Below are 56,492 nucleotides of genomic sequence, written 5' to 3' on the forward strand. Positions count from 1 at the left end.
GTTCATCTAAGGAGCAGTTATGACCACACCATTTCGTTCTGAGGCTGAATTCGAGGCTGCGCTCATCGACCTGCTCACCCGCCACGGCTGGAGCAAGGAACTGCTGCGTTTCCCGACAGAGCAGCAGCTCATCGACAACTGGGCGGACATTCTTTACGCCAACAACCGGGGCCGTGACCTGCTAGGCGACGTGCCGCTCACCGAAGGCGAGATGGCGCAAATCATCGAGCAGGTCAACAACCTGCGCACCCCGCTGGCGCTCAACGAGTTCATCAACGGTCGCACCGTGACCATTACCCGAGATGCACCGCAGGCGGCAAACTTCGGCTCTGAGATCAGCCTGAAAATCTACGACCGCCTAGAGATTGCCGGTGGCCAGTCGCGCTACCAGATTGCCGTCCAGCCGCGCTTCCAGACCGCCAATGAGCTGCTGCCCACCCGACGTGGCGACTTGATGCTGCTCATCAACGGTATGCCGGTCTTCCACATCGAGCTGAAGCGCTCCGGTGCGCCGGTCTCCCAAGGTGCGAACCAGATAACCAAATACGCCCATGAGGGCGTCTACCAGGGAATCTTCTCCCTGGTGCAAATCTTCGTCGCCATGACCCCAGAAGAGACGATTTACTTCGCCAACCCGGGGGCAGGCAAATTCAACCCGGACTACTTCTTCCACTGGGCAGACTTCAACAACGAGCCGATCAACCAATGGGACGACGTGGCACGTGCGCTGCTGTCCATTCCGATGGCGCACCAGCTCATCGGCTTCTACACCGTCGCAGACCGTGCCTCTGGCAACTTGCTGGCGATGCGTTCCTACCAGTACTATGCGGCCTCGCGTATCGCTGACCGTGTGGACCGTCACGACTGGGACAGTGGCGACCAGTTGGGCGGCTACATCTGGCACACCACCGGCTCCGGCAAGACGATTACCAGCTTCAAGACCGCTCAGCTCATCGCTGACTCCCACAACGCCGACAAGGTGGTGTTCCTGCTTGACCGTGTTGAGCTGGGCACGCAGTCGCTGGAGAACTACGTCAGCTACGGTGGCGACAGCATCGCGGTGGAGGACACCTCCAGTGCTGCCAACCTGGCAACGCTGCTCAAGGACAAGCGCTCCACTCTCATCGTGACCTCACTGCACAAGATGAGCCGCGTCAATCCTGAGACGATGAAGACAGCTGACCTGGACCTCATCCGTTCCAAGCGCGTGGTCTTCATCGTCGATGAGGCGCACCGCACCACCTTCGGTGACATGCTCGCCTCCGTCAAGCACACCCTGCCGAACGCGCTGTTCTTCGGCTTTACCGGCACGCCCATCCATGACGAAAACCAGAAGAAGCATTCCACCACGGCCACACTGTTCGGCAATGAGCTACACCGCTACTCAATTGCCGACGGCATCCGCGATAAAAACGTGTTGAGCTTCGACCCTGAAATGGTGGAGACTTTCAGGACGCATGACGTGCGCACCGTGGTCGCCCTCCAGGCGGCCAAGGCCAAGACCGTAGAGGAAGCGCTGACAGACCCGCAGAAGGCGGCAGTCTACAGCAAGTTCATGGACAAGAAGCAGATCCCTATGGCCTCTATCTATGAGCTGGAAAAAGACGATAAGGGCAACAGCACCTATAAGCGTGTGACCAAGGGCATCGAGGACTACCTGCCAACGACCCAGTATGAGAAGGCAAACCACCGCGAGGCTGTCGCCAGCGACATCAACGAGCATTGGATGCAGCTCAGCCGCAACAGCATGTTCCATGCCATCCTAGCGACTTCCAGCATTCCCGAGGCCGTGGAGTACTACCGCATCTTCAAGAAGCAGTACCCTCACATCAAGGTCACAGCACTGTTTGACCCCAACATCGACAACACCGGGGACAATCAACTGCTCAAGGAAGACGGCCTGCTGGAGATTCTCCGCGACTACAACAACACCTACGGCCAGCACTTCACCATGCCGACCCATGATGAGTTCAAAAAGGACGTCTCCAAGCGCCTAGCCCACAAGAAGCCTTACAACACCAAGGCCTTCCTCGACGACCGCAGCCAACACATCGACCTGCTCATCGTGGTGGACCAGATGCTCACCGGCTTCGACTCCAAGTGGCTCAACACCCTCTATCTGGATAAGGTGATCGAGTACGAGTCCATCATCCAGGCTTTTTCGCGCACCAACCGCATCTTCGGCCCGGAAAAGCCCTTCGGGTCCATCCGTTACTACCGCAGGCCGCACACTATGCGGGACAACATCGACCGGGCGGTAAAGCTCTACTCCGGCGACCGACCCCTCGGCCTGTTCGTGGACCACCTCGATGACCACCTCACATCCATCAACGAGTGCTTCGCTACCATCGAGGCGCTGTTTACCGACCCGAAGACCGGCCAGCCGGACTTCTCGCAGCTACCCGACCTTGAGGCAGACCAAGGCGAGTTCGCCAAGACCTTCAACCGCATGTACCGGGAACTTCAGGCCGCGCAGGTGCAGGGATTCACCTCGGACAAGGACACCTACTACTTCGATGCCCTGACGGAGCCTATCGTGGTGGAACTTACCGAGGACACCTACACCACGCTGGTGACCCGTTACAAGGAGCTCGGCAAGGCAGGCGACGACTCAGAGCAGTCGCCTGAGGATGCACCCTTCGACATTGACGTGCACATCAAGCACATCGACACCGACCGCATTGATGCCGAGTACCTCAACAGCAAGTTCAAGAAGTACCTCAAGGCCCTCCAGGACGGCGTGCCGCAGGATGTGCTCGATGACCTGCTGGAACAGCTGCATGCCAGCTTCGCCCGCCTGAGTCAGGATGACCAGCGCTACGCTAACCGTTGGCTGCACGACCTCCAAGCAGGTGACGTGACCCTGCAACCAGGCAAGACAGTGCACGACTACATCAACGAGTACCGCATCACCGAGCGCGACCGACAGCTGGTACGACTGCATGAATGTCTAGGGCTGGACATGGCGCAGCTGCGACGGATACTCGACGCCCGGGTCACGGCGGCAACCATCAACGAGTATGGGCGTTTCGATGACTTAAAGGCATCAATTGACCTTGACCTGGCGGCGGCGTACTTCACGGAAGACACCGGAGCAAGGGTGTCGAAGTTCAAGGTCCGTGCTCTGCTGGACAAGCTGCTACGCACCTACGTCATCGACGGCGCGTTGCCTGCTGACCTCAGCGTGACCGAGGAAGAACTGACAGGTGAGTAGGTATGTTGATTGGATATGCGCGCGTCTCGACCTCGCGACAGGGGCAGTCGCTGGACACGCAAAGCAAGGCCCTCATCGACGCTGGTTGCGACCCTAAGCATATCTACAGCGACACCATTAGTGGTGCCAAGTGGTCTCGCCCCGGCCTCGATGATGCCCTCGCCTACATGAGGCCGGCCGATACCTTGGTCGTGACCCGGCTAGACCGGCTGGGCCGCAACATGGTCGAAACCGTCACTACCATCTCCGACCTAGCTGACCGGGACATCAATGTCCGGGTCCTTGATCCTGCTCTGGACACATCCCGTCCTGCAGATAAGGTCGTGGTCAACATCATGGCTTCTCTAGCTGAGTGGGAGCGTGACCTCCTTATTCAGCGCACTCGCGAGGGCGTCGCCCATGCCCGAGCACAGGGACGAGTTGCGGGCCCGAAGCCGAAGCTCAGTAAAGAGCAGAAGCAACAGGCTGCGCTATTGGTCGAGAACGGCCAGTCAGTGAAGTCAGTCGCCAGGTCCTTCAACGTCTCCCGGCAAACCATCTACAGGGCTATCCGTGAGGTGGACGATACTAAGTAAACGAGTCTGCGCGAAACGAAACCCCCAGGTGGAAACACGGTCAGAAAGTGCACACCCGGCCCGTAAGGTGTTGGGCAGAAACGACCCGAACACCACCTCTAGGAGTGAAAACATGGCCACCAAGCCGCTGTCAGCCGTTCGCCTTGGCATGGAAGTCAACAACATCACGCTGGCGCACTTCACCACCGAATCCGTCACCCAATTCCTCCACCACGTCGCAGACCTCGTCGAAAACCGCGTCGTGCGCTCCGCAGGCGACTCCCCCTGGTTCCCTCAGACAACCGTTCACTAACGCGTCCTTCACGTCGAGCGGCCTGCGTCCATTGCCTCGCTGTGTGCCACGAAAGCCCAGCTTTGGTGCCACGATCTTGCAGGCTTTCTGCATCGAAATATTCTCCGCCAGAATGCGAGCTTCCACGAGGCGGACCACACGGTCCTTCGCCTCCTGATCAAACTTCTTCGGCATGTTCGAAGATTTTCACATCTACTCAAACGGAACAAAACCTGGGCCCTTCATATCACCCGCGAATTTAAATGGATATAATTAGACCCATGTTGATTTCAGGTACCGTTTTCTTGCGGTTGCGCACCAACCGCTAAGGCGGTTTCCTACCCCGTAGGTTAAAAACCGCTCCGGTCCTTTAGCCGGGCGGCTATTTGTCATGCCCGGCTCCCTTTCAAATCCAAGGAGCACACCTGATGTCTGCATACGGACACGGCCGTCACGAGCATGGCCAAAATTTTCTCACCAACCACAAGATCATCAACTCCATCATCGACCTTGTGAAACAAACCTCCGGCCCCATCATTGAGATCGGACCAGGAAGCGGTGCCCTCACTCACCCGATGGCCCACTTGGGGAGGGCGATAACGGCAGTTGAAGTGGACGCAAAACTAGCTGCCAAAATCACACAAGAAACCTCCTCGGCGGCGGTCGAAGTGGTCCATGATGATTTCCTTAACTTCCGGTTACCCGCCACTCCCTGCGTCATTGTGGGAAACATTCCCTTTCACCTCACCACTGCCATTCTTCGAAAGTTGCTGCATGCGCCAGCATGGACTGACGCTGTACTCCTCATGCAGTGGGAAGTCGCTCGCCGCCGGGCCGGGGTAGGCGCAAGCACGATGATGACGGCTCAGTGGTCCCCATGGTTCACATTTCACCTGGGTTCTCGGGTACCAAGGTCTGCTTTCCGGCCACAGCCAAACGTTGACGGGGGGATCTTAGTGATCCGCCGGGTGGGTGACCCGAAGATTCCGATAGAGCAGCGCAAAGCCTTTCAGGCGATGGTGCACACCGTTTTCACTGCCCGGGGACGCGGGATAGGGGAAATTCTCCGAAGGGCAGGGTTGTTTTCATCACGTTCAGAAACACAATCATGGTTGCGCTCGCGAGGAATCGACCCCGCGACCCTACCTCCCAGATTGCACACCAACGACTGGATCGATCTCTTCCAGGTGACTGGTTCCTCTCTACCTCACCATCGACCCATTTCACCATCGGGAAGTAGTCAACGACCTCCTCAACGGAAAAACCGAAGCCGGCGGCGTTAATCCCCACCAAAACCGAAATCCACCAGTAGTACTAAAAGGGCTCTTCCGGTTTTAGAGTGCATTGATTAGTTCGCCGGGGGTTCGGGCGTGGCACAAGATATTGGGGTCCTTGGCTTTGTAGGAAAAAGGTATCTAATCCATCCGTACAAAACTAAGGACCTACTGTGCAGCCTAACGGAAATGTCATCGTCGATACCATCTGCCGCACCGCAAAACTAGGAACTACTATCACCGGTGCCACAGAAAACGGTGACGTCACTGTTATTGAAGCCGAACCCGTCGAGCCGATCAATGAATGCCCTACCTGCGGGCAGCCTGGAGTATTCCGCGACCACGTCATCCGCAGCCTGGTCGATCTGCCCATCGTCGGCCACCCAACAACTTCATGTGCGCCTTCCACGCTACCGGTGCACCAACAAGCGTTGCTTGCAGAAGATCTTCCGTGCTGGCCTTGCCTGCGCGCCCGACAATTCAAAGACCACGGACCAGGTGACCCACTAGATCCTGCAACGACTCTGCCTAAATCGGATGAGCGTTGCCGCTGCACCCAAGTCATTAGGCCTGGGGTGGGATATGAAGTGTCCCAGGTTTTGTTCCGTTTGATGAAACCCGTTTTTGAAACAACGTACGGAGCACAACGCACGCCGATGCCAAAGCTTCCGCAACATCGACTACCTCATCAAACCCACGACAGTGGGTTTCACACCCTCAATCCCCACGCGTGCAATCTTCGCACCTCAAAGATTGAAAAATGAAAGAAACCGGAGGTAACATACCCTTTCGAGTTTGTTACTTCCGGTGGTGCAGTTTGTTCAACTGCTCATGGTGCCCGGGGCGGTGTCTGGTTCGGAGACATCGTTCCGCATGTCTCATAAGATCGTTCCGGTCTAACCAGCACCAATGTCTCACCACATCGTTCCGGTAGAAGTGCCTGAAGCTAAAACTGCCCAGAAACGGTAAAAAGCGATGTCTCGAGACATCGATCCTCCATGCTTTAAAAATGGAGCAGAAATCAAAACCAAGCCCAAAAATCATCATCGAAACCATGCTTGCTACCGGCATGACTCAAGCCGAAGCCTCTGACCATTTCGGCGTCAGCACACGATGGATCCGAACACTTCAAGCCCGCTACCGAGAAGGCGGAATCAAGGCACTAGAACCACGCTCTAAACGCCCCCGCACTAACCCCCGAGCACTCAACCCCAGCACTGTCGACCGCATCCTTCAACTGCGCCAAGACCTAACAAAACGCGGTACCGATGCCGGTGCCCACACCATTCGATGGCACCTACAACAAGAGGGAATCGACCCACCACCAGCACCATCTACAATCCACCGAGTGCTAGCAAATAATGGCCACGTCATCGCCCAACCACAAAAGCGTCCCCGCAGCTCATGGATACGATTTCAAGCAGATCAGCCCAACGAAACATGGCAAATGGACTACAGTGACTGGACCATCGCAGGCCACAAGCGAGTAGCTATCCTCACCATCTTGGACGACCATTCCCGGTTCATCATCTCCTGCTGCGCCTACAACAACGCTACCGTGGCAAACGTCATGGAAAGCTTCATTAATGCAGGCCAGACACACGGCTACCCCCAGTCCACCCTCACCGACAACGGCCGAGCATTCACAACCAGCACAGACCGGACAAACCCCGCCCGAAACGGATTCGAGCAACTGCTCATAGACCTAGGAATCAAGCAGAAAAACGGCAAACCCTACCACCCCCAGACACAAGGAAAAGTTGAACGCTTCCACTACACCCTCAAACTTGCCCTAGCAAACAAAACACCAGCTCAAAGCCTCGATGAACTCAACGCGCAGCTAAAAGAAATTATCGAATACTACAACCACAAACGTCCCCATAGAGCCCTAAACAGAACCACCCCCGCAGAAGCCTACACAGCACTGCCCAAAGCTCTCCCAGCAGACATCAAACCAGACCACGACTACCGCCTACGCACCGACAAAGTAGGCACCAACGGCAAGACAACCCTGCGATGGGGTGGCAAACTACGCCGCCTCTACATCGGACGCAGATGGGGCGGCGAACCAATCACCATGATCTGCATCGACAACCACGTCGATATCAAAACAACTGCCACCGGGGCACAAATCGCTGCCTACACACTCACCGAAGAAAAGATCTACTACAACAAGAAAGACAACGAACTCAGCCCCCAACGGGGCAACTAAAAACGAAAAATCTCGAGACACCGACCGGAACGATGTCTCGAGACTTCACATGGTGCCCGGGGCGGGACTTGAACCCGCACGTTCTTATCGAACACTGGCACCTGAAGCCAGCGCGTCTGCCAATTCCGCCACCCGGGCAGGGTGTGGTTGTCTTAGCGACTTGATAAAGATACCACGAAGATCGCACTGAACTACAAATCTGCAGGAAAAGTGGATTATTTCGAGGAGGGGGTAGCGAAATTTCTGGGAACTTTCCCGTCGCCATCTACGTTTCGAGGGAGTGAACAAACTATACTGATCGCTACTGATCGCTGCATGGTGGAAAGGAGAATGGCTCGTGGCGTTTTTAGAAAAGCTGGCGAAGCTGGACTCCGCCATGCAACGCGGCCTTGATAACGGCATGGCTCTTGTCTTCGGCGGCAAGGTCGTTCCCGCGGAAATTGATGAGCTTTTGAAGCAAGAGGCTCAGGACAATCTCGCGCGCGGCGACGATGACAACCTTTATAGTCCGAACGTAATGACTGTGGGTGTCTCCTCCAAGGATTTGGAGAACTTGTCGCAGGATCGCAATTTGCCGGCCGATTGTGCAGACCAGTTGTCGCGCTTCATTCGCAATAGCGGATGGTCCCTCGCGGGCCCCGTGATCGTGCGAGTGGCAGAAGAATCTGGTTTGCGCACGGGTCAGCTTCGCGTGTCCTCGTTTATTGATCACGAGCCCACGGAAGAGACCGGATTTGAGGCTATTTTCCACGACTTTGATGGTCAGGAGGACCAGATGACCGAGCAGCACGAGAATACGGCTGATGACGCGGTAACTACCGCTTTCATTGCTCCAGATAGTCAACCCGCCCCGCAGCCACAGGGCCCCGCAGTCAACCTGATGCTGCAGGATGGCTCTTCACGCGTTTATCACGTGCAAGAAGGCTCCAATATTATCGGCCGCAGCAACGACGCCGACCTGCGCCTGCCGGATACTGGCGTATCCCGCCAGCACGCGGAAATCACCTGGAACGGCCAGGATGCGGTGCTGGTGGATTTGCAGTCCACCAACGGCACCACGGTGAATGAGACGCCGATTGATAATTGGCTGCTTGCCGATGGCGATGTAATCACCATGGGCCATTCCCACATCGAGGTCCGGATCACTGGCCTTGATTCGCACAGCTACTAAGTTCAGTTAAGGAAGGGAGGTCGCCATGGATGCAGTCATCATGCTGGCGCTTCGCATCGGCTTGTTGGCTCTGCTGTGGATTTTTATCCTGGTGGCCTTAAAAGCCATGCGTCGCGATACCAATAAGTCCGCCGGCGCTATCCGCCAGCAGTCGAAGAAGGTGGGGGCACCGCGGCGTCGGGAAGCGATTAAGCAGCTGTCCATCGTTGAGGGCCCCTTGCAGGGATCCCATATGGAATTGGGCACTTTGGAAGACTGCACGCTGGGTCGCGCCTCTGACTGCGACTTTGTCACGGGCGACGATTATTCTTCCGGCCACCATGCCCGGTTATTCCGCCGCGGTAGCGAGTGGGTCGTGGAAGATTTGGAATCTCGCAATGGCACCTTTGTCAATGGCGTGCGCATCGACCAACCCGAGGTAGTCGGCGCGGACTCCGAAATTAAGCTGGGGCGCACTACCGTGAGGTTGAACGCATGACACTGAAGCTGAACTTCTTTGCTAAGTCCGATCGCGGCCTCATTCGCGATAATAACGAGGACTCAGGTTACGCCGGTCCTCACCTTTTGATCTTGGCCGATGGTATGGGTGGCCACGCGGCGGGCGAGGTGGCCTCCGAGCTGATGGTTAACCACCTAGAAATTTTGGACCAGGATCCGGGCCAGGAAGACACTGCGGCGCTACTAGAGGCGGCCGCCGAACAAGCCAATGAGGCCATTAGTGATCACGTCAAGGCCCACCCAGAAACCGAAGGTATGGGTACGACGCTGTCCACCATGCTCTTCAACGGCACGGATTTCGGCGTCTGCCACGTGGGTGATTCCCGCGGCTACCTGTTGCGCGACGGCAAGCTCAAGCAGATCACCAAGGACGATACCTATGTGCAATCCTTGGTGGACAAGGGCGAGCTGGACCCGGGCGACGTCTCGTCGCACCCACAAAAGTCCCTCATCCTAAAGGCCTATACGGGCCGTCCGGTTGAAGCAACGCTGTTTACTCTCGACGCCAAGCCGGGCGACCGCATCTTGCTGTGTTCCGATGGCCTTTCGGACCCCGTGACCGCGTCCACCATTGAAACCGCGCTGGGTCAAGGCAGCATCGAACAGGCGGGATCCGCGCTGGTAGACCTGGCCATCCGCTCCGGAGGTCCGGATAATGTCACCGTGGTTATCGGTGAAGTAACCGAGGAAAGCCCCCAGGAGCATGAACCATTCCGCGTAGGCGCCCTCGCGGGTCCTACGGAAGAACCAACCCATCCGGATTCTTCCGCCTCGCGGGCGGCACAGCTCTCCCGCAAGCCTCAAGTAATTCCACCGGCCGTCATGGCCGATGGTGAGGAGGAGCGCCCCGAGCCAGCTGATGACGAAGCGGAGGAGGAAACTTCCGGCCGAAAGATCGGCTGGAAGGTCCTCCTTGCCTTGCTCATCGTCCTCGCGTTGGTCATCGGTGCCGGACTGTGGGCGAAGAACTTCTTGTCCAATAACTACTACGTGGCCACCAACGAGGCACAGGAAATCACCATCCAACAGGGTGCTGACTACTCCGTCTTTGGCAAGGAACTACACTCCACGCACCAAAACGTGTGCATTAATGACAGCAACTCGCTGCTATTTTCCAGCCAGCCGTGCGAGAGCGACTTCACGCCGCTGAAGGTCACGGACCTGCCGGAATCTGAACGCAGCGCCGTCGACCATCTCTCCACTGGTGATCTAGGTGAGGTGCAGCAACAGATCAATGATTTGGGCGATAAAGCGCTCAAGCCATGTATCACTGCACCGAGCCAAAAAGATAAAAAGGATGCCAAGAAAAACAAGCCTGGCGTTACCTGCCGGGAGGTGTAGGTTGTGAAAAAGTTTTTTAGCCGAGGCACCGAACTCGGCCTGCTCATCCTAGCCGCCATTGTCTTCGCTATCACTTTGATCAGCCTGGAGCTATCCCAAGACAATGCGCTGACGATGGACCTGGTTTATCTCATCGGCGGATTCATCGGCGTCTTCACCGTTGCCCACTTGGTGATGTGCTTTTTAGCGCCTTATGCCGATCAGATCATGCTGCCGATTGTGGCGATCCTCAATGGTATCGGGCTCATCATGTTGGCCCGCCTGGATCTGGTTAAAGAAAGCGGGCTTGCGGTGCGTCAGGTCATGTGGACCATCGTCGGACTCGTGCTCTTTGTGCTGGTCTTAGCCATTTTGAAGGATCACCGCTCGCTGACGCGCTATTCCTATATCTTGGGCGCCACAGGCCTTGTCCTACTGGCCCTGCCACTGGTATGGCCGCAGCCTGAGGACGTGGGGGCACGCATCTGGATAAACTTGGGCCCCTTTTCCATCCAGCCGGGTGAGTTCTCCAAGATCTTGTTGATCTTGTTCTTTGCCATGCTACTGACGCAAAAGCGCTCCCTGTTTACTGTCGCGGGCTACCGCGTATTCGGCATCTCCCTGCCGCGCCTTCGCGACCTCGCACCCATCCTGATCGTGTGGGCCATCGCGATCGTCATCATGGGCATTTCCAATGACTTCGGTCCGGCACTGCTGCTATTTAGCACCGTTCTTGGCATGCTATTCATGGCCACCGGCCGCGTGAGCTGGCTGCTCATCGGCGTTGTTCTTGTCGGCGTCGGCGGTTTTGGCATCTACCAGATTTCTTCCAAGATCCAGCAGCGTTTTTCTAACTTCCTAGACCCGCTGGGCAATTATGATGGCACGGGCTTCCAGCTCTCCCAGTCGCTGTTTGGCATGTCCTCTGGTGGCATCTCAGGCAGCGGCTTGGGCCAAGGACACCCAGAGCTGGTTCCGGTGGCTCACTCGGATTTCATCCTTGCCGCTATTGGTGAGGAGTTCGGCCTCATCGGCCTCGCCGCCGTGCTGGTGCTTTTCGGTATGCTGACCACCCGCGGTTTCGGCACCGCGCTGCGCACCCGCGATACCTACGGCAAACTGGTGGCATCCGGTCTTTCTCTTACCTTGGCCGTGCAGGTTTTCGTGGTCACCGGTGGCATTTCTGCCCTGCTGCCGATGACCGGCCTGACCACGCCATTCATGTCTGCCGGTGGTTCCTCTCTCATGGCTAACTACGTGTTGTTGGCGATTCTGCTGCGGATCTCTAACGCGGCTCGTCGCCCCATGCAGGAGACCTCGGGCAATGCTCCGAGCGATACCTCCATGTTCCCGTCGGTCCAGGAGGCTCACCGATGAATCGATCCATCCGCCTAGTGTCACTGTTCGCCATCATTTTGACGGCCATCTTGCTGGTCAACTTGACGGTGATTCAGGCTTTTTCTGAAGATAAATATGCCCATAATCCGCGGAATATGCGCGGCTTCATGGAAATGCAGACCACCCCGCGCGGCCAAATCTTTGCGGGTAATACCGTATTGGCACAGTCGACGCAGAACCCAGACGGGACCTACTCGCGCTCCTACCCCATTGATTCACCGGCCTTTGGCCACCTGACCGGCTACTTGTCGAGCCAATTTGGGGCCTCGGAACTAGAGTCCTCCCAAAATGACATCCTCAATGGCACTGATGATTCTTTAATGAAGCAAAACTGGCTCGATGCTCTAGCCGATAAGCCGAAGCAGGGTGCAAATGTAGAGGTCACCATCGATCCTGCACTCCAGCAGGCGGCTTACGATCAGCTTGTGGGCTCAGGTTACGAGGGCTCGGCGGTTGCCATTCAGCCCTCCACCGGCAAGATTCTAGCTATGGCCTCCAACCCCGGCTACAACCCCAATGATCTAATGGGTGATTCTGCCGAGGAGACCTGGGCCAACCTGCAGGAGCAGGAGGGGCAGCCGCTGGTCAACCACGCCGGTGCAGAGACCTTGCCTCCTGGCTCCATTTTCAAGATCATCACCACCGCGGCGGGCCTTAACAATGGCTTTGATCCTTCCTCCACCCTGACCGGTTCCAATGTCATTACCTTGCCGGATACGGTGACGGAGCTGACTAACTACGACAACCAAAAGTGCAATGGTCAGGATGCGGTGACCCTGCAGACCGCCTTTGCGCTGTCGTGCAATACCGCCTTTGTAGAAATGTCGGAGCAGCTCGGCGCTGATGAGCTGCGCAAGTACGCCAAGGCCTTTGGCGTGGGCGAGAATTACGACCTCGGCGTGTCTACCTCCGCCGGCACCTTGGGTGATTTGCCGGATGGGTCGGCCACGGCGCAGTCCGTCATTGGCCAGCGCGACGTCACCATGACCGCGCTGCAGGCAGCCGTCATGGCGGGCACCGTCGCCAATAAGGGCACCCGCATGCAGCCCTACCTGGTCAATCGCATTACCGACGCCCAGATGAAGGACGTCCGCACCACCAAGCCGAAGAAGGCGGACCAGGCGGTTAATGAGGAAACTGCGGCGACGCTTACTGACTTGATGTATGCCTCCGAGCGTTCGTCCTGGGGCTATGACGGTAACGGCTTTGCCTCCAAGACCGGCACCGCCGAGCACGGCGAGGGGCTGGCCCCGCATGTGTGGTACGTTGCCTTCGATCCGGAACGCGATATCGCGGTAGGCGTCGTGGTGAAAAATGGTGGTAACTTGGGTGAGTCCGCGACGGGCGGCAAGGTTTCCGGCCCAATTGGCCGCGCTATCCTGCGCGCATACCAGGGGGAGCAGTAATGAATAGCGCCGAGAATAAGGAACATCTCCAGGCACTGATTGGCAGCGATTACGAGCTGCAGTGGATCATCGGTCACGGCGGAATGTCCACCGTGTGGTTGGCCGATGATACCCGCAATGATCGTGAGGTAGCGCTCAAGGTTCTGCGCCCGGAATTTTCCGATAACCAGGAGTTCCTCTCGCGCTTTCGCAACGAGGCAAAATCGGCCGAATCCATTCAGTCCGAGAACGTGGTGGCCACTTATGACTACCGCGAGCTAGAGGATAACGGCCGCAAGTTCTGCTTCATGGCCTTGGAGTATGTGCGCGGTGAATCCCTCGCAGACCTTTTGGCGCGCGAAAATACGCTGCAAGAAGAGCTCGCTCTCGACGTCCTCGAGCAGGCGGCGCATGGCCTCTCCATCATTCACCGCATGGAGCTGGTCCACCGCGATATTAAGCCCGGCAACCTCCTCATTACGCAAAATGGACAGGTCAAGATCACGGACTTTGGCATTGCCAAGGCGGCCGCGGCCGTGCCGCTGACCCGCACCGGCATGGTGGTGGGTACCGCGCAATATGTATCGCCTGAGCAAGCACAGGGCAAGGACGTCACGCCGGCTTCCGATGTCTATTCGCTCGGCGTTGTCGGCTATGAAATGCTGGCAGGCAAGCGTCCCTTTACCGGAGATTCCTCCGTGTCCATCGCTTTGGCGCACATCAACCAGGAGCCAGAGCCACTATCGACGAATATCAGCGCCCCGGCTCGCGAGCTCATCCGCATTGCGTTGCGCAAGGATCCGGCCACCCGCTATGCCGACGGCAATGAGTTCACCCTGGCCATCTCCGCAGTTCGCTTGGGCAAGCGCCCGCCGCAGCCTAAGTCCGCACCGCTAACGCAACGCGCACCCGAGCCCTCACCGTCAGCATCGACGGAGATGCTGGGAAACGTTGCCCAACCCACCACCATCCATCCGGCTGCAGGAACCGCTCCCACAAAAAAGTCCAAGGGTGGCTCCTCCTTCCTGAAGGGCCTGGGTATCACCCTGCTCCTCGCAGCCGTGGCCGGTGGTGGTTACGCTGCCTACCACAACTTGAGCGATAACGAGGGAGAAAGCGACCCCTCCAGCACCCCGGAGACCTCGGTGGTTACGGAGTACCGCGATCCCACCACCACCCCGCAGGACACCCCAGACGAAGATACGGAAGAGGCCCCCGCACCAGTGACGGTGACAGAGACCGAGCCGCAGGAATCCGATCAGGAAGAAGCCCCGCGTACCACTACTCACCGCGAGGTACCCACGCGCCACTCGCCTACCCACCAGGAACAGCCCCCGGCCGTGCCGACGCAACAGAATCCGCAGGATACGCACGTTGAAACTACACCTGAGCTGGATACTCCAGTAAACTCGCAGGCTAATGAGCTCCCCGGAGACTTGGCCGATCTGCTTACACAGGAGGGTGACTAAGCGATGGTCAATGACCGCTATCGGAGAGGCGAGATCATCGGCGCCGGCGGCATGTCTGAGGTCTATGCTGCCGAAGACACCGTCCTAGGCCGCCAAGTAGCGGTAAAGATGCTCCGCCCAGAAATGGCGCGCGACGTCAACTTCCGCGAGCGTTTTTACCGCGAGGCGCAGAACTCGGGCAAGCTGAATCACCCCAATATCGTGGCGGTTTATGACACCGGTGAAACCGAACTGGATGGCATGACCATCCCATATATCGTCATGGAGCGGGTCAACGGCCGCACCCTGCGCGATATCATTCGCGAGGATGGCGCTCTGTCCGCCCAGGAAGCGGCGGATATTCTCAAACCGGTAGCGGATGCACTGCAAGCCTCGCACGAGGCCGGGATTATCCACCGCGATATCAAGCCGGCGAATATTATGCTCACCAACACCGGCCAGGTGAAGGTGATGGACTTCGGCATCGCCCGTGCCTTGGATGATTCCACCTCGGCGATGACGCAAACTTCCGCCGTTATCGGCACCGCCCAGTACCTTTCCCCGGAGCAGGCCCGCGGTAAGAACGCGGATGCCCGCTCCGATGTCTATGCACTGGGCTGCGTGCTCTATGAGGCCCTTACCGGTCAGACCCCATTTGAAGGCGAAACCCCCTTTGCGGTTGCGTATCAACATGTACAGGAAGAGCCGACGCCGCCGTCGGAGCTCATTGCGGATCCCTCGCTGACTCCTACCCAACGCGTCAATATCGATGCGGTGGTCCTTACCGCTATGGCCAAGCACCCGGCGGATCGTTATCAGTCCGCTTGGGAGATGGCCGGCGATTTGGAGCGCCTGCGCAACGGGCAGGTAACCGCTGCAGCGCGCATGCACGTCAACGAGGAAGAAGACGAGCAGCCTACCGAAATGGTCGGTGCCGCCGCACCAGCTGCGGCCGCGCACCGCGCACCAATCCAGTCCACCCGCCCTACCGAGGACGATGACAATCAGGGTGGCGGCTGGATGAAGTGGCTGGCAGCCTTCCTGGCCGCACTTTTGGTGGCCATCGTGGGCTACTTCGCCTGGGATTTCTTCTCCAACGATAAAGACTCTGAGGATAAGCCACGCCAGACCCAATCGGCCCACGAGGACAAAATCACCGTGCCCGAGGTGGAAAACCGCCCGCGCAACGAGGTGGTTAAGGAACTGGAAGACATGGGTCTGCAGGTCACCGTCAATGAGGAGGCCAACCCGGATATTCCGCGCAATAATGCCATCCGCATTAATCCGGCCCCAGGCTCCGAGCTGCAGAAGAACGCCTCGGTCACGCTGACTGTTTCCTCCGGCAAGGAGATTACGGACGTTCCGGATATCACCGGCATGACCTTGGATAAGGCTGCTCGGGCGCTCGAAGGGGCAGGCTTGGCGCTCAACTCCGATGTCTCGGAGGAAAACGATGAAGCACCAGCCGGCCAAATCATCAAGCAGGACCCGGCCGGCGGCACGCAGCTGTCCAAGGGGTCGAAGGTGCGGGTGACGGTATCTAAGGGCGTCGAAAAGAAGCGCGTTCCCGATGTCGCCGGCATGGACGTCGATGATGCCCAGAGCCGCCTAGAGTCGAATGATTTTGACGTAGACGTGCGCGAGGTAGATTCCTTGGAGCCGAAGGGCACGGTGCTGAGCGTTTCCAATGAGGGCGCAGAGCTGGAAAAGGGCAAGCCGGTCACCGTTGAGGTCTCCAATGGCATGCTCTTTAAAGCCCCTGACCTGGTACGCAAGAATCAAGGCCAAGCTGAAGCTGCGCTGCGGGAGGCTGGCTGGACCGGCCAGTTCGTCGTGGGCGAGCCTGCCCCTACCGGCGCGCTAGTGGATGCCAATAAGATTGGTTGGGCTTCCGTGAACCCGGGCGATACCATGCGCAAGGATCAAAATATTGATATCCGCCTGTGGGACTTCGACCCCGCTGCACTTCTGCCGCAGCCATAACTGCTGGTATCCTAAGGCCTCAGTACGAACTTAGATAAGAACTTAAATCTAGAAAAGGTATCTTATGCCGAAGTCAAAGATTTCCCAGAGCTCCTCCGTCCCTACCTCGAGCTCTGCTACCAACCGCACGCCCGTCAAGATCAATTCTGAGGGCACCCCGAAATGGTACGTCGCCATCATGCTGGGCCTGATGGTCATCGGCCTGCTGTGGCTGGTGGTCAATTACCTCGCTGGCCAGGACATCCCGTTCATGGCAGACCTCGGCGCATGGAATTACGGCATTGGCTTCGGCCTAGCCATCATTGGCCTGCTGATGACCATGGGTTGGCGCTAAGCTCAATCTCCCAGCCTATTCCCTCGCTCCCTACCTCCTGTAGGTGGCGAGGGTTTTTCATATCTAGGAGCCACATGTCTCGCCATATTCTTGCTGCTGGCCTCATCATTTCGGTGGCCTACGCGGCCGTGCACATCGCGTTTGCCGACGCCACCCTACTCACCGGCGCCGCTCCCCTCCGCCTTTCCGTGCGCAACTACCTAGGCAACGTCCTGGGCTCGGGCATGGTGTGGGGAATCTTTAGCTACCTCATGGGCAAGAATTTTCCGGGCCGGTGGCTCAAGGCACTCCTGGCCGGTACGGGAATCATCGTGATGATGCTGGCGCTGCACTATGCCTTGCTCGTGGTTTTCGGTGTATATAACTGGCGCGAGGCATTCGAGTACAACGCCCAGTGGTTCTTCCTGGCACTGATTTCTGGACCGGTACTGGGGCTGGCCGGTGCGGCCTCGGCACGGTTCCGCTGGTTCGATTACCTCGCCGTCCTTGGCTTCCTCCTCGAGCCCGTGATTGCCGGGTTCATCCCAGGCAGTTCCTACCTCCCCCGCACCACGACCATCCCTGGGTACTTCGCCGCCGCGACTCTCTGGCTCATCGGCGCGGGCTTCCTTATTTGGCAGCGCCGCCGTTCCACGCACTAAGCGCTTCTTCGGCGGCCCACCACCCCGGCATACCGTGCACGCCAGCACCGGGAGCGGCCGAGCTAGAGGCCATGAAAACTCCCGGAGCCAGGCGGTGCGGATGGGCCGACAAGCGTGGTCGCAGGAGGGTTTGCAGCTCGGTCATGGAACCGCCGGCGATATCGCCGCCCACCAAATTAGGATTCCATCGCTCCAGATCAGCCGGGCTCGTGGCGTGGGTGTCCAGGATGGTATCGCGAAATCCGGGGGCAAAGCGCTCGATCTGGGCGGCAATCAGCTCGGTGACCTCGCCCGGATAGCGCTCCACATAGCCGCGGGGAACGTGCGCATAGGTCCACAGGGTGTGTCCTCGGGATGGGTCTGCCACGTATTGCTGGCATGCCAATACTAAGGGGCGCTTAGGCATGCGCCGCTTACCGACGTCCCCCTCAGCCCCACATATCTCCTCCAGCGTTCCTCCCACATGCACGGTGCCGGCCTGGCCCACGCGGGGATCGGTCCATGGGACGGGCTCGCTGAGGTGAAAGTCCACTTTGAATACGGCGCTGCCATAGCGCCAGCGTGCCAGGCTCCGCCGAGTGCCGTCCCGCAGTTCCAGCCCACCCAGCCGCAGAATCTGGCGCGGGGTGAGGTTCACAATGATCGCATCGGCTTGAGGAAGCTCCCGCAGGTCGGTGACCTCGCATCCGGTGTGGAGGCGGGCATGGTGGGAGCGGAGGAGGTTAAGGAGGGCGTCGATAAGAGCGCCGGTGCCACCCTCCACCACGGGCCAGCCGCGGGTCATGCCCAGCCCGTCAAAGAGCAGCCCGAACGCCGAGGTAAAAGGCGTAGTCGGTGAGGTGATCGCGTGTACCGCGCTACCTGCAAAGAGGGCACGGGCCTGGGGCGTGCGGAAGGCCGCCCGCGCCAAGCTGCTGGCGGGCAAGACTCCGGCCGCACCAAATTGCGCCAAGCGCACGGGGCGATTGGGCCAGCGCACCAGCGGGGTAAGCGCGTTATCCACATGCTCATCGATGTGGCGGACAATGTGCCCGTGCAGCCGCCTCCACGCGCGGGCATCGGCTCCCAACTCCGCGGCCGTATCCGCCAAAGAACCGTGCAAGATCCCGGCCGGCGCGCCTTCTAGCGGATGGGCCATGGGATAAGGCGCATTGCGCCACCGCAGACCGTGGGCTTCCAGGTCGAGGGCGCGAAAGGCCGGGCTCGCTACGCCAAAGGGGTGCCCGGCCGCGCCGAGATCCACAATCGTGCCCGGGAAAATCTCCGCGGAGGATGCCGCTGCACCACCAGCCCAGCCGGTCCGTTCGTAGATATCCACACTCCAGCCAGCCATGGCCAAACGCGCTGCGGCCGTAAGCCCATTAGGTCCTGCGCCGACGATCACAGCGCGCGGTTGATAATCCACAATGCTCCTTATGCAGGTCAATGCCCAAATTTATCAGTCTTGCTCACACAGTGGGTAGAAAGTTATCCACAGGCTGTGGAGAAAACCTGTGAAATGTGAATTTCACACAATTATCAACACCCTGTGGATAACTGTTTTCACGGGCTTCCACAGGTGGATTTTCGTGCTTTCGCACGGTCTAGACCAGCGTGATCAGGGAAAACTCCGGAAAGACGTTCGGTAAATTACAAAAATGTAGTTATCCACAGTGTGGATAACCATTGTGGAATTCTTTCGCACACGCTTTCCGGTGATCAAATTCCACAGTTATCCCCAAAGCCCAGCTTGTTGAGCTAGCAATGCGAGGATTACCGCGGCCACCGCAGCAACGCCGCCCCAGCGGAGGGCGGGACTTTTTCTATAGAGGAAGAGGCTCAACACGATGCCTGTGCACAACCCGCCAAGGTGTCCCCACAGGGATACGCCATTGGCGAGAAAGGTATAGGCCACATTCGCCAGAACGAGGGCGATGGGTGCGCGGAGATCGAGCCCGCGCTGGCGGTAAGCACCCACCAGCATGGCCATGAGCGCGAAGAGCGCACCCGAGGCGCCGACGGTGGGGGTCTCGAAATCGAATGTCAGGATCATGGCGGACGCGCCAAGGCATGAAATGAGATAAGCGGCGAGGTACAACCCGGTGCCAAGGGCCCGCTCCACCTCCTTGCCTATGAGAAGGAGCATGATCATGTTCACCGCCAAGTGGCCCGCGTCCAGGTGCATAAACGCGGAGGACAGCGCCGTCTGCGGCGCAATCGGGTATTGCGGGCCCCACAGGCCCCAATCCACCGCGAGGTCGGATTCATAAAAGGTAGCGCCCAGCGTCCGGGCCTGCACCGCTGTAATAAGCCAAGCAATGATGCAGACGGCGGCGATGAGCGCGGTCGCCGGGGTAGTGCGGACATAGTTTCTCACCATGGTCATGAAGTTGTCAGTCCTTGAGGCAGGTCTAGTGGTGGGTGGCTTGGGGTAAAACGGCAACGAGCCCGCCGCCGCATGGATAATGCGGTGACGGGCCCGAGGGAAAAGGTGATTACGCGATATCGATGGACTCGATAACAACGTCCTCGTGCGGACGGTCCATGCGGTCGGTATCAACCTTGGCGATCTTGGATACAACCTCCTGGGAGGCGGCATCGGTAACCTCACCAAAGATGGTGTGGTGGTTGTTCAGGTGCGGGGTCGGCGCCACGGTGATGAAGAACTGGGAGCCGTTGGTGCCTGGGCCAGCATTGGCCATGGCCAGCAGGAATGGGCGGTCGAACTGCAGCTCCGGGTGGAACTCGTCCTGGAACTGGTAGCCCGGGCCACCGCGGCCGGTGCCGGTAGGGTCGCCGCCCTGGATCATGAAGTTATCGATGATGCGGTGGAAGATTGCGCCGTCATAGAACGGGCCGGACTGCTCGCCCTTTGCGTTCTGGGTGGAGTAGTCCTTCTCGCCCTTGGCCAGGCCGATGAAGTTTTCAACGGTTACCGGTGCGTGGTTACCGAAGAGATCGATAACAATGTCGCCGTAGTTGGTATGCATCGTTGCAGTTGCGGTCTTCTGAGTCATGCCAGCCATTGTAAAGAATTTAACGCGCGCCTGCCGCGCATGACATAACGCTGTCAGCGATCGCGCTAGCCTGAAGGCATGATTCGCGCGCTACTTTTTGATCTGGATGACACCTTGCTCGACCACACCGGCGCGGCCCGGGACGCAGTGGATCAGTGGTGCCGCGAACTAGGACTGCCCGAGGGCCAGCATGCGCGCTTTGCGGCCATCGAGCGCACCTGGTTCAGCGCCTACGAGCGCGGCGAGGTCACCCACCAAGGCCAGCGGGCGGCACGCTGCCGCGAATTCCTCGGCCGGGAGATGAGCGATGCCGAGGCGCTGGCCGCTTATGACGGCTATCTTTCCGCCTACCGGGAACAATGGCGCGCCTTTTCCGACGCCCTGCCCACCCTCACCTGGGCCCTCGAATCCGGCTTTCAGGTGGGCGTGCTCACCAATGGCGAGCGCGAGATGCAGCAGGCCAAGCTGGAGGCCACGGGCCTTGCGCTTGCCGACGTCCTCCTCATCCCCACCGTCGACCTTGGCTGCCCCAAACCGCAGCGGGAGGCCTACCTCGCCGCCTGCGATCAGCTGGGTGCGGCCCCCGCAGACACGCTCATGGTGGGCGATTCCCTAGCCAACGATGTGCAGGGCGCGCGCACGGCGGGGCTGCACGCGCTCCACCTCGACCGTGCGGGGAATGGGGATCTGCGCTCGCTTAGCGCGCTGAAAGAGGTTCTCCCCCGAAAAGCCAGCTGACCACGAGGGCGCCCGGATCGATTACTCCCTTGCTGCGATCTCCCAGGTAGGAGGCGCGACCCCTCTTCGCGGCGAGGTCCTCGGTATCGAGGGCTCCGGCATGGGCAGCTGTGAAAAGCGCCTGCAGAGTCTCCGCATCCGGATCCTTCGCCCCCAGTTCGCGGGCCTTTTCTGCGGCAGGGATGAGGGCATCGAGCATGGTGCGATCACCGCGCTGGGCGCCACCAAGCTCGTGGATGAGGTCGGCCGCGGCAGTAAGTCCATCCGCCAGCGACTCCGCCCGGGCCAGCTCAGTAAAGAGCGTGCCGAAGACGGCCCCGGAGGTACCGCCGGCGAGGACGAGCAGGCGCTTGGCCAACCCGGTGAAGATTTCAGTATCCGTGCCGCGCAGGGGAAGCTCGATGCCGCCAAAGGCCGCCTCCATGTTCTGGCCAAAGTCGCCGTCGCCGGCTTTGCGGTCCAGCTCAGTAAGCGCCTCGAAAGAGGCTTGGAGACGCTCCACAAAGGCGGTGAGCCACTGGTTCTCCTCGCCCTCGGTAGGAAGTTCATCCTGGAAGGTGATGGTGGCGGGTTCTACCGCCTTCGCGCGGCCCAGGGCATGGGGCCAGGCAGGGGCGGCAGTGGGGGCGTCGATAAGCTCGAGCAGCTCCGCATCTGCCTTGAGCAGAGTAAAGGAAGCACCGTGCATATTGACTGCGGTGACATAGGATCCCACCAACGACCGGGCTACGGTGACGCCTCGCTGGGCCAGCTGCGCGGAGGCCTCGCCAAAGAGCAGGCTCAGCTCCAGCGGGGTGGTGCCGCCGAGGCCATTGACCAGGCACACCACCTCATCGCCCTGTCCCAGCTCAAGGGCGGGCGCGATCTTATCCAGGACCTGGTTCACAATGGCGCTCGCGCTACCCACCTGCTCAGTGTGCGTGCCCGGCTCGCCGTGAATGCCCACACCCACCTCCATCTGGCCAGCATCCAGATCGAAGGTCTCGCGGCCGGTAGTCGGCATGAAGCCGGCACCCAACGCCACGGACATGCTGCGGGAATTATCCGCGGCACGCTTGCCCAACTCAGCAACTGTGTCCACGTCATCGCCGCGGTAGGCAGCAGCGCCTGCAACCTTTTCCACCAGGATGGTTGCGCCCGTGCCGCGGCGGCCGGGCCCGTCCTCATTGCCATCGGTGGCAATATCATCGGCCACCAGCACCGTGCGGGTGTCTACCGCCTCGGCGGCGTTGCGGGCGACGGTGAAGTTCATGACGTCACCGGTGTAGTTCTTCACCACGTGGACTACTCCCCTGCCCTGGTCAGCCCACTGGGTGGCCTCGCTGACCTGGACCGCGTTCGGGGAGGTAAAGAGCAGTCCCGGGCAGGCCGCTGCGAGCATGCCCTGGCCGACAAACCCGGCATGCATCGGTTCGTGACCGGAACCGCCACCGGATATCACCGCCACTGCTGGATCACCGTCTGCGGTGCGCAGTGGCGTGGTGCGGCCGATGAATCCGACGTCGTGCCATCGGGCATCGGGGTGGTTGGCGATGAGCCCGGCAAGGGCATCAGAAAGGAAAGTATCTTGGCTATTGCGGAATGCGGAGTGGTTCATACCCCCACGCTAGTGATGTTCCTAACCTAGAAGCTAGAACGAGAAAAGAAACATATCGGTTCCATTCGGACACCCAGTGGATTCGCAGCTACTTTGCAGTTTGCGGAGGATACTAAAGGAACCACTAAGAAAGGATCCGCACATGGATTTCTTGTCCTCCCTCCACAACCTCATGGACGCAGGCTCGCTGCTCCAAAGCTTTGGACCCTATATTCTGCTCGGCGTCGCCGTCGTCATCTTCATCGAATCCGGCGTGCTTTTCCCCTTCCTACCGGGCGATTCACTACTCGTTACCGCGGCCATCCTGCGCCACGAACTCGACATCAATGCCTGGCTGCTCTTTGTTGTGGCAGCAGTGGCTGCCTTCGCGGGCGACCAGGTGGGCTTCTATTTAGGTCGCCGCTTCGGGCGCAAACTCTTCAAGGACGATGCCCGCGTCCTACGCACTGAGCACCTTGATAGCGCGGAAGACTTCTTCCAGCGCCACGGCCCGGTGGCCCTGGTATTAGGCCGCTTCGTTCCAATCGTGCGCACTTTCGTCCCCTTCGCCGCCGGCACTGCAGAAATGGGCTACTACTCCTTCCTGCGCTGGAATATCCTCGGCGGCATCGGCTGGGTAGGCTCCATGCTGCTAGTCGGCGTACTTTTGGGCGGCATCCCGGGCATCGCTCACTCCATCGACATCATTATGCTCATCGTCGTGGCAATTTCCGTGCTGCCGATGATCATCGGGTGGATCAACAAGCGGCGCAAGGCAAAGCGCGAAATCCCGACCAGGTAAGGCCTTTTTGCCCATTTCCCCGCCGGGATTCCGTGTGATTATGAGGCTTTAGAGGGAATCACGTACCTCATCGCGGGCCAGCACCATATTGCGCAGGGAGGCCTCGGTCTCCTCGTAGCCGCGAGTCTTAAGGCCGCAGTCCGGGTTGACCCACAGGCGCTCGACCGGCACGTGCTTGAGCGCGGCGCGGATGAGCTCGGCCATCTCCGCTACGGAAGGCACGCGCGGGGAGTGGATATCGTAGATGCCAGGGCCAATCTCGGAGTGGAAGGTCTCGTCGATGTCCTCCAGCAGCTCCATGCGGGAGCGGGCCGCCTCGATGGAGGTGACATCGGCATCCAGGCCGGCAACGGCATCAATGATTTGGCCGAACTCGGAGTAGCACAGGTGGGTGTGGATCTGGGTGGTCGGCTTGGCCTCGAGGGCTACCAGGCGGAAGGAGCGCACGGCCCAGTCCAGGTACGCCTTGCGGTCTTCCTCACGCAGAGGCAGCAACTCGCGCAGGGCGGGCTCGTCGATCTGGATGATATCGATGCCGGCCTCTTCCAGGTCATGCACCTCATCCGCCAGCGCAACGCCGAGCTGGTCCGCGGAGACGGACTGGTGTACGTCATCACGGACGAAGGACCAGGCCAGAATGGTCACCGGGCCGGTGAGCATGCCCTTGACATGGTGCTCCGAGAGCGACTGGGCGTACTTGGACCACTCGGTGGTCATCGCAGCCGGGCGGGAGATGTCACCAACCACGATTGGCGGACGGGTGCAACGGGAGCCATAAGACTGGACCCAGCCGTTTTCGGTGGTGACGAAGCCATCGAGCAGCTCGGCAAAGTACTGCACCATGTCATTGCGCTCCGGCTCGCCGTGGACGAGGACGTCGAGGCCGAGGCGCTCCTGCAGCTCAATGACGGACTTGACCTCGTCCTTGAGGGCGGCGTTGTAGTCGGCGTCGGAAAGCTCGCCCTTGCGGTGCGCCGCACGCGCCTGGCGGATCTCCTTGGTTTGGGGGAAGGAGCCGATGGTGGTGGTTGGCAGCTGCGGCAGGCCGAGTTCCTTCTGCGCCTCGTTGCGCTCGGCAAAGGCGGGCTCGCGCTTGACCTCGCCGGCCGGCAGCTCCTCGATGCGCGCCTTCACCGCCGCGTTGTGGATGCGCTCGGATTCGGCACGGGTGCGCACCGCGCGGTCGCTGATGCTATATGCCTCCGGTGCCTCCAGCGGACCTTGGGAGAGGGCGACGACTTCCTTGACCTTCTCGTTGGCGAAGGAGAACCAGGTAGCGACGTCTGCAGGCAGCTTGGTTTCTGCCTCCACGGTGTGCGGCACGTGCTGCAAGGATACGGAGGTCGATACGGACAGGGAGTCGAGGCTGCCCTCCAGGTCCTCGTACTTGGAGCGCAGGTCGCGTAGGTTGGCGGCCCAGACATTGCGGCCGTCGATAAGGCCGGCAACTACGTGGGACTTCAGGTTCTTCACGCGCTCGAGGTAGCCCTCGTCGAGTGCCAGGGTTCCTACGGAAAGGTCCACCTGGACGGCCTCTGGCTTGAGCTCCGCCAGAACGTCGAGGCCCTTGCGTGCAGAACCGTACGGGGTGGTGAGGTATACCTGCGGGCGGTTGTCCGCGGCCAAGATGGTCTCATAGGCGCGCTTGGTATGGGCGGCCAGTTCCTCATCATTGGCAACGGTCAGGTCTGCTACCAGGGCAGGCTCGGCCAGCTGTACCCACTTCACGCCGGACTTATCCAGCTCGGCCAGGACCTCCTGGTATGCCTTGACGGCATCATCCAGGCGGTCGAGCGGAGACTTGGTAGCACCCTCTGCCTGCTTAGACAGGGCCAGCAGGGTAACCGGGCCGACGAGGTATGGGCGCACGGTGTGGCCTGCCGCGCGGGCCTCTTCTACCAGCTTGATAACGCGCTGCGGGTGCGCCTTGAAATCTTGGTCATCGGCGATTTCCGGGACGATGTAGTGGTAGTTGGTATCGAACCACTTGGTCATCTCCAGCGGCGCGGTGTCCTTATTGCCGCGGGCCAAGGTGAACTCATCATCCAGGGTCTCGCCGGCTACGGCACCTACGGTCAGTGCGGTCTCGAGCACCTGGTCGTAGTAGGCGACGTCGGCAGGAATGGCGTAGTCCTCAGTAAGGCCCAGGTCGCGCAGGCGGTTATAAGTATCCAGGCGCAGGGAATGTGCGGCGGACTCGAAGGTTTCCGCATCGATGCGGCCGGCCCAGTAGGATTCCAGCGCACGCTTGAGTTCGCGGTTGGCACCGACGCGAGGGTAGCCCTCAATCGTCGCCTGAGGGAAATTAGTGTTCGTCATTGTCTACTCCGATTCGAGATAACAGGTCTTGCGTAATGTCCGGGTTGTTGTGGGTATAGATATGGAGGCCGTCCGCGCCGCCGGCCACGATGGTGCGAGCCAATTGGGCGGTAAGATCCATGCCGATTTCGTATTCCTCTTCTGGGGTTGTCGCTGCCGCGAGCTGAGTACGCACCCTCTCGGGTACGGTCAACCCGGACAGCTGCCCCATTCGCTCCAACCGGCGCAGGCTGGTCATGGGCATAATCCCCGGAATGAGGGGGATCTTCACCCCGGCTAGCTTGGCTTTTTGGGCGAAGCGGAGGAAGTCCTCGGCGTCAAAGAAAAGCTGGGTGATGGCGAAGTCCGCGCCGAGGCGCTGCTTATTGAGCAGGACGTCGAAGTCTTCGTCCTCATTCTTGGATTCGGCATGGCCGCTGGGATAGCACGCCACGCTCACCGCGAGGCGGCCGGCAGCAAAGCGGGCGGCTTGGTGGCTTTCCAATTCCCGGATGAGGCGAACCAGTTCATCGGCATGCTGGAAGTAGTGCTCTGGCATGCCCCCTTCGGGGAGGTCACCCCGCAGAGCCAGCAGGCCGCGCACGCCGGCATCCACCAAGCGATTAATCCACCCGATGAGCTCGTCGCGCGTCCCGGCCGTGCACGCTAAGTGCGCCAGGGGGCGCATAGAGGTGTTATGCGAAATCTTCTCAATGAAGGCCGCGGTTCCCTCCAACCAACCGGAGCGCTGAGAGCTGGTCACAGCGATGTAATCGGGGTGATAACTTTCCAGGACTTCTAGTAAGCGGTCGATCTTGGCGGCATCGGCATCGTGGCGCGGCGGGATTACCTCGAAGGAAAGGGCGAGGCGCTCAGGCACATGGGATTCCTCTTCGCTTTCATAATCCAAGGGCGCGGAAGCCGAAAGTCGCGGGCTCATGGTCACCTCCTTTGCTGGTCGTCGTTGGTGTGTTGAGAAAAACGTACCAAGCTGTTCAGTTTGCACGGTAGCGATTGTGCAATGGTGATACCTTTGCAAGCCTGCAAACTGCGAGGTTGACGAAAAATCAGGTGAATAATAATCGTGGATTCTGGACCAAGCGGTCTATTTCTAGCGCGTTCCCGCTGCACCCCGCGACGCCAACGGTGGTACACCGCCCAGCACGTCACTATGCTGGGTGAAAGCGAAATGATAAATCTGAGTTAAGGAGTGTTCCACCCCATGAACCCCACCACGCTGAACGTGGCCTTCAAGACCGCATCGAACCTGTGGAGCCAGTTCAATAACTACCGCGAGGAAAAGTCCCGCGAGGCCTACACCGCCCTGGAAGAGGCCGCACAGAAGATGGACGAGCGCGATAACAGCGCCTTCGCCGAGCCGCGCCGCCAGGCAGGCGCCGTTACCCGCGCCGCACACTCCCGCCTCGAGCGCGCCCTGGAGGAGTTCAACGACTACCGCGAAGACGCCACCGAGCGCCTGAACGACGCCAAGGAAGAGGCCACCAAGAAGGCTAAGAAGGCCCGCAAGCAGGCAAAGAAGGATTCTCAGAAGGCCCAGAAGAACCTCAAGAAGAAGTCCGCCAAGGTAGCCAAGAAGCAGAAGAAGAATAAGAAGTCCTCTAAGGGCTGGATCTTCGCCGGCATTATCGCCCTGCTGTCCGCTGCAGCCGGTGGTGTCTACTACTGGCTGCGCTCCAACGACAAGGCGTCCCAGACCCCGCCACGCGTGGATGATTTCCAGTCCGATTCCCACACCGCTCCGGAATCCACCTTGGTCTACACCTCCACCAGCGAGAATGACACCCAGTCTGACCTCGTTGAGGAAGGCGCCGTACGCGATGAGGAGCTCCTCGGTTCCATCGATGAACAGCTGGCCAAGCACCGCGAGGAAGAAGCAGCTCAGCCGGCCGATACCACCCGCGTTACCGATGACCACCAAAACGAGGGCAAGCACCGCCTGTAAACCTAGGAATAAATACGCTTACCACCCCGCCGTGGGGGTATGCGTAGCGTTGTCTAGATCTCATTGCTTTGCCTAAACAAAAGTCTCTTGATTGAATTCCCACATTAGGGATCTTTCTACAAGGAGATGAACAATGAGCTTTGAGTCCCTCACCGTCAAGCTCAAAGACGGCTCAACGTACTACTTCCCGGCGGGCGCGGTGTCCAAAGACCCTTCCTCTCGCGTGGACAACCTGCGCTTCGCCATCGATAACGGAACCACCTTCCACTCCGTGGATGAGGCCGGCATCGAGCGCGAGTTCAACGGTCACGACGTCCGCAATTACCACCTAGCCTAAGCGCTAGCACAATCCTCTCCCCGCAGGTCACCAGCCTGTGCGGAGGGGATTTTCGAATGCCCACCCCACGCTGCTGCCCCTCCGTCTATCGTGGATCTTATGGAACTTCGCGCAACGCAGGAATCTGACCGCACCTACCTCGCCCGCCTCAATTTCCTTACCGATACTTTCGGTGACGAGCACGGCGAGCTCTCCCCCGACTTCGCCGATGATTTTGCCTTCTACGTGGAAAATTGGGATCCCAACCAGGGCGGTTTCATCGCCTGGCAGGAGCTCGTCCCGGCGGGCGGCGTGTGGCTCAACTGGGGTACGGAGGACAATCACGGCTTTGGCTTTGTCGAGCCCGCCATTCCGGAGCTCGCCATCGCGGTCGAGGCCCGCTTTAAGGGCCAAGGCATTGCCACCGCGCTTATCGACGCCGCCATTTCCCTCGCCCAGACCCTTCGCGCCCCCGGCATCTCGCTAGCCGTCCACCCCGATAATCCCCGCGCCAAGGGGCTCTATGAGCACCTCGGCTTCGAGCACGTGGGCAGCCACGAGGATCACTTTGTAATGGTCAAGCGCTTCTAAAGCAAACGCAGGCGGGCGTGGGTGACGTAAATCGGCTCGTTATCCACGGCCGTCTTAAATTCCTCGGTCAGGCCAGCCATAACCGCTTCACGCGCGTCTTCGCGGGTGCCGTGAAAGCTCACAACCTCGCCATCCACCGCGGCCTCGCCGCGCTTGCGCACCACAACGAATTCCGCGCCCTCCGGCGCCGCAACTTCCTTGTCTGCGGAGGTGAAGGGATCGCTGTAGCGAGCATTGGCGGTCATGGTTGGTCTCCTGGTGGTATCGCGGGACAGTACTGATTCCCCATTCACTGTACTGAAAGTTTCTCCCCCGCGACCTTGCGCACTTCCGCCCTCTTCTTTCGCCGATCACGATTTTCGTCCATATAAACCGGCACAGCCGCCGACGGAAACCACGGTTTGTATGGACGAAAATCGCTAAATCAACCCCCTGAACCCCTCCACATAGAAAAAGTCCGGCCCCTCCGAAGAGGAAGCCGGACTTCATGCTGTGGAGCATAGGAGAATCGAACTCCTGACCTTCTGCTTGCAAAGCAGATGCTCTACCAATTGAGCTAATGCCCCAGTGCCTAAATACTTTACTACCGCAGGCGAAGTAACTCCAAACCTGAACCACTCAGATCACTTTGGCCACTTTAGGCATGTCCTATCACTTCCGTAACACGCAGGCGCTAGGGTCATGGGCACATCGTGTCCAATTTCCCTCATCCTTAGGAAGACTATGCGCCGCATTCTCACCTCCGCCCTCACCGTGCTCGTCGCCGCTGCCGTTCCGGCGGCCGCTAACGCACAGTTGCCGCAGATTCCACAGCTGCCTGCATCCTCCAGCTCGAATATCCAAGACGAAATCAACCACCGCATCGAGGACGCCCGCGCGCAGGTCGAGGACATCTCCTCCAATGCCTTCCCGCACAAGGCTCCTAAGCAGAAGGCGCCCACCCCGGCCCAGGAGAAGAAAACAGCGCAGCGCAATAGTGGTGGCGTCGACTGTGCCAACTGCGTAGCTATCACCTACGACGATGGCCCAGGCGCCGAGACCAACCGCCTGCTGGACAAACTCAAGGCCAAGAACGCGCATGCAAGCTTCATGGTTCTCGCCCCCAGTGCTGAGCAGCACCCTGAGCTCCTCAAACGCATGAAGGCCGAGGGCCACACCATCGGCAACCACACCAAGAGCCACCGCCAACTCAACACGCTGTCCCCTGAGCAGGTATCCCAGGAAATCGACGCCGGCAACGCCGCTATTAAGAAGGCCACCGGCCAGGGGACGCGCTGGGTACGCCCGCCCTACGGCGCTACCAACGCCACCGTGGATCAGGTAACCCGCGATAAGGGCGTCTCCCAGGCGCTATGGGACGTCGACACCGTGGATTGGAAAGACCGCAACTCTGAGCACGTCTGCTCCTCGGCCGTGCAGGGCGCCCGCGCCGGCTCCATCGTCTTGATGCATGATATCCACCCCACCACCGTGGACGCTGCCGATTGCGTCATCGATGGCCTACGCGCCAAGGGCCTCGAACCTGTGAGCCTGGATCGCCTCCTGCGCACCCCTGTGGCAGGTAAGCGCTACTACGCTCGTGGTTAATGATTGATTTTGCCCTGACTGCCGACGCCGTCGCTCCCCAACTCCTCGGCTGCACCCTCACCCATGCCGGGGTGAGCATCCGCCTCACTGAGGTCGAGGCTTACCTAGGCGCCGAGGACTCCGCGGCACACACTTTCAATGGCAAGACCCCGCGTAATGCGGCCATGTTCGGTCCGCCGGGCAGGTTCTACGTCTATATTTCTTATGGCATCCACCACAACGTCAATATCGTCTGTGCCCCTGAAGGCACTGGCCAGGGCTGTCTGCTGCGTGGCGGTGAAATCATCGAGGGCGCCGACACCGCCTTCGCCCGTCGTGGCACCTCTGATTTTCATAACCTCGCCCGCGGACCGGGAAACCTCGGCAAGGCCCTCGGCTTCACGCTCGAAGACAACCACCAACCGATTCAGATTGTAGAGCGAACATCCGAACCAGAATGGGTACGCGGACCGCGTATCGGTATCTCCAAAAACCAGGAAGCGGCCCTCCGGTTTTGGATCCCCTTCGATAAAACCGTCTCGGGCCGCCGCGGCTATCCCAAGAAATAGCCCTGCTAGGTCCGCTAGCTAATAGCGCCCGCCGTAGCGCTCATCATTCTCGATGGCCCTAATGATCCGCTGATTAATCTGCAGCATCTGGCGAATCTGCGTACGGGTGAGGCTATCCATTACGGACTTGCGCGCCTGCTTAGCGTGCCCTGGCGCAGTCTCAACTACCTTGTCCCAGCCGTTATCCGTCAGCTGTGCCATGGTGGTGCGTCCATCAGTCGGGCACGGCTGGCGCACAACCCACCCCTGCTTTTCTAGGCGCGTAACGACCTGACTCAAACGAGACAAAGAGCCATTGGCGGTAATCGCCAAATCACGCATACGCATTTCGCGATTCTCCGCCTCAGATAGCCGCGAGAGCACTGTGTACTCAAAAAAGCTCAGACCTGCGTCATCACGCAGCTGAGCATCCAAAATATTGGTCAAGCGAATATTTACGCTCATTAGAGACATAAATGATGCCAGTTCTTCATCATTTAGCCAGAAGTCATCGCGCTCAGTCATGAGATTTATCTTAACAACAAGGCTTTGATTCTAAAGTGACTCGTCACTGTCCTAAACTCCAAGGCCTTAGTGCCCAGAGGACGGATCGATCGGCCGCTGTGCTCTCGGCAGCTTTTCTACCACCAAACGGTAGGAATCCGTGACTAACTCCTCTATCAGCTGTTGGTGCAGTTCTGCGTGTGGGTAGACGGAAACCCAATGCCGCTTATTCATGTGGTAGCCCGGCGCAATGAACGGATACTGCTGCTGTAGCGCTTGGCAATCCTCCGGCTCGGCTTTAATGATCATTTGCTGTTGACCTGTCACCGCGGTCAACAACAAGAAAACCTTGCCGCGCACTTTGAATACTTCCCAGTCGGGCCCGAAAGGATGCTGTACCTGCGAGCCGAGCATCTCTTCGGCGCGCTGCCGTGCAACTGTGTAGATGCCACTGCCATCCATCATCGGCTCCCTCTTCGAGACTGGCTTAGTGCTGTCTTCAACGATATCGTCCATCCAAACCTCGGTTTTCGTCGACGGTTTTGCCGGTTTATATGGACGAAAATGGTGATCCGAGAGGAGCGCTCGCCATTGTGGCACTTCTCAGAGTTCCTGGGAACGACCGCGGAAATGAAAAATGTCCGGCCCCTCCGAAGAGGGAGCCGGACTTCATGCTGTGGAGCATAGGAGAATCGAACTCCTGACCTTCTGCTTGCAAAGCAGATGCTCTACCAATTGAGCTAATGCCCCATTGTTCCGTGGTGGGCCTAGCTGGAATCGAACCAGCGACCTCATCGTTATCAGCGATGCGCTCTAACCGACTGAGCTATAGGCCCTTGTGCGGAACGAGAATTAACTCTACATACTATCCCCGGATTTACACAAATCGCCTGCTCAACAGATATTTCTTGCAACTCAAAAGGGGGAAATATTCGCACGGAAGAAAGAAAATGCCGGCACCCGAAGGTACCGGCATCTTCAAACGCAAGAGAGGCGCTAGCGGTTGTCTAGGTCGACCCGCAGGCCACCAAAGACGTCCACGATGGCGTTGTAAATAACCGCCATCAGTGGTGCCAGCAACGTAAGGAGAACGGCGAAAATAACGCCGATGAGCGCGGAGGCGGAGATAATGACACCGAAGGTGACCTCGAATCCGCCGCCCACGCCGCCGACGAGGCTATTGAGCGATTCCCAGATGCCCACCTGGTTCAGGCCGATGTAGAGCAGGCATACGGCCAGCATCCAAGCAATGAGTCCGACGAGTGACAAGGCCAGACCAACGCGGAACGCGGAAGTGGGCGAGATTCGCGTAATCGTTACGTCTCGTCGTGCCATTAATTACTCCTCATCCTTGGAAGCATCGCCAGCCTTGTGCTCCTGCTGGACCTCATCCACGGTCTTTTCGCCCTTGGCTACAGCCTGAGCGTCTTCCTCACCATCTTCTTCGACGTTGCGGTCGATGGCAAGCAGTTCGACGTCGTCGGCCAGGTTCACCAAGCGCACACCCATGGTCGCACGGGAGGATGGACGAATCTGGTCCACCTCGGTGCGGATGACGCCGCCGGCGGAGGTGATGGCGAAGATCTCGTCATCCTCATCGACGGAGATGGCGCCGATGAGCTTGCCGCGCTTCGGGGTGTACTTGAAGGTCATAACACCCAAGCCACCGCGGCCTTGCGGGGTGTATTCCTCAATGGCGGTGCGCTTGCCGTAGCCGCCAGAAGTGGCTACCAAAAGGAACTCGCCATCGTGGACCACGGACATGGATAGCAGCTGGTCATCGCCGCGGAAGCGCATGCCCTTCACACCGGCGGTAGCGCGGCCCATGGGGCGCAGCTGGTCGTCGTCGGCAGTAAAGCGGATAGCTTGGCCCTGCTCGGAGGTAAGCAGGATGTCATCGCCCTCGGAGACGAGCTGTGCGCCGATGAGCGCATCGCCCTCGTTGAGGTTGATGGCGATAAGGCCAGCGGAACGCGCGGACTCATAATCGGTCAGGCGGGACTTCTTCACGCGGCCCTGCTGGGTGGCGAGGACCAGGTAAGGAGCGTCCTCGTAGGACTGAATCTGGATGACCTGCGCGATCTTTTCTTCCGGCTGGAATTCCAGCAGGTTAGCCACGTGCTGGCCGCGTGCGGCGCGACCGCCCTCTGGCAGTTCATAGGCCTTGAGGCGGTAAACACGGCCGAAGTTGGTAAAGAACAAGATCCAGTCGTGCGTGGAGCAGACGAAGAAGTTCTTCACAATATCGTCCTGCTTGAGCTCAGCGCCGCGCACGCCCTTGCCGCCACGTTTTTGCGCCTTATAGGAATCCACCTTGGTGCGCTTAGCGTAGCCGGTAGAGGTAATGGTGACCACGACGTTCTCGCGGGCGATGAGGTCTTCATCGGTGACATCGCCGGTCGCCGGAATAATTTCGGTGCGGCGTTCATCGCCATACTTATCGACGATCTCGGCCAGCTCATCGTGGACAATCTGGCGCTGGCGCTCCTCGCGGGCGAGGATATCCTTCAGGTCGGCGATTTCGCGCTCGATCTCGGCCAACTCGTCGATGATCTTCTGGCGCTCCAGTGCAGCCAGCTTGCGCAGCTGCATGGCTAGGATGGCATCGGCCTGGATATCGTCGACGTCGAGAAGCTCCTTCAAGCCTTCGCGCGCCTCGTCCACGGTGGGCGAACGGCGGATAAGGGCGATGACCTCATCCAGCATGTCCAGGGCCTTGACCAAACCGCGCAAGATGTGGGCGCGCTTCTCGGCCTCGTTCAAGCGGTACTGGGTACGGCGAACGATGACCTCGATCTGGTGCTCCACGTAGTAGCGCAGCATCTGATCCAGGCGGAGGGTGCGCGGCACACCGTCAACAATGGAGAGCATGTTGGCACCGAAGGAAGTCTGCAGCTGGGAGTGCTTGTAGAGGTTATTGAGCACCACGCGGGCCACGGCGTCGCGCTTGAGGGTGACCACAATGCGCATGCCCACGCGGTCGGAGGACTCATCCTCAATCTTGGAAATGCCAGCAATCTTGCCGCTGGCCACGGATTCCGCGATATTGGAGATGAGGTTATCCGGGTTGACCTGGAACGGCAGCTCGGTGATCACGATGGTTTGGCGGGATCCAGACTCCTCGATGGAGGTCACACCGCGCATGCGGATGGAGCCGCGGCCGGTGGTGTAGGCATCCTTGATGCCCTGATCACCCACAATGAGGCCAGCGGTGGGGAAATCCGGGCCCTTGACGCGTTCCATGCAGGCTTCCAGCGCAGCCTCTTCATCGGCGTCTGGGTTATCCAGCATCCAGTAGATGGCCTCGGCCAGCTCGTTAAGGTTATGCGGCGGGATATTGGTGGCCATACCCACGGCAATGCCGCCAGAACCGTTCATGAGCAGGTTCGGAACGCGGGATGGCAGGACGTCTGGCTCGCTGGTCTTGCCATCGTAGTTGGGCGAGAAGTCCACGGTGTTCTCGCGGATATCGCGCACCATCTCCATGGCCAGCGGGGTGAGCTTACACTCCGTATAACGCATTGCTGCCGGGCCATCGTTACCGCGGGAGCCGAAGTTACCCTGACCATCTACCAGCGGATAGCGCATGTTCCAGGACTGGGCCAGACGCACCAAGGTGTCATAGATGGCGACGTCACCGTGCGGGTGGAACTGACCCATGGTGTCCGAGACCGGGCGGGCGGACTTCACGTAGCCGCGCTCCGGGCGGTAACCGGAATCGAACATCGCGTAGAGGATACGGCGGTGCACCGGTTTCAGGCCATCGCGCACCTCCGGCAGGGCACGGCCGACGATGACGGACATGGCGTAGTCGATGTAACTCGACTCCATCTCCTCATTAATGTCAATGGGAAATATGCGATCAAAAAGATCGTCGTTATTGTCACTCATAACCCCAAATTCTACCCTCTAGCGCCTTTCAAGACTCGAATTGCCGCACGAGTGGTATCACCGTGGTATCACTTGAGGTATGGCGATGACATTGCGGCTTACGGACGAACAGGATCACGCGCTGACGCTGCTGGCCTCCGCGCAGGGCACCTCCAAGCACGAGGCGGTGGTGCGCGCCATCGTTGCGGCCGCAGCCCGCACGCTTGCCGACGCCCACGTGCAGTCCACCGCCCGCGCCCTCCTCCCCGGCCGCACTGAGCTGGAGGCGGAAATCCGCCGTGCCCGGCCCGCACAGTCCTAGGCAAGCATGACTACTGAACAGCTCTACCTCTTAGCCCGCGAATTTTGCGCTCGTTTTAACGTCCGCATCACCAACTTCGCCGCCCTGGCGGCCGCGGCGGCTGCGAGCACCGCCAAGGTGGAAGGAATAGCCATTCATGACAACCACCGCGATGCCGCCCGCGCCATGGCGGAGGTATTAGCCCGCGTGCCAGCGCTTAACGGGTATAACGCAGAGTTCGCAAAGTTCAGCGCGCGCGTCTACCTTAGTGTTAAAGAAGTTACCTAAGTTACTGGGGATAGTGACCCAAGAAAGGAACTACCACCATGTCCCGCTTCAAGAAGATTGCCGCCTCGAGCCTGACCGCCGTAGCGCTAGCTGCCACCGCCGTCACTGCTCCTACCGCCACCGCCGCTGATGCCGATTCCTGGCAGGAGAACGTAAATCCGGACTTTCAGCCGGGCGAGGCCGGTGGTTCCTCTACTGGTTCTTCCCAGCTAGACCTCACCTTGATTATCACCGCAGCGGCCGCGGGCGTCACCGCACTGGCCAGCGCAGTAGCCCTCTATTCCCCTAATGTCGATTTGGAGAAGGCGGCGCGCGATGCTGGCTTGAACCAGATCGCCGATCAGATTGCTGCCATTCAGGCCAGCCTCCCTAGCCTGCCGGGCCAGCCCGCCTAACTCGCGTAAGGTGGTGCAGCATGGCACATCTTTCTGAACTTATGTCAGGTCCGCAGCGAACTGCGGTGATTAACGATTGCGGCGAGCTGGTTGAGGGGGTCGTCGCCAAGCAATCGGGCATTACCGGAATGGCGCTCAAGGGCGCCGTCGCCGCCGCGAAGAAGGTCGATTCCGCCATCATTACCAAGGCCCTAGGCCGCGTGCTACCGGATATCCTCCACGCTTTAGATCCGCACTGGCAAGAGTTTGCACGCAGCTCCGAGCAGGATTTCGGTTCCTTCCTGGAGCCCCGCAGCGCCCAGGTGAGCGATTCCATCATGTCGGTGGCCGATAAGCATGCCGAGCAGATTAACTCCCCCGCGCTGTCTAAGCCTTATAACTCCTTGCGCGGTAAGGCCTCGAAATTCCTCACCCCTGCGGTCCCGGATTTCGGCCGCGTGCTGCAAAAGCACATGTAGCCTCCGCACGCTTGAACCTAAATCAAACCGCAGAGTATAAGTGTGGAAGTGACTACTTCCGCAGCTAACCAAACCGAGTACCCCGCCGGCCAAGATCCCGCCCGCTGGCGGGTGCTTATCGTTTTGCTCACGGCGCTCTTCATGTCCCTGCTGAGCGTGTCCATCGTGAACGTAGCCCTGCCCTCTATTCAATCGGGCCTGGGAGCCTCTGAGTCCGATGTGCAATGGGTACTCTCCGGCTATGCGCTCACCTTTGGTGTCATCCTTGTGGCGGCCGGCCGTGCCGGAGATCTCTTCGGCCGCGGCGGCATCTTTCTAGCAGGCATTGCTATCTATTCCCTCAGCGCCGCCGTCGCCGGCTTTGCCCCCAACGCGGAGGCACTCAACGCCGCCCGCTTTATCCAAGGCATAGGCGCTGGGCTGCTCAATCCGCAGGGCGTGGGAATGATCCAGCAGTACTTCCGCGGTCCGGAACGCGCCCGCGCCTTCGGCTACTTTGGCTCCACGGTAGGCATCGCTGTGGCTATCGGACCGGTACTGGGCGGCCTGCTCATTCGCCTCGGCGGCGCGGACCTAGGTTGGCGGCTGACCATGCTGGTCAATTTCCCCGTCGGCCTTATTGCCATCATCTTAGGATTACTGTGGTTTCCGCGGCCGCTGTTTTCCCGCGTGCGTGATGAAAATGGCAATAAACTGGGCACCTTCAAGGCCCTTGCCACCCTGGATCCCATCGGTGCGGTGATCCTCGGTGCTGCAGTGTGGGCCATACTCTTCCCCTTCATGGAATCGTCCGCTTCCCCGGCCGTGTGGTGGCTCCTACTGCTGGGCGCCGTCCTCCTTGTGGGATGGGTGCTATGGGAGCGCCGCCACAAGGCCACCGGCCATCCGCCAATGGTGGATGTCACTATCTTCGCCACCCCGAGTTTTCGCAATGGCACCATCATCGCCACCTTGTGGTTTATGGGTATTACCAGCATTTGGGTGCTCGTGGCACTCTACTTCCAAAGCGGACTCGGACACTCCGCCCTGGCTGCCGGATCCGTAGGCATTCCGGCTGCCTTGTTGAGCTCCATATCTGCCACACTGGCCGGTCGATCCGTTTCCGTTTATGGGCGCAAGGTCGTGGTACTTGGCATGCTGGTGACCATCTTCGGTCTGGTGGCCACAATTGCGCTTATCTGGGCCACCGAGCAGTGGGGAGCCAGCGAATGGTGGATGGTCCTTTCGCTGACCTTTGTTGGCGGCGGCCAAGGCTCGGTCATCTCCCCCAACCAAACGCTCACCTTGGCGCACGTTCCACAGGCCTACGCCGGATCGTCCGGCGCCGTCCTCCAAACCGGCCAGCGCATTGGTACGGCCATTGGGCTTGCCGTTATTACGGCCATCGTTTTTGCCACCTTGCACGGCACAAGCGCGGACTGGCCGCTGTCCATCATTGCCGGCTTCGGCGTCATCCTCGCCATGTGCCTCGCTTCCCTAGGATTCGCCGTAGCGGATCAGCGCAGCTCCCAGGCGTAGGCCCGGCGCTTTCCGACGCCACAATTAAAGCCCACCGCGGTAAATTCCACGGTGGGCTTCATGCTGCGCTCTAGATATCCAGGAAGCGGACGTCCTTCGCGCGGCGGGTAATGAAGGAGCGGCGAGCCGAGACATCATCACCCATGAGGATGGAGAAGAGCTCATCGGCGCGCTGCGCGTCTTCCAAGTCCACACGGCGCAGGATGCGGGTGCTCGGGTCAAGCGTGGTCTCCCACAGCTCAGCGGCGTTCATCTCGCCCAGACCCTTGTAGCGCTGGATGCCGTCATCTTTGTTGATCTTGCGGTTTTGCTCCAGGCCCTCGGCCAGCAGCTTATCGCGCTCGGCGTCGGAAAAAGCATAGCCCGGAGTACCCTTAGACCACTTGAGCTTGTACAGCGGCGGGTTAGCCAAGAACACGTGGCCATCCTCAACCAACTGCGGCATGAAGCGGAAGAGCAAGGTCAAAAGCAGCGTAGCGATGTGCTGACCGTCAACGTCGGCATCGGCCATGAGCACGATCTTGTCGTAGCGCAGCTTCTTGATATCGAATTCCTCGTGGATACCAGTACCCAGCGCAGTAATAATCGCCTGGACCTCGGCATTCTTGAGCACCTTATCCATGCGGGCCTTCTCCACGTTCAGGATCTTGCCGCGCAGCGGCAGGATGGCCTGGAACATGGAATCGCGGCCGCCCTTAGCGGAGCCACCTGCAGAGTCACCCTCCACGATGTAGAGCTCGGAAATCTTCGGATCCTTCGAGCGGCAGTCTGCAAGCTTGCCTGGCAGGCCACCGAGGTCGGTGGCGGACTTGCGGCGCACCATCTCGCGAGCCTTGCGGGCAGCCATGCGGGCATGCGCGGAGGAAACAGCCTTATTGATAATGGCCTTAGCCTCTGCCGGGTTGGCATCGAACCAGTCATTGACGTGCTCGTTGACCGCGCGCTGGACAAAGCCCTTGATCTCGGAATTGCCCAACTTGGTCTTGGTCTGGCCCTCGAACTGCGGATCACCCACTTTGACGGAAATGACGGCCGCCAAGCCTTCGCGGCAGTCATCGCCGGAGAGGTTCCCGTCCTTTTCCTTGAGGAGCTTATGCTCCTTGGCGTAGCGGTTCATCAGGGAGGTTAGGGCCGCACGGAAGCCCTCTTCGTGCGTGCCGCCCTCGTGGGTGTTGATGGTATTGGCAAAGGTGTGAACGGACTGCTTATAGCCCTGGTTCCACTGCAGCGCTACCTCTACCTCGTGATCCTCGCCCTTCGCATCGAAGGAAACGATGGTCGGGTGGATCGCGGTCTTGGACTTATTGAGGTACTTGACGTAGTCGGTCAAGCCATCCGGGTAGTGGAAGGTTACCTTCTTGCGGCGCTTCTTCTCTGCCGCAGCGTCCTCCGCCTCGCCGGATTCTTCGTTGAAGGTATCGCCGGCGTCCGGGGCATCATCGAAGGAGGTTTCATCCGCGCTGGTCTCGCCGGATTCTGCATCGGCGATTTCCTCCAGCTCGATCTGCTCTTCGGTGACGCGCTCGTCAATGAGCTCAATGCTCAGGCCCTTGTTCAGGAAGGCCATTTCCTGCAGGCGGCGGGCGATGGTGTCGTAATCGTACTCGGTAGTTTCAAAAACTTCCGGGTCCGCCCAGAAACGAATCTTGGTGCCCGTGCCGCGGGCATTGCCACCCTCAACGAGCTCGTCTGGGATGGCGTTCTGGAAGTTTTGGTACCAATGCTTGCCGTCGCGCTTAATCTCCGCCTCCACGCGGGTAGAAAGCGCGTTCACCACGGAAATGCCGACACCGTGCAGGCCGCCGGAAACGGCGTAGGAGTCGGAGTCGAACTTACCGCCGGCGTGCAGCTGGGTCATGACCACCTGGATGGTAGGTGCACCAGAGGCGTGCATTTCTACCGGAATGCCACGGCCATTATCGATGACCTCTACGCCGCCATCTTCCAGCAGCTTGACGGTAACTTTGTCGGCGTAGCCGGCCATGGCCTCATCGACGGAGTTATCAACGATCTCCCAAATGAGGTGGTGCAGGCCGCGCGAACCGGTCGAACCAATGTACATGCCGGGGCGCTTACGGACGGCCTCGAGGCCCTCCAGGATCGTAATTGACCCGGCATCATATGCGTGTTCTTCAGCCACGGATTCGTGCTCTCCTTTTGGCTATAGCTAATTCTAAGACCTTGACTATTCTACACGGATACCCCCTACTGAAAGACACCCCACACCCGTGAGAGATAGGAATCTGGGGCGCTCTGAGGTTATTTACATTATGCAGGTCTGAGTAAACCTCAGCCTATTAGCCGTATGTATCTTGTGATCCTTGCGGTTTGACCCACTGCCGCCCTTCATAATTGCGCTTTTGTTTCGGCCCGTGAATCCGCAGTTCCACAATGACATCGGGGCCTAGGCGGTCAGAGATTTTCCGCAGGATTTGGCGCTGCAGGTAGCGCAGCTCCGTTGCCCACGTGGAGTTATCGCAGGATACATAGACAATCTTGTCTTTAATCCGCTGCGGCTGCGTATGCGCGGCAATGCGCTCGCCCACCAGATGCTCCCAATTGCCCATCACCCAGCCATTAGCCAGATCATGCTCCCACCCACGATTGACCACCTCGCGGTTAATTTGGGATCCCAGGCTCGGCACGGCCAGCGTGCGCCGTTTCTTTCTGCCATCCGGACCCGTAGGCCAGCCGCGTTGGTAGCCCATATACCCCTGCTTTTGCGCCTTCTCCAGCGAGGGCACCGGCATCTTCGGTACCGGGCGGGTCAGCTTCGGCGGGTTTTTGGAAGTGGACCGAACCAGCTTGAAGTACTGGGTGACGGGATCGATGCGCTGCTTGCCGACGCCCCCTTGATCCTCACTCATTCCCCTCACCTTCCTCAGCGGCATCTTGAGCAAGATCTTCGGCAGAATCTTCGGCGCTGAGCTTGGAAATGCGGCCGGTCTCGGTATCTTCTACGCTCACGCGGTAGCGCACGATGGGCTCCAAGTTTCCGGGCAGATCTTCATCCACGGCCGCGGTGATAAGCACTTGTTCGGCCTCGGCGGCCAAGTGGACCAGCTGCTTGCGGCGCTTGGCATCGAGCTCGGCAAAGACATCATCCAAGATGAGCACCGGATCGGATCCTCCCTCCTGGCGCAGGAGGTTGAATTCCGCCAGGCGCAGCGCGATGGCATAAGACCACGTCTCGCCGTGGCTAGCAAAGCCCTTGGCCGGCTGATCACCCAGGTTGAGCACCAGATCGTCGCGGTGCGGACCCACCAGGGAAATGCCGCGTTCAATCTCGCGCTGCCGGGCGCTGGCCAGCTCGGTGAGCAGAACCGCTTCGAGCACCTCGCGATCGGAGGTATCGATCGTGGACTTATACTCCACGTGTGCCGGCCGCGATTCTGGCGCCAGGCCGGAATAGGCGGCGGGGATGTGGTCCAAGAGGGCGTCGACAAGCGCAAGGCGTGCGGCGATCACCTGGGCGCCAAGCCGGGCAAGCTGTGCATCCCAGGTATCCAAAGTGGCCAACGCAGCGGCGCCATCGCTATCGGAATAGCCGCGGCGCAAGCTACCGGAGGCCGATTTCAGCAGGGCATTGCGTTGCTTGAGTACCTTGTCGTAGTCGGCCTTCACGCCCGCTAAGCGCGGAGTCCGCGAGGCAATGATGCTATCGAGGTAGGCGCGGCGCCCTGCCGGCTCCCCGCGCACCAGGGCCAAGTCCTCTGGGGAGAAGAGCACAGTCTTCACCACGCCCAGCAGCTCACGGGGGCTGCGCAGGCGGGTGCGATTAATCTGCGCCTGGTTGGCCGCGTGGGGCTTAATCAGCAAATGGGTAGTAAGCTCGCGGCCCTGGTTCACCGCGGTAATGGATACCCGCGCGCTATCCGCGCCCTGGCGCACCAGCGGTGCATCGTGGGAAACGCGGTGGGAGGAAAGGTGGGCGGTATAGCCAATGGCCTCAACGATATTGGTCTTGCCAAAGCCATTGCGCCCGACAAAAAGGGTGATCCCCGGCCCTAGCTGCACATTAAGTTCGGGCCACGAGCGAAAATCCCGAACATCGAGATCCCTGACGTACATTAGCCCGGCAGGCGAACCGGCATGAGCAGGTAGGTGAAGTTGGTCTCCGGCGTGGGGAAGTTGCCATCTTCATCGGCCTCAGGCAGCTCTTCCGGTTCTGGGATCATGATGGCTGGGCGCGAAGGCTCGGTAAAGCCGAAGACCACGCGGTCGGTATTGATGACGCCCAAGCCATCCTTGAGGTAGCCCGGATTGAAGGCGATGAGGAATTCATCGCGGCCATGGAACGCACACGGCAGGGTCTCGGTCGCGTTACCAGCATCCGCACCGGCGGATAGGGTTACCTGGCCATCGGCGAATTCCATCCGAATCTGCGCATTGCGATCCGTCAGCAAAGACACGCGGCGAATTGCTTCCTGCAGCGGGGCGACCTCAATGGAGGCAATATTGGTGTGGTTCTTCGGCAGCAGGGGTTGCACATTAGGGAAGTCCGCATCCAGCATGCGCGTGGTGGTCTCACGATTATCCGCGTGCAGACCAAAGAGGCCATCGGCACCAATATTGTCCTCGGTTCCCACAGCGATTTCCACTGGGATATTTAGGTGCGGATCCAAGGAACGACCGGTTTCCTGCAGGGTCTTCGCAGGTACCAAGAGTTTCGCTTCTACATCTGGCGACTTCGGCTCCCATTCCAAGGTGCGCATGGCCAGGCGGAAGCGGTCCGTTGCCGTCATCTCAATGTCCTTGCCACGGATATCCATGTGCACACCGGTGAGCATGGGCAAGGTGTCATCCTTGCCGGCCGCAGCGGCGACCTGGTGGATGGCCTCGACGAAGAGCTGTGGCTGGATGGTGCCGGTAACCTCCGGCAGGACCGGGAGCTGCGGGTAATCATCCAGAGGAATCAGTGGCAGCTCAAAGCGGGAAGAACCACAAGTAACCAGGGCCTTGGAATCTACCTGGGAGATCTCCACTTCCTTGTTGGGCAGGGAAGCGACGATGTCAGATAGGAGCTTGCCGGCTACCGCGATCTGTCCGGGTTCATCCACCATTCCGGCGATTCGGACGCGGGTGGACACCTCGTAATCGAAGCCAGTGAACTCAAGACCATTGTCATCCGCGGTGATCAGCATCGCGCGGAGTACAGGCTGGGTGACCTTGGACGGCAGGCTACGAGCAACCCACGCTACGGCGTTGGCAAGGTCATCTTTGGCCACGCGAAATGACACGGCTTCATCCATGGTGCGAAGAGCTCCTCTGGGGCAAGTAGGAAATTTGTTACTTACAAAAGACTGGCTTCCAACTTACCGTATCGGGCGCGGTGCGCCACAACGTGTAATTCCATCTTTGCCTGCCCGATCCGCGCCTGGCCGAAGGCAGGCCGGGTCGAATTCCACACACCCTCTTTCTTCTATACAGATCAGAGAAATAATTTAGTAGTAGTAATAAGCGCTGTGGGATCTGTGGGTAACTAGGTAAATGACAAGTTCAGGACACAGATCCGGGGTGTGCCAATTCTTGTGATCTTGCTGTGATCAATCAGGGCGAAATGTGGACAACTAACGGGATCACCGTTTTATCCACAGGTTTTGTCATTTGATCACCGATCTACACACAGCGCTGATCACAGGGTGGTTCTCCCAGCATAGAGCCTGTGGAATTTAAAACTGTGAGTAAGATCTACGAATTACAAAGGTGGAATTACACAAGTGTGAATAACGCTGTGGATAACTTTTTTCGCAGTTAAGAGAGTACTTTTCGCGGACCTTTTGGGTTCTTTGTGGAATTACACGAAGGTGTAGGCGGCTGTGTGGACGGTTTGAACCAGGTTTCGGCGTCTCAGTCAAGAATCTCTGATCTGGTAGTTCTGATCTCACCTTTAAGTAATCCGAGCAGAATCCGCGAAGTGACAAAGGGCAGACAAAAGCGCCCTCCTTTATATAAGGAAGGCGCTGAAGCAGCGGTAGAGAAATTTAGGCGCGACCGCGATTCTTGATGCGCTGGGTGAGCGCCTGGATCTCGTCGTAAGTATTGCGCTTTTCAGTCATCTCTTTGCGGATCTTGCGATCCGCGTAAATGACGGTGGTGTGATCCTTGCCGCCGAATTGCTCACCGATCTTGGGAAGGGATAGCTCCGTGAGCTCGCGGCACAGATACATAGCCAACTGGCGTGCATGCGCCACCGCACGCTTTTTGCCAGCCCCGCGCAGAGTCTCTACATCAATATCGAAGAATTCTGCCGTGACCTCCATGATCGAGGTAGCGGTGATTTGCCGATCGGCGGAATCTGGGGCCAAATCGCGCAGCGCGATTTCTGCCATCTCCACGTTGATTGGCTCATTCACCAAGGAGGAATAGGCCGAAACGCGAATCAGTGCGCCCTCGAGCTCACGAATAGATGACTCAAAACGAGAGGCAATGAGCTCAAGCACGGAGCGATCCACTTCGGTGCCGTCATTGGCCGCCTTCTTCATCAAAATCGCGATACGCGTTTCTAGATCTGGCGGCTGAATATCGGTGATAAGACCGCCTTCAAAGCGGGTGCGGAGGCGATCTTCTAGCGTGGTTAGCTGTTTCGGTGGGCGGTCCGAAGACAAAATGATCTGCTTATTGGCTTGGTGCAGCGCATTGAAAGTATGAAAGAACTCTTCCTGGGTGGATTCTTTGCCTTCCAAGAACTGGATGTCATCGACCATCAAAATGTCGAGATTGCGGTAGCGCCGCTTGAATGATTCCTGACGGTCATCGCGCAGGGAATTAATATAGTCATTCGTGAATTCTTCCGAAGACACATACTTCACGCGCAGACCCGGATGTAGTACCTGGGCGTAATTGCCGGCGGCATGCAAAAGGTGCGTTTTACCCAGACCAGAGCCACCCCAGATAAATAGTGGGTTGTATGCACGGGCGGGATTCTCGGCCACAGCCACAGCGGCACCATTGGCAAAACGATTCGAAGAACCGATCACGAAGCTATCGAAAGTGTGCTTCGGATTGAGGGAAGTTTCACGGTTGGGATCGTGCGCCGGGGCCTCGCGCGGGATGCGGGCAGAATTGGTGGCAGCACCGGAGAAATTTCCCGCGGATTCGGCCTGCTGTTGGTTATAGTGCTGGGCCAGCTCATCCAGGCTTGCAGGGGCGTGACTCGACTGCCAATTGTTCTGAGAAGGGGCCTGCTGTGCAGCGGCATCCGTTTGCTGCGGGCGCGGAATGTAGTTCTGGGTAGATTCCGTGTTCTGCGGCGGTTGCGCTTGAGGCGGTTGCTGTTGTTGAGGGGGTGTTGCCTGTGGTGCAGGGTCCGCGGCCGGCGGCTGTGGCTCTTGCGGGGTGGCAAGGGTAACCGCAAAGGAACACGGCCGGCCTAGGTGACGGGTTAATGCCTTGGCAATGTGCTCGCCCAACTCATTTTCGACCACATTTTTGGCATCCAGGTTTTCGGCGGCAACGAGGGTGTAGCCTTCGACCATCATGATGGGGCGAACCAGTTGGAGGTAAAGGCGCTGTGAGTGCGAAAAACTGGGGACCTCGGAATTGGGTTGCTCGGATTGTGCGAGCAGGTCATCAACGACCGCGCGCCAAACGGCATGCAGGTTCGCTTGTGGGTCAGTCACAACAGGCTACCTTTGTGGAATTTAGTCGGGGACGGGTGGACATTGAATAACAATTTTCACTGCGGATTCCACCGTGGTTTTCACATCGGTTTTTATCGAGTCACCTCGATCTCCACAGAGTTATCCACAGGTGTGGATTAAATAGTTATTCACAGCTTAGTTCATGACTGTGGATAACTCTTCATTGGTCAGTATGTGGTCTTATGCTGCGGAAACTACAAAAGTCTCAAGTGTTGATTTAGAGTTATCCACATGTCCGGTTGGGCTGTGGAATTTGATTCTTCTGTTCTACCGCCGAAACGGCGGGTGTGTCTAGCGAGAAAAATTCACCACCCGGGTGTGGGTTGGGGTTGGTCTTATTGCGTGATGGATTAGGTGCAGTAAGAGCGCAGAATCTGGCCCTCTAGCTGCAGGAAAAAACATTTATGTAATTTCGGGTGTACCCGGGTGTCGATTTGTTCCCAGCGGCAGAAATCACGTAATCTGGCATGGTCTATTGCAACAAAGAGTTGCGCGTGAAAGTGACAGCGTCACCTCGCACCGGCTGGGCCCGTCGGCTCGCCGTGCACCGGAGAGACTGTGATGCGTCAGGTTCATGGAATCTATTCATCAGTGGGCGTGCCGCTGCATCGCGGTGGTGTGCCTACGCACAACTTCAAGGAGAATTAACGTGGCAAAGGGTAAGCGCACGTTCCAGCCGAACAACCGTCGTCGTGCTCGCAAGCACGGATTCCGCACCCGCATGAGCACCCGTGCAGGTCGCGCCATTGTTGCAGCTCGTCGCAAGAAGGGCCGCGCAAAGCTGACTGCATAAGTTATGCTTCCAGCCCAGCACAAGCTCACGTCGCCGACGCAATTTCGGCGCACGATGAAGGGTAGTCGCCGGGCGGGCACTCGTACGGTCGTCGTGCATGCGCGCGACAACGCAGGTACGGACAAGGCAGCCGATATCGCCGCCACTGGGCCGCGATTTGGGCTGATTGTTTCTAAAGCCGTCGGGAATGCAGTGGTTCGCCACCGCACCTCCCGGCGGCTTCGCCATGTGTGTATGACATTCATTCCCAAGCTGCCTGCCAGCGTGGACGTTGTCATCCGTGCTTTGCCCGCCAGCGCCACTGCTAGCAGTGAGCAATTAGAAAAAGATCTTGCCAAAGCACTACGCAAGCAATGGGATATCTAAATTCCCGCGGGGAGGAAATTCCCCCAGCCAGAGGATTGGCCAAACCAATGGTCAAAGTGGTTCGTTTCTACCAAAAGCATGTCTCTGGCCTTAAGATGGTATCGACCTGTCGGTTCGAGCCGACATGCAGTGCTTATGCCCTAGAGGCGCTTTCTCAACACGGCGCAATCAAGGGTACGGCGATGGCAATAGCCAGGGTCTGCAAATGCGGCCCCTGGCATCCGGGCGGATTCGATCCGGTCCCGGGTACCAACAACAATTGAGGATTAAACACTCGTGCTTAATTTCATTTACTGGCCAATTTCGGCCGTTTTGTGGTTCTGGCACTGGCTGCTGTCCCTCGTAATGGACCCTGCCTGGGGCATTACCTGGATTCTGGCCATTGTGCTGCTGACCTGGACGCTTAAGGCACTAATGGTCAAGCCGACCATTAGCCAGATTCGTTCCTCGCGTAAGATGCAGGAAATCCAGCCTAAGGTGCAGGAAATCCGTGCGAAGTACGGTAATGACCAAACCAAGGCCGCGCAGGAAATGCAGAAGGTCTACAAGGAGTCCGGCGTTCGTCCGATGGCCGGCTGCCTGCCGGTCTTCGTGCAGATTCCAATGTTCGTTGGTTTGTTCCACGTGCTGCGCTCCTTCGACCGCACCGTTGCGGTAGCCGGTGGCATTGGACATCCCAGTGGTGACGCAATGTCCATTGAGGAAAATGCTAATACCGCGAACTACATCTTTAAGCCGGAACTGGTCCAGCAGTTCCTAGACGCCAAGATCTTTGATGTTCCGCTGGTGACCAACCTGCGATTGAACTCGCCGATTGTAGAGGGCGTCACTACCACCCAAGCAGCCGTCATCATCGTTCCGATGATCGCCATCATTACGGTCATGACGCACTTCAACGCCCGCATGAGCCTGAACCGTCAGGAAAAGCGCCGCGCTGCTGGCAAGACCCAAGCACCGCAGGGGCAGAATGCGGAAATGATGCAGCAGCAAATGGCTATGATGTCCAAGATGATGCTGTGGGTCATGCCGGCCATGCTGATTTTCTCCGGCTTCATCTGGCCGATTGGTTTGCTGTTCTACATGATGGCCAATACGGTCTGGACCTTCTTCCAAACCCGCATCGTCTATGCCAAGATGGACCGCGAGGAAGAAGAAGAGGAAGCCGCTAAGGTTGAGGCCAAGCGCACTTCCGCGCCTAAGCCGGGTGCCCGCAAGAAGGACAACCGCACCAAGAAACAGCGCAAAAACAAATAAACACGGAGGAGAACCCCATCGTGTCCGAGATGGACCCGTCAGTAGTATTCGGCTCCCGCTTGCCCCTCGCGCAGGCTTACCATGATTCGCTCGCTACAGACGGGTCCACTCGTGGTTTTATAGGCCCCCGCGAGGTGCCACGCCTGTGGGAGAGGCACATTATTAACTGCGCCGTCGTCAAGCAGGCAATCCCAGAGGGCGCCACGGTTATCGACGTCGGCTCGGGTGCCGGGCTGCCCGGCATTCCGCTGGCCATTGCACGCCCAGACCTGCAGATCACCTTGATCGAGCCGCTGCTCAAGCGCTATAACTACCTCAACGAAGTCGTAGAAGAGCTGGGCCTAGACAACGTAACGGTGCTGCGTGGCCGTGCCGAGGAAGGCCCGATTAAAAAGGCCGTGGCGGGCGCAGACGTGGTCACCTCCCGCGCCGTCGCACCGCTGGGCAAGCTGGCGAAATGGTCGCTGCCGCTCGTACGCAAGGGCGGTGAGATGATCGCGCTGAAGGGTTCTTCGGTACACGAGGAACTGGAACGCGATGCCGCTGACATTAAGAAGGCCGGCGGTGGAAAGGCCGAGGTCAGCACCATCGAGGGAACCACGATCATTCGTGTCCCGCGCGTGAACTAAAGTAGACGGCATGACTAATCCGCGCCTTATCACCATTGCTAACCAGAAAGGCGGCGTAGGCAAAACCACCTCCGCCGCCAACTTGGCCGCAGCGCTAGCCACAGAGGGCAAAAAAGTGCTGGTGATCGATCTTGACCCGCAGGGAAACGCCTCCACGGCCATGGGCGCGGAACATAATTCCGGCACCGATTCCAGCTATGAGGTGCTCCTCGGAGACTGCACCGCCGAGAAGGCTATGCAGGCCTCCTCGCACAACGAGAATCTTTTTTGCATCCCTGCCACCATTGATCTGGCTGGCGCGGAGATTGAAATGGTCTCCTTGGTGCGCCGTGAATTTCGGCTCTATGACGCCCTGCATAATGGCTTCCTTGAAGAGCATGGTTTTGAATATGTCTTCATTGATTGCCCGCCATCCCTTGGCTTGCTCACCATTAATGCGATGACCTGCGCTGAAGAGGTCATCATACCGATTCAATGCGAGTATTATGCGCTGGAGGGCGTGGGCCAGCTGCTGGGCAATATCTCCATGATTCGCGAGCATCTCAACGAGGATCTGCATATTTCCGCCGTGCTGCTGACCATGTATGATGCCCGTACACGTTTGGCCGAGGATGTGGCAGATAACGTCCGCGAACAGTTTGGCGCCGTGGTGCTGGCCAATGTTATCCCGCGCTCCGTGCGCGTTTCCGAGGCACCGGGGTACGGTACTACGGTTATTGATTACGCTCCCTCGTCCACCGGTGCCCGCGCGTACCTTGCGGCGGCGCGCGAGCTTAACCGGCGTGGCGATTACCGCCCGCACCCGACCACTGGGGCGATTGGCGTGAGCCCAGAGATTTACGCGGAATTGGAAGGATAGGAACTCATGGCAGAACAGAAGCAAGGCGGCCTTGGCAAAGGACTCGCCGCACTCATCCCGTCTGGTCCTGATGCCCCTACCCGCAAGCCGCGCCTGGGAGATTCCGCGGCGGATATTATTTTGGGTAATTCCACCCCGCAGCCGGGCCGGAAGGGCGGCGAAGGCAAGCGCGTAAAGGGCGCTCCCACCATTCAACAGGGTTCTGGATCCACGTCCTCCAAGAAGCGCCAGGCCACCCCGGCTCCTATCGGTGCGACCTACCGTGAGATTTCCATTGGGGATATCATCCCCAACCCGAAGCAGCCGCGCACGGTCTTCGACGAGGATGAACTCGGTGAGCTCGTCCACTCGATCCGCGAATTTGGTCTGTTGCAGCCCGTGGTCGTTCGTCCTTCCGAGGAAGGTGGCTTCGAGCTCATTATGGGTGAGCGGCGTTGGCGCGCTTCCTCCAAGGCGGGCCTAGCCACGATTCCGGCCATCGTGCGCGATACCAAGGATGACAACCTGCTGCGCGATGCTCTGCTGGAGAATATTCACCGCGTGCAGCTCAACCCCTTGGAAGAAGCGCACGCCTACCAGCAGCTGCTGGAAGAGTTCGGCGTTACTCAGAACGAGCTGGCGGACCGCATTGGTCGTTCGCGCCCACAGGTGACCAATATGCTGCGCCTGCTCAAGCTGCCGGTAGAGGTTCAAAAGCGCGTAGCTGCTGGTACCTTATCTGCCGGCCACGCGCGTGCCCTATTGTCCTTGGACGACACCGAGGCCATGGAATACATTGCCAACCGCATCATCGCGGAGGGCCTGTCCGTACGCGCCACCGAGGAGGCAGTCACCCTCTACAAGCGCGATGGTAAGCCGGCCGAATCCAAGAAGAAACAGCCGGCACCGCAGCCGCAGTACTTTACCGATTCCGCTGAGCGGCTGTCCGACCGCTTCGATACCAAGGTCACCGTGACCATGGGCAAGCGCAAGGGCAAGATGGTCGTGGAATTTGGTGACCAAGAAGATTTCGAGCGCATCATGGCGCTCATTGAGGGTCAGCAGTAGTCAGAGGCGATGATCCTCGAGCCGGTACGCGAAGGCGCGCGCATTCACCGCCAGGCCGCGCGCAGCACCTTTTGGGAGCTGGAGGCCTCCGTGGTCGATCCCGCCTTTGAAAAGGAAGCGTGGTTGGCCACTACCCTGCTCTCCTTTGGTCAGTGCGGCTTTACTGTGGGTGAGGACGCTACCATTCTCTTTTGCTCCCGCGAGGATGCTGCCGGCGCCGCCAAGCTTCCCACCGCCCCCATTTCAGAAGATGCGGAGATCATTACCTCGCTCTTCGTTAAGGCACATTTAATGGGGCGTGGCATTGAAGCAGTGCTTGTCGACGCCGCCATTATGCACCTCACTAACCGCGGCAGCACCGCCGTGGAGGCCTTTGGCTATTACGGCGATCCAACCGCAGCGGCGGATTTCTTGGGCCACAAACCGGCCTATATCGGGCTGATGTCTTATGAGACTTTGCGCTCCGCCGGCTTTGAGGTAGCCGCAGATCACCCAGTACTCCCCCGCTTGCGGCTCGAGTTGCCGCCAGAGCACGATATGCTCAGCGCGGCAGCGGCCGAAGACCTCCTAGCCCGCGCCTTGGCCTAGATTCTAGGCCAAGGACTGTTCGGCCTGGAGCAGCTCGGAGAACTTATAGGCACCTGTGACGGCGGTGTCCTGCTCCATGAGGTACATGCGCTTTACAGCAATCACGATCGCCTCCGCAATGTCATCGCGGCGGGACGGGTTGGTGAGGATCTTTACGTCCTCTGGGTTGGTCAGGTAGCCCAGTACGATCTGGATGACCGGCATCTGGGTCAAGCGCAGCAGGTCCCAGGTGCGGCCGTGGTTGCCGCAGTCCAGCAGCTCAGTGCGCGCGACAATCTCGCGCTGGATGAAACCGGAAAGGGTCTCACCAATGAGAGAGGAATTGCCTAATTCGGAGCCGAAGTAAAAGGTCGCAACACCATTGGCCTTCTCATTGGGATAAGAATCGCAGGCCAAAGAAATCACAATGTCCGCATCGAAGGCATTGGCTAGCTCGGCGCGGGACTTGACGTCCGCATCGGAGGTCCGAGGACGGGAGATGATGGTTTCCATGCCTGCGGCAATCATGCGTCCCTCGATGCGCTGGGTGAGGTCCCACAGGATTTCCTGCTCGGAAATATCACCGAAGCGACCCTTGACCAGCTGGCCGGCGTCGCCGCCGCTCAAGGCGGGATCGATGACAACGCGCTTGCCCGCGAGCTTTGGGCCGGCGTTGCGGACGCGCTCACGTTCTTGGATATTGTGCGCGGAACCACCGGTAATACGGCGGCCGAGCAGTCCAAGGGCGCGGATGGTGGCGGGGCCGCACACACCATCTTCTTGCAGGCCGCAGTTGTGCTGATATTCCTTCAGGGCCGCGTGGGTATTAGTACCGAAGTGGCCGTCTACGCGCTGTTGGTAGAAGCCGAGCTCCTGCAGTTGTTGCTGGAGCTGCGAGATATCGTCACCTACCAGCTCATTCGCAGGCTCGTAGCTAAGGACGCGGCTGCCGAGCGTGTACGAGGCTTGGCGCAGTTCGCGCAGGGTGAGATCGTCGATTTCGCCCGTCGGCACGATACCGCGGGATTGCTGGAAGGCCTTGAGGACCTCAGACAAATTGGCATCAAAGCTCTTGTCGCTCTCGGAGTACTTCTGCTTCTTCCAAGCAGAAAGTTCCCCTTTGAAATCTGACAAGAGGCCGAGACGGGCCAAGGTAGCGCGAGCCTCAGCTACACGCACGCTTGTATCGCCGACTCGAAGAACGCGGTTCACGCCTTAATACCCCTTTCACAGCCCGCTTTAGTTAGGGCCGCATTCCAGAATTTCTACACGCTTAATCTAATAGGAATTAGATTAACAGTTAAAGCTGCTTTTTCACTTGCGCCACGATGTCATCTTTAGAACGCAGACCCACAAATTCGTCTACCTTCTCGCCGTGGTTGAAAATCAGCACATTTGGAATGGACATGATCTGGAACATGGCGCTTAGGTTGCGCTCTTCATCGACGTTAACCTTGGCGACGGTGACTTGGCCGTCCAACTCCTCCGCTACCTCTTCCAGGATGGGGGAAAGCTTCTTGCACGGGCCACACCACTCGGCCCAGAAGTCGACGACGACGGGCTTATCGGACTCGATGACGTCCTTACGGAACGTATCGGTGGTTACTTTCTTGACGTTGCTCATACTGAATTAACGGTTTTCTGCGAGGAAATGTTCCGCATCAATTGCCGCACGGCAACCGGAGCCGGCCGCGGTAATTGCCTGCTGGTAGTGGTCATCCACCAAGTCACCGCAGGCGAAAACGCCTGGCAGGGAGGTCTTGGTGGTGGGTTGTTCAACTACAACATAGCCGTTGTCATTGAGCTTGACCTGATCATTGAGGAAGGAAGAGCGCGGATCATGGCCAATTGCTACGAACATGGCAGTGACGTCCAAGGTGGAAGTCTCGCCGTTGGTGACGTCCTTGAGTTTGAGTCCGCTGACCTTGCCATCGGTTTCAATAACTTCTTCGACGACCTTATTGGTCTCCCACTTGATCTTTTCGTTGGCCTGGGCGCGCTCCAGCATGATCTTGGAGGCGCGGAAGTTCTCGGAGCGGTTCACAATGGTGACAGAGTCCGCGAACTTGGTGAGGAAGGTAGCCTCCTCCATGGCAGAGTCGCCGCCGCCGATAACAGCGATATTGTGGTCCTTGAAGAAGAAGCCATCGCACGTAGCGCAGGTAGAAACGCCGCGGCCGGTAAGTTCTTCCTCACCTGGTACGCCGAGGTGGCGCGGGGCGGCACCGGTGGCGAGGATGACGGCGCGGGCCTCAAAGAGCTCGTCACCCACGTGCAGCTTTTTAATATCGCCTTCCAGCTCAACGGAGTCAACGACCTCCATGCGGAGATCCGCACCGAAGCGGATGGCCTGAGCGCGCATTTCTTCCATGAGCTCTGGGCCCATGATGCCCTTTTGGAAGCCGGGGTAGTTTTCTACCTCGGTGGTATTCATAAGCTCGCCGCCGTACTCGAAGCCCTCGAAGACAATCGGGTTGAGCTCGGCGCGTGCCGCGTACAGCGCGGCGGTGTAACCGGCAGGGCCGGAACCTACGATGGCAACATCGTGGACGGTCATTGCTAACTCCCTTAAATCAGAGTGTGGTTTCGCGTAACGCCCTGAGTCTACCCGCCACGCTGACAAACGTCGGTATTAGCAAACTCACCCCATGGCGGCGCGTAGGACTTCCTTCGCTCGGGCGCGGCGGGATTTAATGGTGCCGGGTTTTACCCCTTGGGCGGTGGCAACTTCGCCGACGCGGAACCCGGCGACGTCGGTAAGCACCAGCGCTTCGCGCTGATCCTCCCGCAGCAGCTGCATTGCTTCTCGCACCACTAGCTGCTCCGCTAGGTTTTCGGAAGGGTTATGCGCGAGCAGCGGGTTGCGATCGTCGTCAAAGTCCTCTGCATCTAATGAAGCATTTTCCCTGTTAGAACGGTGGTTCAAGTAGTCATAGCCAGAGTTTTTCACCAGCCGGTGCAGCCAGGTCGATAGCGCAGACTCGCGGCGATAGGAGTGCAGGTTGCAGCTGGCGCGCAGGAAGGCTTCCTGAACCACATCTTGGGCATCATGATCGTTTCTGGTGTAGCGCCGCGCTACCGTGGTCAGCCGCGTGCGGTGGCGTTCCACGATGGCGGAAAAGGCCTTATTGTCCCCCTCAATAAAAGCATCAACTAGTTCTTCGTCACTGCGGTCATGACTGAGCGTCATATGTAGATTCCCCCCGGATCAACAACTGTTATACACAGTGTGACCCGAGGGGAACTAGGGCGCGAGCGCTAGGTTGTACAGTTTATTGACCAGCCCGCACGCGGAGGGTGCGCCGCAGGTTATCGCGGCATTCCAGCAGGATGCGGCGCAGCGCTCCTGGCAGCTCTCGGTGCAGCAGGCGCGTGGTGGCGGCATCGGCCATCGGCAACTCTGGGTAGAAGCCGCGGATGAGGCGGTTAGCAATCTCAATCGGGTGCGCGGCCCAGATGTCTTCTACGCGGGAGAAGAACTCCTCCGTGAAGGCCTCCTGCAGGCTAGCTGAGCGTGGGGCATTGAAACCGGCGACCAGTGCGTCGACCTCGGCATTGGAATATGCGCCGGGCGTGAGCGCCTTATCGAACGCGGAGCGCTTGGTCTCCGGCGTGGGGAAGGCGTGGCTGGCGCCGAGGAATTCGGTGGCGCCGGTCAGCGTATTATCGCGCTGCTTTTCGTCTTCGAGCTCGGGCGGGGTTACGGCATTGCGGGCCGCGAGGGCGCGCAAGATCGACCAGCGGATTTCGGGGTCCAAGCAAAGACCGGCAATGTCACCGGAGAGCAGGGCCTTAAGGCGCGCGGTGCCTGATTCCTCCGGCGTTGCGGCGAGTGCGCGGATGGCGGCGCGAGCGAGCACAAGCTGGGCGTCCGAGGCTGGTTCGGCCTCGTCCAGGTGGCCCCAGATCGCCTCGGCATAGTCGGTGCGGACCTGCTCGCGGTCGGCGTCTGCCACATAGTGTGCAATGGCGAAATTGGCATTGGCGCAGGCAGCAGCCAGCAGCGTCGTGTTGGTCTCGTAGGCTTCGTGCTTGACGACGACCCCCACATAGTCAATCGCCGACATTTCCCCATCGCGAGTGAGGTTCCACAGCGCGGTCCAGATTACCGCGCGGGTCAATTCATCCTCGATGTCGGTCAGGCGCTCACTCGCTGTGTCTAGGGAGGTCTCGTCGAAGCGGATCTTGGCGTAGGTATGGTCGGCGTCGTTAAGCAGCAGCAATGCCGGGGCCGGAAGGCCGGCCGCTTCATCGATGATGGTGCGGGTGGTGCCATCGCCGGCGGGGAGATCGATGTCGATCTCGCGGTACTTGTGCAGGGATGCATCAAAGAGCGAAGCGGTCAGGCGGTGCGGTCGGGTGACGTCCTCGGCGTCTGCACTGATGGCCAGCTCCGCAATTCTCTCGCCTTCGGTGTGCAACTCCGGGGTGAGGGTATCCGGGCCCCAGGTGCGCAGCCAGGCTTGGGACCAGGCATCAAGATCGCGGTCCGTGTGCTTCTTGAGCGCCTGCAGGAGGTCATCAAAGGTGGCGGCGGCAAAGGCGTGTTCCTGGAAGTAGTCGCGCGCACCGGCGTAGAAATTATCGCGGCCGACGTAGTGCACCAGCTGCTTGAGCACCGCCGCTCCCTTGGCATAGGTGATGCCATCGAAGTTCTGGCGTGCGGCATCCACGTCTGGGATCTCCGCCTTGATGGGGTGCGTGGTGGGCAGCTGATCCTGCAGGTAGGCCCAATTCTTGCGGGCGCCGGCGAAGTTTGCCCAGGCCTCGGTGTAGTCGGTGCCGTGGACGGAAGAATCCGCGCCCATAAATTCCGCGAAGGACTCCTTGAGCCACAGGTCATCCCACCACTGGGGAGTGACCAGATCACCGAACCACATAT

General features: G+C 59.1%; 57 protein-coding genes, 4 tRNA genes and 1 pseudogene (2 of these 62 only partly in view). 37 read left to right on the forward strand and 25 right to left on the reverse strand.

The window, feature by feature from the left end; translation table 11 throughout:
* The 8 genes and pseudogenes from LG376_RS03710 to LG376_RS03745 all read left to right on the forward strand — a co-directional run.
* Positions 1-10, forward strand: the end of a protein-coding gene (locus tag LG376_RS03710; RefSeq protein WP_133065271.1) for a restriction endonuclease subunit S. It extends 1,148 nt beyond the left edge of the window; the window shows 10 of its 1,158 coding nt (coding positions 1,149-1,158); the start codon falls outside the window, past its left edge; it ends in the stop codon at positions 8-10.
* A 9-nt stretch (positions 11-19) separates the two neighbouring features.
* Positions 20-3,214, forward strand: a complete 3,195-nt coding sequence (locus LG376_RS03715; RefSeq protein WP_023016436.1) for a type I restriction endonuclease subunit R — start codon at positions 20-22, stop codon at positions 3,212-3,214.
* 2 nt (positions 3,215-3,216) lie between these two features.
* Positions 3,217-3,789 (forward strand): recombinase family protein, encoded by a 573-nt coding sequence (locus LG376_RS03720; RefSeq protein WP_023016435.1) that lies wholly within the window; start codon positions 3,217-3,219, stop codon positions 3,787-3,789.
* A gap of 112 nt (positions 3,790-3,901) precedes the next feature.
* Positions 3,902-4,081: a hypothetical protein gene (locus LG376_RS03725; protein ID WP_023016434.1), complete on the forward strand. Its 180-nt coding sequence runs from the start codon at positions 3,902-3,904 to the stop codon at positions 4,079-4,081.
* 260 nt (positions 4,082-4,341) lie between these two features.
* On the forward strand, positions 4,342-4,389 hold the full coding sequence (locus LG376_RS12675; protein WP_225747356.1) for an erythromycin resistance leader peptide: 48 nt from the start codon (positions 4,342-4,344) through the stop codon (positions 4,387-4,389).
* Between the two features lie 99 nt (positions 4,390-4,488).
* Positions 4,489-5,343, forward strand: coding sequence for a 23S rRNA (adenine(2058)-N(6))-methyltransferase Erm(X) (locus LG376_RS03735; protein WP_011117480.1), 855 nt, complete (start codon positions 4,489-4,491; stop codon positions 5,341-5,343).
* A gap of 164 nt (positions 5,344-5,507) precedes the next feature.
* Positions 5,508-5,925 (forward strand): annotated as a pseudogene (locus LG376_RS03740) (transposase family protein); the annotation flags it as partial.
* A gap of 418 nt (positions 5,926-6,343) precedes the next feature.
* Positions 6,344-7,546: an IS481 family transposase gene (locus tag LG376_RS03745; protein ID WP_225746188.1), complete on the forward strand. Its 1,203-nt coding sequence runs from the start codon at positions 6,344-6,346 to the stop codon at positions 7,544-7,546.
* A gap of 50 nt (positions 7,547-7,596) precedes the next feature.
* Here LG376_RS03745 and LG376_RS03750 read toward each other — a convergent pair.
* Positions 7,597-7,684 (reverse strand) — tRNA-Leu (locus LG376_RS03750).
* Positions 7,685-7,883: 199 nt separating this feature from the next.
* Here LG376_RS03750 and LG376_RS03755 point away from each other — a divergent pair.
* The 9 genes from LG376_RS03755 to LG376_RS03795 all read left to right on the forward strand — a co-directional run bounded on the left by LG376_RS03755 (position 7,884) and on the right by LG376_RS03795 (position 17,724).
* Positions 7,884-8,717 (forward strand): DUF3662 and FHA domain-containing protein, encoded by an 834-nt coding sequence (locus tag LG376_RS03755; protein ID WP_005326268.1) that lies wholly within the window; start codon positions 7,884-7,886, stop codon positions 8,715-8,717.
* A 25-nt stretch (positions 8,718-8,742) separates the two neighbouring features.
* On the forward strand, positions 8,743-9,195 hold the full coding sequence (locus LG376_RS03760) for an FHA domain-containing protein (protein WP_225746189.1): 453 nt from the start codon (positions 8,743-8,745) through the stop codon (positions 9,193-9,195).
* Positions 9,192-10,556 (forward strand): PP2C family serine/threonine-protein phosphatase, encoded by a 1,365-nt coding sequence (locus LG376_RS03765; RefSeq protein ID WP_225746190.1) that lies wholly within the window; start codon positions 9,192-9,194, stop codon positions 10,554-10,556. The genes LG376_RS03760 and LG376_RS03765 overlap by 4 nt, the downstream gene beginning before the upstream one ends.
* A 3-nt stretch (positions 10,557-10,559) precedes the next feature.
* Complete coding sequence (locus LG376_RS03770; RefSeq protein ID WP_225746191.1) at positions 10,560-11,912, forward strand: FtsW/RodA/SpoVE family cell cycle protein; 1,353 nt, start codon at positions 10,560-10,562, stop codon at positions 11,910-11,912.
* Positions 11,909-13,339, forward strand: coding sequence for a penicillin-binding transpeptidase domain-containing protein (locus tag LG376_RS03775; RefSeq protein ID WP_225746192.1), 1,431 nt, complete (start codon positions 11,909-11,911; stop codon positions 13,337-13,339). The genes LG376_RS03770 and LG376_RS03775 overlap by 4 nt, the downstream gene beginning before the upstream one ends.
* On the forward strand, positions 13,339-14,787 hold the full coding sequence (locus LG376_RS03780) for a serine/threonine-protein kinase (RefSeq protein WP_225746193.1): 1,449 nt from the start codon (positions 13,339-13,341) through the stop codon (positions 14,785-14,787). Before LG376_RS03775 ends, LG376_RS03780 begins: the two co-directional genes overlap by 1 nt.
* 3 nt (positions 14,788-14,790) lie before the next feature.
* Positions 14,791-16,749, forward strand: a complete 1,959-nt coding sequence (gene pknB, locus LG376_RS03785; protein WP_225746194.1) for a Stk1 family PASTA domain-containing Ser/Thr kinase — start codon at positions 14,791-14,793, stop codon at positions 16,747-16,749.
* Positions 16,750-16,813: 64 nt separating this feature from the next.
* A complete protein-coding gene (gene crgA / locus LG376_RS03790; RefSeq protein ID WP_005326260.1) occupies positions 16,814-17,083 on the forward strand; it encodes a cell division protein CrgA in 270 nt (89 codons plus the stop codon).
* Between the two features lie 74 nt (positions 17,084-17,157).
* Positions 17,158-17,724, forward strand: coding sequence for a hypothetical protein (locus tag LG376_RS03795; protein WP_225746195.1), 567 nt, complete (start codon positions 17,158-17,160; stop codon positions 17,722-17,724).
* Here LG376_RS03795 and LG376_RS03800 read toward each other — a convergent pair.
* From LG376_RS03800 to LG376_RS03810, 3 genes are all read right to left on the reverse strand, one after another.
* The gene (locus tag LG376_RS03800) at positions 17,693-19,129 is read right to left on the reverse strand and encodes an NAD(P)/FAD-dependent oxidoreductase (RefSeq protein WP_225746196.1); all 1,437 of its coding nucleotides are present in this window, start codon (positions 19,127-19,129) and stop codon (positions 17,693-17,695) included. The two genes, LG376_RS03795 and LG376_RS03800, sit on opposite strands and share 32 nt — an antisense overlap.
* 306 nt (positions 19,130-19,435) lie before the next feature.
* A complete protein-coding gene (locus LG376_RS03805; RefSeq protein WP_225746197.1) occupies positions 19,436-20,089 on the reverse strand; it encodes a rhomboid family intramembrane serine protease in 654 nt (217 codons plus the stop codon).
* A gap of 109 nt (positions 20,090-20,198) precedes the next feature.
* Positions 20,199-20,729 (reverse strand): peptidylprolyl isomerase, encoded by a 531-nt coding sequence (locus LG376_RS03810; RefSeq protein WP_005326254.1) that lies wholly within the window; start codon positions 20,727-20,729, stop codon positions 20,199-20,201.
* A 69-nt stretch (positions 20,730-20,798) separates the two neighbouring features.
* On the opposite strand from LG376_RS03810, the gene LG376_RS03815 reads away from it, so the two are divergent.
* Complete coding sequence (locus LG376_RS03815; RefSeq protein ID WP_225746198.1) at positions 20,799-21,458, forward strand: HAD family hydrolase; 660 nt, start codon at positions 20,799-20,801, stop codon at positions 21,456-21,458.
* On the opposite strand, the gene LG376_RS03820 is transcribed toward LG376_RS03815, so the two are convergent.
* Entirely contained in the window at positions 21,418-23,055 is a 1,638-nt protein-coding gene (locus LG376_RS03820) for a dihydroxyacetone kinase family protein (RefSeq protein WP_225746199.1), read from the reverse strand. The two genes, LG376_RS03815 and LG376_RS03820, sit on opposite strands and share 41 nt — an antisense overlap.
* A gap of 142 nt (positions 23,056-23,197) precedes the next feature.
* Here LG376_RS03820 and LG376_RS03825 point away from each other — a divergent pair, with 142 nt between their 5' ends.
* Positions 23,198-23,836 (forward strand): DedA family protein, encoded by a 639-nt coding sequence (locus LG376_RS03825; protein ID WP_225746200.1) that lies wholly within the window; start codon positions 23,198-23,200, stop codon positions 23,834-23,836.
* 48 nt (positions 23,837-23,884) lie between these two features.
* On the opposite strand, the gene metE is transcribed toward LG376_RS03825, so the two are convergent.
* Both metE and LG376_RS03835 read right to left on the reverse strand, forming a co-directional pair.
* On the reverse strand, positions 23,885-26,155 hold the full coding sequence (metE, locus tag LG376_RS03830; RefSeq protein WP_225746201.1) for a 5-methyltetrahydropteroyltriglutamate--homocysteine S-methyltransferase: 2,271 nt from the start codon (positions 26,153-26,155) through the stop codon (positions 23,885-23,887).
* Complete coding sequence (locus tag LG376_RS03835; protein ID WP_225746202.1) at positions 26,142-27,074, reverse strand: methylenetetrahydrofolate reductase; 933 nt, start codon at positions 27,072-27,074, stop codon at positions 26,142-26,144. The genes metE and LG376_RS03835 overlap by 14 nt, the downstream gene beginning before the upstream one ends.
* A gap of 282 nt (positions 27,075-27,356) precedes the next feature.
* Between LG376_RS03835 and LG376_RS03840 the strand changes: the two genes are divergently transcribed.
* From LG376_RS03840 to LG376_RS03850, 3 genes are all read left to right on the forward strand, one after another.
* On the forward strand, positions 27,357-28,097 hold the full coding sequence (locus tag LG376_RS03840; protein WP_225746203.1) for a hypothetical protein: 741 nt from the start codon (positions 27,357-27,359) through the stop codon (positions 28,095-28,097).
* Positions 28,098-28,230: 133 nt separating this feature from the next.
* The gene (locus LG376_RS03845) at positions 28,231-28,434 is read left to right on the forward strand and encodes a hypothetical protein (RefSeq protein ID WP_005326240.1); all 204 of its coding nucleotides are present in this window, start codon (positions 28,231-28,233) and stop codon (positions 28,432-28,434) included.
* Between the two features lie 99 nt (positions 28,435-28,533).
* Entirely contained in the window at positions 28,534-29,004 is a 471-nt protein-coding gene (locus tag LG376_RS03850) for a GNAT family N-acetyltransferase (protein ID WP_225746204.1), read from the forward strand.
* Here the strand turns inward: LG376_RS03850 and LG376_RS03855 are convergent.
* Both LG376_RS03855 and LG376_RS03860 read right to left on the reverse strand, forming a co-directional pair.
* Complete coding sequence (locus tag LG376_RS03855) at positions 29,001-29,249, reverse strand: hypothetical protein (protein ID WP_225746205.1); 249 nt, start codon at positions 29,247-29,249, stop codon at positions 29,001-29,003. The two genes, LG376_RS03850 and LG376_RS03855, sit on opposite strands and share 4 nt — an antisense overlap.
* 248 nt (positions 29,250-29,497) lie before the next feature.
* Positions 29,498-29,570 (reverse strand) — tRNA-Ala (locus tag LG376_RS03860).
* Between the two features lie 157 nt (positions 29,571-29,727).
* Between LG376_RS03860 and LG376_RS03865 the strand changes: the two genes are divergently transcribed.
* The gene (locus LG376_RS03865; protein WP_225746206.1) at positions 29,728-30,591 is read left to right on the forward strand and encodes a polysaccharide deacetylase family protein; all 864 of its coding nucleotides are present in this window, start codon (positions 29,728-29,730) and stop codon (positions 30,589-30,591) included.
* A complete protein-coding gene (locus LG376_RS03870; protein ID WP_225746207.1) occupies positions 30,591-31,139 on the forward strand; it encodes a DNA-3-methyladenine glycosylase in 549 nt (182 codons plus the stop codon). Before LG376_RS03865 ends, LG376_RS03870 begins: the two co-directional genes overlap by 1 nt.
* Before the next feature lie 18 nt (positions 31,140-31,157).
* Here LG376_RS03870 and LG376_RS03875 read toward each other — a convergent pair whose 3' ends face one another.
* The 6 genes from LG376_RS03875 to gyrA form a co-directional block, all read right to left on the reverse strand.
* Entirely contained in the window at positions 31,158-31,643 is a 486-nt protein-coding gene (locus LG376_RS03875) for a MarR family winged helix-turn-helix transcriptional regulator (protein WP_225746208.1), read from the reverse strand.
* A gap of 66 nt (positions 31,644-31,709) precedes the next feature.
* Positions 31,710-32,138 (reverse strand): MmcQ/YjbR family DNA-binding protein, encoded by a 429-nt coding sequence (locus LG376_RS03880; RefSeq protein WP_225746209.1) that lies wholly within the window; start codon positions 32,136-32,138, stop codon positions 31,710-31,712.
* Positions 32,139-32,299: 161 nt separating this feature from the next.
* A tRNA-Ala gene (locus LG376_RS03885) sits at positions 32,300-32,372 on the reverse strand.
* 9 nt (positions 32,373-32,381) lie between these two features.
* Positions 32,382-32,458: transfer RNA gene (locus LG376_RS03890), tRNA-Ile, on the reverse strand.
* Positions 32,459-32,618: 160 nt separating this feature from the next.
* The gene (locus LG376_RS03895) at positions 32,619-32,957 is read right to left on the reverse strand and encodes a DUF3566 domain-containing protein (protein WP_049378050.1); all 339 of its coding nucleotides are present in this window, start codon (positions 32,955-32,957) and stop codon (positions 32,619-32,621) included.
* A 3-nt stretch (positions 32,958-32,960) separates the two neighbouring features.
* Complete coding sequence (gyrA, locus tag LG376_RS03900; RefSeq protein WP_225746210.1) at positions 32,961-35,513, reverse strand: DNA gyrase subunit A; 2,553 nt, start codon at positions 35,511-35,513, stop codon at positions 32,961-32,963.
* Between the two features lie 79 nt (positions 35,514-35,592).
* Between gyrA and LG376_RS03905 the strand changes: the two genes are divergently transcribed.
* Genes LG376_RS03905 through LG376_RS03925 form a run of 5 tightly spaced genes read left to right on the forward strand, consistent with a single transcriptional unit; the run spans position 35,593 to position 38,452 of the window.
* Positions 35,593-35,814 carry a hypothetical protein gene (locus LG376_RS03905; protein WP_049378052.1) on the forward strand — a complete coding sequence of 74 codons (222 nt, stop codon included), beginning with the start codon at positions 35,593-35,595 and terminating at the stop codon, positions 35,812-35,814.
* 6 nt (positions 35,815-35,820) lie between these two features.
* A complete protein-coding gene (locus tag LG376_RS03910; RefSeq protein WP_225746211.1) occupies positions 35,821-36,081 on the forward strand; it encodes a cell filamentation protein Fic in 261 nt (86 codons plus the stop codon).
* Positions 36,082-36,119: 38 nt separating this feature from the next.
* The gene (locus LG376_RS03915; RefSeq protein ID WP_225746212.1) at positions 36,120-36,476 is read left to right on the forward strand and encodes a hypothetical protein; all 357 of its coding nucleotides are present in this window, start codon (positions 36,120-36,122) and stop codon (positions 36,474-36,476) included.
* 20 nt (positions 36,477-36,496) lie between these two features.
* Complete coding sequence (locus LG376_RS03920) at positions 36,497-36,934, forward strand: hypothetical protein (RefSeq protein WP_225746213.1); 438 nt, start codon at positions 36,497-36,499, stop codon at positions 36,932-36,934.
* Between the two features lie 42 nt (positions 36,935-36,976).
* Complete coding sequence (locus LG376_RS03925) at positions 36,977-38,452, forward strand: MFS transporter (RefSeq protein WP_225746214.1); 1,476 nt, start codon at positions 36,977-36,979, stop codon at positions 38,450-38,452.
* Positions 38,453-38,522: 70 nt separating this feature from the next.
* On the opposite strand, the gene gyrB is transcribed toward LG376_RS03925, so the two are convergent.
* The 5 genes from gyrB to dnaA all read right to left on the reverse strand — a co-directional run bounded on the left by gyrB (position 38,523) and on the right by dnaA (position 46,074).
* On the reverse strand, positions 38,523-40,592 hold the full coding sequence (gene gyrB, locus LG376_RS03930) for a DNA topoisomerase (ATP-hydrolyzing) subunit B (RefSeq protein ID WP_225746215.1): 2,070 nt from the start codon (positions 40,590-40,592) through the stop codon (positions 38,523-38,525).
* A gap of 157 nt (positions 40,593-40,749) precedes the next feature.
* The gene (locus LG376_RS03935; RefSeq protein ID WP_225746216.1) at positions 40,750-41,319 is read right to left on the reverse strand and encodes a DciA family protein; all 570 of its coding nucleotides are present in this window, start codon (positions 41,317-41,319) and stop codon (positions 40,750-40,752) included.
* Positions 41,312-42,523: a DNA replication/repair protein RecF gene (gene recF, locus LG376_RS03940; protein ID WP_225746217.1), complete on the reverse strand. Its 1,212-nt coding sequence runs from the start codon at positions 42,521-42,523 to the stop codon at positions 41,312-41,314. Before recF ends, LG376_RS03935 begins: the two co-directional genes overlap by 8 nt.
* Positions 42,523-43,704, reverse strand: coding sequence for a DNA polymerase III subunit beta (gene dnaN / locus LG376_RS03945; protein WP_225746218.1), 1,182 nt, complete (start codon positions 43,702-43,704; stop codon positions 42,523-42,525). The genes recF and dnaN overlap by 1 nt, the downstream gene beginning before the upstream one ends.
* A 732-nt stretch (positions 43,705-44,436) precedes the next feature.
* Complete coding sequence (gene dnaA / locus LG376_RS03950) at positions 44,437-46,074, reverse strand: chromosomal replication initiator protein DnaA (RefSeq protein ID WP_049378059.1); 1,638 nt, start codon at positions 46,072-46,074, stop codon at positions 44,437-44,439.
* A gap of 670 nt (positions 46,075-46,744) precedes the next feature.
* Between dnaA and rpmH the strand changes: the two genes are divergently transcribed.
* Genes rpmH through LG376_RS03990 form a run of 8 tightly spaced genes read left to right on the forward strand, consistent with a single transcriptional unit; the run spans position 46,745 to position 51,631 of the window.
* Positions 46,745-46,888: a 50S ribosomal protein L34 gene (rpmH, locus tag LG376_RS03955; protein ID WP_003847033.1), complete on the forward strand. Its 144-nt coding sequence runs from the start codon at positions 46,745-46,747 to the stop codon at positions 46,886-46,888.
* Between the two features lie 3 nt (positions 46,889-46,891).
* Complete coding sequence (gene rnpA, locus LG376_RS03960) at positions 46,892-47,254, forward strand: ribonuclease P protein component (RefSeq protein ID WP_005326013.1); 363 nt, start codon at positions 46,892-46,894, stop codon at positions 47,252-47,254.
* 47 nt (positions 47,255-47,301) lie between these two features.
* Positions 47,302-47,517, forward strand: a complete 216-nt coding sequence (yidD, locus tag LG376_RS03965; protein WP_005326014.1) for a membrane protein insertion efficiency factor YidD — start codon at positions 47,302-47,304, stop codon at positions 47,515-47,517.
* Positions 47,518-47,530: 13 nt separating this feature from the next.
* Entirely contained in the window at positions 47,531-48,508 is a 978-nt protein-coding gene (yidC, locus tag LG376_RS03970) for a membrane protein insertase YidC (RefSeq protein WP_225746219.1), read from the forward strand.
* Positions 48,509-48,537: 29 nt separating this feature from the next.
* Complete coding sequence (gene rsmG, locus LG376_RS03975) at positions 48,538-49,137, forward strand: 16S rRNA (guanine(527)-N(7))-methyltransferase RsmG (protein ID WP_225747357.1); 600 nt, start codon at positions 48,538-48,540, stop codon at positions 49,135-49,137.
* Positions 49,138-49,147: 10 nt separating this feature from the next.
* The gene (locus LG376_RS03980) at positions 49,148-49,996 is read left to right on the forward strand and encodes a ParA family protein (protein WP_005326889.1); all 849 of its coding nucleotides are present in this window, start codon (positions 49,148-49,150) and stop codon (positions 49,994-49,996) included.
* Positions 49,997-50,002: 6 nt separating this feature from the next.
* Positions 50,003-51,043 carry a ParB/RepB/Spo0J family partition protein gene (locus LG376_RS03985; RefSeq protein ID WP_049378061.1) on the forward strand — a complete coding sequence of 347 codons (1,041 nt, stop codon included), beginning with the start codon at positions 50,003-50,005 and terminating at the stop codon, positions 51,041-51,043.
* 9 nt (positions 51,044-51,052) lie between these two features.
* Positions 51,053-51,631 carry a hypothetical protein gene (locus tag LG376_RS03990; RefSeq protein WP_049378062.1) on the forward strand — a complete coding sequence of 193 codons (579 nt, stop codon included), beginning with the start codon at positions 51,053-51,055 and terminating at the stop codon, positions 51,629-51,631.
* 3 nt (positions 51,632-51,634) lie between these two features.
* On the opposite strand, the gene LG376_RS03995 is transcribed toward LG376_RS03990, so the two are convergent.
* The 5 genes from LG376_RS03995 to pepN all read right to left on the reverse strand — a co-directional run.
* Positions 51,635-52,822, reverse strand: a complete 1,188-nt coding sequence (locus LG376_RS03995) for an N-acetylmuramoyl-L-alanine amidase (RefSeq protein WP_049378063.1) — start codon at positions 52,820-52,822, stop codon at positions 51,635-51,637.
* Positions 52,823-52,910: 88 nt separating this feature from the next.
* The gene (gene trxA, locus LG376_RS04000; RefSeq protein ID WP_225746220.1) at positions 52,911-53,234 is read right to left on the reverse strand and encodes a thioredoxin; all 324 of its coding nucleotides are present in this window, start codon (positions 53,232-53,234) and stop codon (positions 52,911-52,913) included.
* Positions 53,235-53,240: 6 nt separating this feature from the next.
* A complete protein-coding gene (trxB, locus tag LG376_RS04005) occupies positions 53,241-54,167 on the reverse strand; it encodes a thioredoxin-disulfide reductase (RefSeq protein WP_225746221.1) in 927 nt (308 codons plus the stop codon).
* 84 nt (positions 54,168-54,251) lie between these two features.
* Positions 54,252-54,800 carry an RNA polymerase sigma factor gene (locus LG376_RS04010; RefSeq protein ID WP_049378065.1) on the reverse strand — a complete coding sequence of 183 codons (549 nt, stop codon included), beginning with the start codon at positions 54,798-54,800 and terminating at the stop codon, positions 54,252-54,254.
* 82 nt (positions 54,801-54,882) lie between these two features.
* Positions 54,883-56,492, reverse strand: partial view of an aminopeptidase N gene (gene pepN / locus LG376_RS04015; RefSeq protein WP_225746222.1) — the 3' portion only. Its footprint extends 916 nt past the window's final position; only the last 1,610 of its 2,526 coding nucleotides appear in the window; the start codon falls outside the window, past its right edge — the gene reads right to left on this strand; the stop codon is at positions 54,883-54,885.

The organism is Corynebacterium sp. Marseille-P4611 (assembly GCF_916618765.1).
Taxonomy (GTDB): domain Bacteria; phylum Actinomycetota; class Actinomycetes; order Mycobacteriales; family Mycobacteriaceae; genus Corynebacterium; species Corynebacterium marquesiae.

Excerpts from the sequence above, each read along its gene's own strand:
- LG376_RS03745 (WP_225746188.1), top strand. The coding sequence starts at position 6,344 with ATGGAGCAGAAATCAAAACCAAGCCCAAAAATCATCATCGAAACCATG.
- LG376_RS03865 (WP_225746206.1), top strand. The coding sequence starts at position 29,728 with ATGCGCCGCATTCTCACCTCCGCCCTCACCGTGCTCGTCGCCGCTGCC.
- dnaN (WP_225746218.1), bottom strand. The coding sequence starts at position 43,704 with ATGGATGAAGCCGTGTCATTTCGCGTGGCCAAAGATGACCTTGCCAAC.
- yidD (WP_005326014.1), top strand. The coding sequence starts at position 47,302 with ATGGTCAAAGTGGTTCGTTTCTACCAAAAGCATGTCTCTGGCCTTAAG.
- rnpA (WP_005326013.1), top strand. The coding sequence starts at position 46,892 with ATGCTTCCAGCCCAGCACAAGCTCACGTCGCCGACGCAATTTCGGCGC.
- LG376_RS03735 (WP_011117480.1), top strand. The coding sequence starts at position 4,489 with ATGTCTGCATACGGACACGGCCGTCACGAGCATGGCCAAAATTTTCTC.
- gyrA (WP_225746210.1), bottom strand. The coding sequence starts at position 35,513 with ATGAGTGACAATAACGACGATCTTTTTGATCGCATATTTCCCATTGAC.
- LG376_RS03760 (WP_225746189.1), top strand. The coding sequence starts at position 8,743 with ATGGATGCAGTCATCATGCTGGCGCTTCGCATCGGCTTGTTGGCTCTG.
- LG376_RS03980 (WP_005326889.1), top strand. The coding sequence starts at position 49,148 with ATGACTAATCCGCGCCTTATCACCATTGCTAACCAGAAAGGCGGCGTA.
- crgA (WP_005326260.1), top strand. The coding sequence starts at position 16,814 with ATGCCGAAGTCAAAGATTTCCCAGAGCTCCTCCGTCCCTACCTCGAGC.
- pknB (WP_225746194.1), top strand. The coding sequence starts at position 14,791 with ATGGTCAATGACCGCTATCGGAGAGGCGAGATCATCGGCGCCGGCGGC.
- LG376_RS03905 (WP_049378052.1), top strand. The coding sequence starts at position 35,593 with ATGGCGATGACATTGCGGCTTACGGACGAACAGGATCACGCGCTGACG.
- LG376_RS03835 (WP_225746202.1), bottom strand. The coding sequence starts at position 27,074 with ATGAGCCCGCGACTTTCGGCTTCCGCGCCCTTGGATTATGAAAGCGAA.
- rsmG (WP_225747357.1), top strand. The coding sequence starts at position 48,538 with ATGGACCCGTCAGTAGTATTCGGCTCCCGCTTGCCCCTCGCGCAGGCT.
- LG376_RS03805 (WP_225746197.1), bottom strand. The coding sequence starts at position 20,089 with ATGACCATGGTGAGAAACTATGTCCGCACTACCCCGGCGACCGCGCTC.
- metE (WP_225746201.1), bottom strand. The coding sequence starts at position 26,155 with ATGACGAACACTAATTTCCCTCAGGCGACGATTGAGGGCTACCCTCGC.
- LG376_RS03820 (WP_225746199.1), bottom strand. The coding sequence starts at position 23,055 with ATGAACCACTCCGCATTCCGCAATAGCCAAGATACTTTCCTTTCTGAT.
- LG376_RS03895 (WP_049378050.1), bottom strand. The coding sequence starts at position 32,957 with ATGGCACGACGAGACGTAACGATTACGCGAATCTCGCCCACTTCCGCG.
- LG376_RS03815 (WP_225746198.1), top strand. The coding sequence starts at position 20,799 with ATGATTCGCGCGCTACTTTTTGATCTGGATGACACCTTGCTCGACCAC.
- LG376_RS03915 (WP_225746212.1), top strand. The coding sequence starts at position 36,120 with ATGTCCCGCTTCAAGAAGATTGCCGCCTCGAGCCTGACCGCCGTAGCG.
- LG376_RS04010 (WP_049378065.1), bottom strand. The coding sequence starts at position 54,800 with ATGACGCTCAGTCATGACCGCAGTGACGAAGAACTAGTTGATGCTTTT.
- LG376_RS03720 (WP_023016435.1), top strand. The coding sequence starts at position 3,217 with ATGTTGATTGGATATGCGCGCGTCTCGACCTCGCGACAGGGGCAGTCG.
- LG376_RS03935 (WP_225746216.1), bottom strand. The coding sequence starts at position 41,319 with ATGAGTGAGGATCAAGGGGGCGTCGGCAAGCAGCGCATCGATCCCGTC.
- LG376_RS03845 (WP_005326240.1), top strand. The coding sequence starts at position 28,231 with ATGAGCTTTGAGTCCCTCACCGTCAAGCTCAAAGACGGCTCAACGTAC.
- LG376_RS03850 (WP_225746204.1), top strand. The coding sequence starts at position 28,534 with ATGGAACTTCGCGCAACGCAGGAATCTGACCGCACCTACCTCGCCCGC.
- LG376_RS03795 (WP_225746195.1), top strand. The coding sequence starts at position 17,158 with ATGTCTCGCCATATTCTTGCTGCTGGCCTCATCATTTCGGTGGCCTAC.
- trxB (WP_225746221.1), bottom strand. The coding sequence starts at position 54,167 with ATGACCGTCCACGATGTTGCCATCGTAGGTTCCGGCCCTGCCGGTTAC.
- LG376_RS03780 (WP_225746193.1), top strand. The coding sequence starts at position 13,339 with ATGAATAGCGCCGAGAATAAGGAACATCTCCAGGCACTGATTGGCAGC.
- recF (WP_225746217.1), bottom strand. The coding sequence starts at position 42,523 with ATGTACGTCAGGGATCTCGATGTTCGGGATTTTCGCTCGTGGCCCGAA.
- trxA (WP_225746220.1), bottom strand. The coding sequence starts at position 53,234 with ATGAGCAACGTCAAGAAAGTAACCACCGATACGTTCCGTAAGGACGTC.
- LG376_RS03765 (WP_225746190.1), top strand. The coding sequence starts at position 9,192 with ATGACACTGAAGCTGAACTTCTTTGCTAAGTCCGATCGCGGCCTCATT.
- LG376_RS03725 (WP_023016434.1), top strand. The coding sequence starts at position 3,902 with ATGGCCACCAAGCCGCTGTCAGCCGTTCGCCTTGGCATGGAAGTCAAC.
- LG376_RS03715 (WP_023016436.1), top strand. The coding sequence starts at position 20 with ATGACCACACCATTTCGTTCTGAGGCTGAATTCGAGGCTGCGCTCATC.
- LG376_RS03810 (WP_005326254.1), bottom strand. The coding sequence starts at position 20,729 with ATGGCTGGCATGACTCAGAAGACCGCAACTGCAACGATGCATACCAAC.
- LG376_RS03985 (WP_049378061.1), top strand. The coding sequence starts at position 50,003 with ATGGCAGAACAGAAGCAAGGCGGCCTTGGCAAAGGACTCGCCGCACTC.
- LG376_RS03910 (WP_225746211.1), top strand. The coding sequence starts at position 35,821 with ATGACTACTGAACAGCTCTACCTCTTAGCCCGCGAATTTTGCGCTCGT.
- LG376_RS03855 (WP_225746205.1), bottom strand. The coding sequence starts at position 29,249 with ATGACCGCCAATGCTCGCTACAGCGATCCCTTCACCTCCGCAGACAAG.
- LG376_RS03870 (WP_225746207.1), top strand. The coding sequence starts at position 30,591 with ATGATTGATTTTGCCCTGACTGCCGACGCCGTCGCTCCCCAACTCCTC.
- LG376_RS03875 (WP_225746208.1), bottom strand. The coding sequence starts at position 31,643 with ATGACTGAGCGCGATGACTTCTGGCTAAATGATGAAGAACTGGCATCA.
- LG376_RS03920 (WP_225746213.1), top strand. The coding sequence starts at position 36,497 with ATGGCACATCTTTCTGAACTTATGTCAGGTCCGCAGCGAACTGCGGTG.
- LG376_RS03840 (WP_225746203.1), top strand. The coding sequence starts at position 27,357 with ATGAACCCCACCACGCTGAACGTGGCCTTCAAGACCGCATCGAACCTG.
- LG376_RS03825 (WP_225746200.1), top strand. The coding sequence starts at position 23,198 with ATGGATTTCTTGTCCTCCCTCCACAACCTCATGGACGCAGGCTCGCTG.
- LG376_RS03990 (WP_049378062.1), top strand. The coding sequence starts at position 51,053 with ATGATCCTCGAGCCGGTACGCGAAGGCGCGCGCATTCACCGCCAGGCC.
- LG376_RS03775 (WP_225746192.1), top strand. The coding sequence starts at position 11,909 with ATGAATCGATCCATCCGCCTAGTGTCACTGTTCGCCATCATTTTGACG.
- LG376_RS03880 (WP_225746209.1), bottom strand. The coding sequence starts at position 32,138 with ATGGACGATATCGTTGAAGACAGCACTAAGCCAGTCTCGAAGAGGGAG.